Below are 56582 nucleotides of genomic sequence, written 5' to 3' on the forward strand. Positions count from 1 at the left end.
ACTGCAGGCGCAGCCGGTGCCGCTGGCGCTGCTGCCAAGGCCGGCGGTGCTTCGCGTTGGCTGGGCCCACTGGCCGGCATCGCCGCCGGTGGCCTGCTTGCGTCCATGTTCATGGGCGACGGCTTCCAGGGCATGCAGATCTTCGACATCCTGATCATGGGCGTCATCGCCTTCCTGGTCTTCCGTTTTATCGCCGCCCGTCGCCGCAAGCAGCAGGAGCATCTGGCTCCAGCCGGCGCGCCGATGCAGCGTGAAGCGTTCGAACAGAAGCCTGCCATGGGTTCGATCTTCGGTGGTTCGGCAGCCCCTGCCGCCCGTCCGGTGATCAACGCACCGGCCTGGTTCAACGAAGAGCGTTTCGTCGAGGCGGCCCGCAGCCACTTCCAGTCCCTGCAACAGCACTGGGACGCCAACGAAATGGACAAGATCTCCGAGTTCGTGACCCCGCAGCTGCTGGAATTTCTCAAGCGCGAACGTGCCGAGATCGGTGACGCCTTCCAGTCGACCTACATCGACGACCTGCGCGTACAGCTCGATGGCGTGGATGATCGTGCCGACAAGACTATCGCCACCCTGACCTTCAGCGGCGTGTCGAAGTCCTCGCGCTTCGACCAGGGCGAAGTGTTCAGCGAAAGCTGGAATATGGAACGCGCCCAGGGCGACGACCAGCCATGGCTGGTCGCCGGTATCCGCCAGAACGGCTAATACCTGCTCGTTTGAGCAAGCGGTAACAAAAACCCCGGACATGTCCGGGGTTTTCTATTTCACGGTTGCACTTATAGCGAGCTACTGTATAAAACGCCCCTATAAACCGCGCCATCTAGCAAGAGGATCCCGGCCGTGGAAGAAATCATCGAACAACTGCGTGAAGCCAACGAACCGGTCCCGGTGCCTTTGGAGCTGCCTGACGAAGACCTGCTGGTGGAAATCGAGGAACAACTGTTCATCGACATCCCCTTTGTCTTCCGTGAATTCTTGCTGACCGTCAGTGACGTGGTCTACGGCAGCCTGGAGCCGGTGACCGTCACCGACCCACAGTCCCACACTTACCTGCCAGACGTTGCCGCCAACGCCTGGGATGCCGGTGTTGATCGCAGCCTGATCCCTATCTGCCAGGACGGCGACGACTACTATTGCGTCGAAGAAGACGGCACCGTCGTGCTGTGGTCCGGTGAGGAAGAACTGGTTACTGAAGAAACCTGGGAATCGGTGTGGCACTGGGCACGGGACGTCTGGCTGGAAAGCTGAGTCCCCTGACCTCTGGCAACCGGCTTTTGTGGCGAGGGAGCTTGCTCCCGCTGGGCTGCAAAGCAGCCCCCGCCAACGCCAGTCAGTGTTCCGTATCCTTGTGGTTATCCAGCGTCTCCAGCAACGCAACCTGCATCCGCGTATGCACACGGATAAACCAGCGCCAGAGCACTGCAGCCACCGCCGCCGTGACCACGGCAATCAACACCAGCAACTTGTTGGTCGGCAGAATACTGGCCGACAAGGCTGCCAATAGCAGGAAGATCACCAGCAGCGACAAGAGGGGGATCAGCTCCGCAATCACCCTTCGCACACGTTGGGTATGCCTCCCGGCCATTTCTGGTTTCACGCTCATCTCCGCCAGCAGCATCGACAGCGCCTTGAGCTTGCGATACGCCGCAATCAGAAACGGCAACGACACCAGCAGCGCCCCGCCCCAGATCAACGCCTTCTGCCAACTCTGATCGCTGACCCAGCCCTCGAGATACCCACCGATGCGCTCCGCGAAAAAGCTGCCGGCAAAGAAGATCGCGATCACCAACGCCAGGTTTACCCCGACCTGCAGGATGATCTTGCGGATCATCGCGGCCAACATCGCCCCCTCGCCCTGTGGCTGAATGCTGCGCAACCATTCGCCATACATGCCGAACACTCGGCTCATACGCTTGGGCATTACCGTCGCGATCTTCAATGACAGCGGGTCCGCGCCACGAATCAGGTAGGGCGTGAGCAGCGTGGTGATCGCCGAAACGGCCACCGCCACTGGGTACAGAAAGTCGCTGGTGACCTGCAGGGTCATCCCCAGCGCTGCGATGATGAAAGAAAACTCGCCAATTTGTGACAGCCCCATACCCACCCGCAGCGAGGTGCGACCATCGTTGCCGGCGATAAACGCGCCCAGCCCGCAAGACAGCATCTTGCCCAACACCACGGCCACGGTGATCACCGCAATGGGCCAGGCGTATTGCAGCAGGATCTGCGGGTCGATCATCAAGCCAATCGCCACGAAGAAAATCGCGCTGAACATGTCGCGAACGGGTTCGATCAGGCGTTCGATCTTAATCAACTGCCGGGATTCAGCCATGATCGCGCCGATCAAAAAGGCCCCGAGCACCATGCTGTATTCCAACTTCACCACCAGCAGGCAGAAACCAAAGCACAGCCCCAATACCGTGATCAGCAGCATCTCGTTGCTTTCAAACTTGGCCACATAAGCCAGCAGGCGCGGCACCAGCAAAATACCAATCACCAGCGCAACGATCATGAACAGCGAGAGCTTGCCGACAGTGGAGAACACCTCGCCGGAGCTGACCGTGCCACTCACGGCGATGCTCGACAGCAAGGCAATGATGCCGATACCCAGGATGTCCTCCACAATCAGCACACCGAAAATCAGCTGGGCGAACCGCTGGTCTTTCATCTTCAGGTCGTTGAGAGCCTTGACGATAATGGTGGTCGAGGAGATTGCCAGGATCGCGCCGAGGAACAGCGAGTCCATGGTGCTCCAGTCGAACCAGCGGCCGATCTCGTAGCCGATCCAGATCATCAGTACGATTTCCAGGAACGCCGCGATAAACGCCGTGGCCCCGACTTTGAATAGCTTGCGCAGGCTGAATTCCAGGCCCAGGCAGAACATCAGGAAGATGACCCCCAGCTCCGCCAGGGTCTTGATCGTGTCTTCATCGTGGATCAGGCCAAACGGCGGAGTGTGGGGGCCGATAATGAAGCCGGCGACGATGTAGCCCAACACCACCGGCTGCTTGAAGCGGTGAAACAGGATGGTGACCACCCCTGCCACCAGCATGATCACGGCCAAGTCCTGGATAAAGCTGATGGCGTGCATGGCGAGGGGCTCCTTGAGGGTGCCGGCGCTTTTCCCACTTCCGGCCGCGCCTTTGAAGGGTCGGAAAAGTCTGCCTTGATCGTAAGAAAAGCCCTGAGAAGGGCTTTTGAAGGGTAACACCGCGACTTCTGCTGGAAAGCCGGTGCAATATATGGAAACAGATCGCTGCGCGCGTGACGGCAAGCCGCCTGACGGCGTCCCGTTAGGGATGGCGCTGCAAAGACTTTGAGTACCCGCAGAGGTGCCTCCCCCCAACCAATGCCTACAACCCGTGAGTGTGCTATGGAACCCGGAAACGCCCAGCTGTCGATGACGGTACTGATGACCCCTGACATGGCCAACTTCTCTGGCAATGTGCACGGCGGCACGCTGCTCAAGTACCTCGACGAAGTGGCCTATGCCTGCGCCAGCCGTTATGCCGGTCGTTATGTGGTCACGCTGTCAGTAGATCAGGTGATCTTTCGCGAGCCGATTCATGTCGGTGAGCTGGTGACCTTCCTGGCGTCAGTCAACTACACCGGCAATACGTCGATGGAAGTGGGCATCAAGGTGGTGACCGAGAATATCCGTGAACGCTCGGTGCGCCATACCAACAGCTGCTTCTTCACCATGGTGGCCGTGGACGACCAGCGCAAACCTGCCGCCGTACCGCCGTTGCAGCCGCAGAACAGCGAAGACAAGCGCCGCTTTGTGCAGGCTCAGCAGCGTCGGCAGATTCGTCAGGAACTGGAAAAGCGCTACCGGGAGATCAAAGCCGACGCGCCGTAATTTGTAAACCCAATCAAAATGTGGGAACGGGCTTGCTCGCTCCCACATTGGGTTCTGTGTCATTACAGGCTGATCGGTGTGGCTTCGAAGCGCACACGAGGGTGGGCAATACGGTCCTGGGCCCGCACCAGTTCCAGTTCATAACTGGCGCAAGCCTGGGTTTCCAGCAGCACTTCATGCACGGCCGCGGCGGTGAATTCAAAGGCAGCCACCAGGCTATCACCCAACAGCACCCGCGCCAGAAACAGGCCCGACGTCAGGTCGCCCACGCCCACTGGCTGACGCGGAAACGCCAGCAGGGGCCGGCGCAAGTGCCAACTGCCGTCGGCCGTCACCAACAGCATTTCAAACCCTTCTGGCAGTTTGCCTGGGTAATCCAGGTGCTTGACCAACACCGCTTTGGGTCCGCGCGCCAGCAAGGCCTTGGCCATCGCCAGGCAATCGAACAGCGATTGCGGCTTGCGCCCGGCAAAACTATCCAGCTCCAGTTGGTTGGGGCACAGGAAGTCCGCCATGGCGGCGGCTTCATCCAAGAGGAAATCGCTGACCTCCTGCGGCACGATGCAACCCTTTTCCGGGTGGCCCATCACCGGGTCGCACAGGTACAGCGCCTTGGGGTTGATCGCCTTGATGCGCGCCACACCGCTGAGGATGGCGCGGCCCTGGTCGGCACTGCCCAGGTAACCGGACAGCACCGCATCACAGTTGCCCAGCTCGCCAATCGCGGCAATACCCTCTACCAGCGCAGGAATTTGCTGCGGCGCCAACACTTCGCCCGCCCACTGTCCATACTGTGTGTGGTTGGAGAACTGCACCGTGTTGAGCGGCCAGACGTTCACCCCGACCCGCTGCATGGGGAACACGGCGGCGCTGTTTCCGGCGTGGCCGAAGACCACATGAGACTGGATCGCAAGCAGGTGAGGTGTACGTTTCATGCGGGAGATTTCCGTAAAACCGTTGAATTTCTGGCCGAGCAGTATGCGACTAAACGCAGCCTGTACGACAGACCGGCGACACAGTTAAGCTGCGCTCACTTTGTTGGAGTTCATGGAATGCTGACCCTGGGAAACATCTTCGTCTTGATGCTGCTGGCCACCGGCGCCGCCTGGGTTTGGCACAACCACGGCCTGCGTGAACGGGCGCTGGCGCGGGTCAAGCAGCATTGCGCCAAGCTCGATATCGAGCTGCTTGACGGTGCCGTGGCGCTCAAGCGCATCGGTTTCGTCAAGGATGCCAATGGCCGCCGACGCCTGGCGCGCATCTATAATTTCGAGTTCACGGTGACCGGCGAAACCCGGCATGCCGGGGTCATCACCCAATTCGGCGCCCACAGCGCGCAGATCGAACTGGCGCCCTACCCGTTCGAAACCAAGGAGCCGCTGCCCAGCGCCGAGATCATCGAATTGAGCCAGTGGCGCCAGGACCACGCCAGCAAGAAACATCAGTAACGGCAGGCTGCCAGGGCGCTTTGCAATGCGGCCACGTCCTGTGGTGCGCTGAAGATCAACTCAACACGTGAATCGCGCCGCCAAGCGCTGGGTTGCCAGTGCAGTGGGCTGTTATCCACCGCGTTGGCGGACACCCAGCCGTCCACACTGTGGATAACCAATTTGGCCCGGCGCCAGCCCAAACTCGATAGCCACTGATGCAGACGGCTGACATCGAATCGCTGGCTTGGGTGCCAGCGCCAGCCGATGCTCCAGCCGCCCTCCTGGCTCTGACTCAGACAGATCGGCAGCCCCGGGTCGCTCCAGATCGCCGGCATTTGCCCCACCGCTTCAGGCACGCCGAGATTATCCACCGCTACTTGGGCCTGCGCTTTCAAACCGGGCAACCGGTCGAGTGGCAGTTGCGCCTGGCGTGTCCAATGGAGCGGGCAATCGGGTAATTGCGCTTCAATCGCCTGACGTTGCACCGCAGTCAGCGTCTCGTCCTTGTTCAACACCAGCAGACCGGCACTGGCTAACGCTTCCTGTTGTGCTTGCGGCAACGGCCTGCCCGCCGCCAACGCCTGGGCATCGAGTACCAGCACGCAAGGCTGCACGGCCAGCACGTCTTGCCATGGTGCGTGCCGCAGTTGCTTGAGCAATTGCGCCGGATGGCCCAAGCCCGAGGGCTCGATAAACAACCGGTCCGGCTTAGCCTTACGCAACAAGCGGCCCAGCCCTACCTGGAACGGTGCACCGTTCACACAGCACAAACAGCCGCCAGCCACCTCGCCCAAGGCGATGCCGTCATCGTCTTGTGTGAGTAGGGCTGCGTCCAGGCCGATCTGGCCGAACTCGTTGATCAGCACCGCCCAGCGCTCGTTGGCCTGGCGCTGGGCAAGCAGGTGCTTGATCAGGCTGGTCTTGCCGGCGCCCAATGGCCCTGCAATCACATGGGTAGGAATGTTCTGCAACATGAGAGGCATCGTTCAGGCCGTGTAGAGCGTTTGATCCTACGCGGTTATGCCAGCCAATCCAGTGTCAGGATCAACCGTCGCTCATCGGCCTTGAGCACTGGCGAGCGGTGGATCAGCCCATGTCCTTCATTGCCGTGCCATTTGGTGCCTTTAAGCAGCGCCACTTCACCGCAATGGATCTGCTCGATGCGCTCAGTGGGCTCGGCATCCGCCTGGCTCAATGTGCGCCGGTCCATAACGCCTTCGCGCAACCATTGGCTACCGATACCGGCGTAGGTGGTGATCAGCCGAACAGGCACGTGATCAACGTGAAAACGCGGACACATGGCCTTGTCCAATAGCCGTAAACGCACGCCGATGCGCTTGGCGCCCAGCAGGCAGGCGAATGCACTGACCAGCCACGACACATCGGCGATAAACCCATCGTAGCCTTCAAGATCGCGACAGCTGGACGCCAAACCTTGCAAGTTCGGCACGGAGTCTTCGCTAGCCAACTCGACCACCAAGGACTCGGCCAACGATTCATTGAGCGCCACCAGCAAAGCGCCAAACTCGGCGATATGCAGGGGCAATTGGCGCTGCCAGATCGCCAGGTTGACGCCATCATTGAGGATGTCGGACAGCGCCAGCGGCGTTTCTCCACAGCTTTGGCGGATGACAGGGCGTAGGGGAATGACCGGGGCCAGCATCAGGCGACCTGCTCGTACCAAGGGCCAAACGGGTCGGGTAGCTGGCGCCAACCTTCGACACCCAGGGCCATTTCTTCATCGGTGAGCAAGCAGGCGTCCAACTCGGTACGCATCTGGGCAAAGTCGATGTTTTGCCCGATAAACACCAGTTCCTGACGGCAGTCACCCGTGCTCAACTGCCAGTTAGCCATGATCGCCGCCACGCTTTCTTCGTCCTGAGGCCACTGGCTTTTCGGCACAAAGCGCCACCAACGCCCGGCAAACCCATGGCGCATCAACCCGCCCGCCTGGGACCAACTGCCCGCATCCTGATGTTTGCTGGCCAACCAGAAGAAACCCTTGGAGCGCAACAGCTTGCCGTTGACCCAGGGACGGTCGATAAAGTCGAAAAACCGCTGTGGATGGAATGGCCGGCGCGCACGGTAAGCCGTGGACGCTATGCCGTATTCTTCGGTTTCCGGTACATGCTCACCGCGCAATTCCTGCAACCAGCCCGGGGCCTGGGCGGCGCGTTCGAAGTCGAAACGGCCAGTGTTGAGGATTTTGTTCAGCGGCACTTCGCCCATAACCATCGGGATGATCTCCGCCTGGGCGTTGAGGCGCTCGAGGATGGCCATCAGTTCTTCGCGCTCACGGCTGCTGATCAGGTCGATCTTGCTGATCAGGATGACGTCGGCGAATTCGATCTGTTCGATCAACAGGTCGGTGATGGAACGTTCATCCTCCTCACCGAGGGTTTCGCCCCGTGAAGCCAGGCTTTCGGCGGCCTGGTAGTCGAGCAGGAAATTCATACCGTCGACCACAGTGACCATCGTGTCCAGGCGTGCAATGTCGGCCAGGCTTTGCTCGTTTTCATCGCGAAAAGTGAAGGTTTCGGCCACGGGCAAAGGTTCGGAAATACCGGTGGATTCGATCAGCAGGTAATCGAAACGACCTTCTTTGGCGAGTTTTCCCACCTCTTCAAGTAAGTCTTCACGCAAGGTGCAGCAGATGCAGCCATTGCTCATCTCCACCAGCTTTTCTTCCGAACGATTGAGCGTGACATCACGCTGCACCTCGCTGCCGTCGATGTTGATTTCGCTCATGTCGTTGACGATCACCGCCACCCGCAGGTTGTCGCGGTTGCGCAGGACATAGTTGAGCAGAGTGCTTTTACCGGCACCGAGAAAGCCGGACAACACGGTCACAGGGAGACGATTGGGCATCAGGTATTCCTCATCAAGGTTGGCCGGTCAAACTGCCCGTCTATGGCGTTCGCGCAGCTCTTCACGTTCTTTGGCTTCGATACATAAGGTGGCGGTGGGACGCAGCAGCAGGCGTTGCAGGCCGATGGGTTCGCCGGTTTCACGGCACCAGCCGTATTCGCCACGAGCCAGCAGCTCCAAGGCGTCGTCGATCTTGTCCAATAGCTTCTTTTCACGCTCCAGCAGGCGCAGTTGCCATTGGCGTTGCTCTTCGGCACTGCCGATATCCGCCAGATCGCTGTTGGTTTCCTGCTCGCGCAGCGCCTGGAACTCTGCGTCGATACGGGCTTGCAGGTCATCGCGCTGAGCCAGCAGCAGTTCGCGGAAGAAGCGCTGCTGGGCCTCATTCATGTAGTCGGCCGCTGGTTGGGCCAAAAGGTCGTGTTCGGTCATGGAAGCGGTTCGCGGGTCGGGCTGTGCATTTATGTTATAGTATAACAATACAAATAAGCCAATCCCTCTTGCTCGCCGCGACGAAGGGCGCAATGCTGGGTCACCTGCCTATGTTGAGAACCTCGATGAAATACCTGCTGTGCGCGCTGCTATTGGCAGTCGCCGGGCCTGCCTGCGCCCAGGCACCCAGCCTGTTGGCCAACTGCACACGCAGCGCCAACCTGCTGGCGTGTGTGGACCCGTTGGGCAATGCCTATAGCGTGGCAACCGTCGGCAGCACTACGTATCTGCGCGGTTTCGAAGTGATCGGCAAACGCTATTGGGCGCAGACCAACAGCCGTTATGGGCAACTGACGTTTTTTACCGGGTTGGCATCGGATGGCGAGGCGTGGGTCGGCTACACGCGGCGCGTGGGCTGGACCACCATCAACCGGTTTTCCAGCTCAGGGGGCGCCAGCGCCAAGTTCACTTGCAGCCGAATGACCGGCTGTTAGACCTGGCTGTTTTTCTGCGCCTGCACCCAGGCCATGTAGCTGTTCATGGGTGGGTTCTTCTGGAAGTAACGCTTGAGTCCTTCGAAAAGGCCATCCGCCACCGCCTGTTGATGGCGCGCCGTCACCAGCCGCTGGGCATCCCGAGGGTTGGAAATGAAACCCGTCTCCACCAGGATTGAAGGCACGTCCGGTGACTTGAGCACGGCGAACCCCGCCTGCTCCACACGTTTCTGATGCAGGCTGGTGATGTTTTGCAGGCTGCCCAATACCGAGCTTCCCAGTTGCAGGCTGGAGGCGATGGTCGCATTCATCGACATGTCGAGAATGACCCCGGCCAGCATCGGGTCCTTGTCCTTCAGATTGAGCAAGGTGGTGGCGCCCAGCAAGTCGGCGCCATTTTCGCGTTGGGCCATGAAGCGGGCCGTGGCGGAGGTGGCGCCCCCTTCAGACAACGCATACACCGAAGCGCCCGACGCGGTCAGCCGTGGCGCGGCGTCGGCATGTACCGAAATAAACATATCGGCCTTGTGCTGACGGGCGATGTCCACGCGCTTGCGCAGCGGCACGAAGAAGTCGTCGTTGCGCACCAGTTTTACGTCAAAACCCTTTTCGCGCTTCAAGCGTTTAGCCAACAACTGGGCAATCGACAGCACCACATCTTTTTCGCGCTGGCCCTTGGAGCCAATGGCACCTGGGTCTTTGCCGCCATGGCCAGGGTCGACCACCACGATGATGTCGCGCTTGGGATGCGCCTTGTCTACCGGCGTCACCAAGGGTGCCGGCTCAGCGGCGATTTGACGGGGCGCACGGGTCGCGTTGGTCAAATCCAACACCAGGCGATGGCCTTGGCCATCCTGGGGCGGCAGCACGAAGCTGTTGAGCTGCATGGGCTCGACCAGGTCCAGCACGATGCGCGTATCGCTCTTGCCGAAATGCCCGGAACGGATCGAGATAATCCCACTGTTCTTCAACGCCAATTGGGAAAAGTCGCCGCTAAGACCGGCGCCACTCAAGTCGATGATCAAGCGGTCCGGTGAGGCCAGGGAAAAGGTCTTGTATTGCACCGGGCCGCTGAGGTCGAACACCAGGCGCAGCTTGTCGTTTGAGCGCCACAGGCGTGCATTGCGAATCTGCGTGGCGTAAGCCCCCAAAGGCAAGGCAAACAAGGGGCTGACCAGCAGCAGGTTGAGGAGCTGACGTCGGTGCATGGCATATACCGCAGATAAAGGAGTGTCCCTACTCGATATGACTGAACAAAGGCTGGAGCAGAAAATTCATCGTAGCTCGTATTGTTATACTATAACATGTCTAATTATTTCCAACGATGGACCTGCTTATGAATGCGCTGACTCTGCCGGACATTGCCGCGCAGGCTTCACGCCAAGCCTTGCCACTCGACTGGGTGGGTATGTGCGGCATCGCCTTGCCGATCCTGATTGACGGTCAACACCTGGCCGCCACCGCTGACGCGGGCGTAAGCCTGGACGACGGCACGGCCCGTGGCATTCATATGTCACGCCTGTACCTGGCTCTGGAAATGCTCGATCAACACCCGCTGACACCTGCACTGCTGCGTAATGTACTGCAGCGTTTTCTCGACACACATGAAGGTTTATCTAAGAACGCTTACTTGCGCATCTACACCCAGTTGCTGCTTAAACGACCCGCCCTGGTCAGTCCGCTAGCCGGCTGGAAGAGCTACCCGGTGAGCATCGAAGCGCGTCTGGAAAACCAGATGTTCCACGTGGAACTAAAAATTGACGTTACTTATTCCTCAACCTGCCCTTGCTCCGCCGCCCTCGCCAGGCAGTTGATTCAGCAGCAATTTGTGGATGATTTCGCCAACACTCCGTTGCAGCACGAAGCGCTGCTGGCCTGGCTCGGCAGTGCAAACGGTATCGTTGCCACACCCCATAGCCAACGCAGCAGCGCGCAGTTGCACGTTCAGTTGCAAGGTACTGACCTGCCGATAATCGACTTGATCAACGCTGCCGAAGCCGCGCTCGGTACCGCCGTACAAACCGCGGTGAAACGCGCAGACGAACAAGCCTTCGCCCTGGCCAACGGGCAGAACCTGATGTTCTGCGAAGACGCCGCTCGCCGCCTGAACCTCGCCTTGAAACGCTCGGATGCCATCAAAGCCTTCCACCTCAAAGTGATCCACGCCGAAAGCCTGCACGCGCACGATGCCGTGGCTGAAAGCCGCTGGACGAGAGACTTTGCATGATCACCTGTAACTCTTTGCGCTGGGGTGCCCCAGGGCAACCGCTCACCCCGGCACTGGATTTGACCCTGGAAAAAGGCAGCCTCACCGGCATCATCGGCGCCAATGGCACAGGCAAGAGCAGCCTGCTCAAAGTCATCGCCGGCCTGCAAAAACCGCTGGCGGGAAAGGTTATTGTGGATGTTCCACGCCGTGGCGGCTTGGCCTTCCTACCCCAGCAGCAACACTTGGACCGCCAGTTCCCTATCAGCCTGCAAGAGCTGGTCGCTGCCGGTTTCTGGGGCACCCAACACACCGCGCAACAACGCAGCCAACGCCTGCACGCGGTACTCGAAGACTGGTGCCTGACTGGCTTGGAACATCGACCGTTGATGGCATTGTCCGGCGGCGAATTGCAGCGCGCCCTGCTGGCACGCATGAGCCTGGCCGACGCCGCCGTCCTGCTGCTGGACGAACCTCACGCAGCCCTCGATGAGGACGGTCAGGCGCTGTGCTGGAAACACATCCACGCTTGGCACAACGAAGGCCGCACCCTGGTGATCGTCTGCCATGACCTGGCCGCCGTGCGTCACCACACCCAGCACGTACTGCAGATCAAAAACACCGGCTGCCTATTCGGCCCCAGCAAAGAGCTGATCCGCCCGCAACCGCAGATGCAGGTGGCCTGAATGCACTTCACTGCCCACTTATGGATGCCGTTTCATGAGTTCGTCTTTATGCGCCGCGCACTCATCGGCGGTTTGGTACTGGCTTGCAGCACCGCGCCGCTAGGAGTGTTTCTGATCCTGCGGCGCATGAGCCTGATCGGTGATGCGGTGGCCCACGGCATCCTGCCCGGCGCTGCCCTGGGTTTCTGGTTCGCCGGCCTGAGCCTGCCCGCGCTGACCCTCGGCGGCCTGGGTGCAGGCCTGAGCATGGCCGGCCTGGCCGCGTGGATCACCCGCCGCACCGGGCTGCGCGAAGACGCCAGCCTCGCCGCCATCTACCCCATCTCTTTGGCCGCCGGCGTGCTGATCCTGGGCCTTGCCGGCAAGCGTCTGGACCTGCTGCACCTGCTGTTCGGCTCCGCCCTGGCCGTGGATCAAACCACACTGACCGGCATGCTCTGGGTCTCGGGTTTTAGCCTGATCGCTATGGCGCTGATCTACAAACCGCTGCTGCTGGACACCCTCGACCCGCTGTTCCTGCAAACCGTCAGCCGCCGCGGGCCCCTCGCCCATGGCGTGTTCCTGACCCTGGTGGTGCTGAACCTAGTGATCGGTTTCCAGGCCATCGGCGCGTTGATGGTGGTCGGCTTGATGATGTTGCCGGCCATCGCCTCACGCTTCTGGAGTCGACGCCTGCCAGTGCTGATCGGGGTATCGGCGCTGCTGGGATGCCTGTCGGTGTGGTTGGGCCTGCTGCTGTCGTTCTACTACTCACTGCCCAGCGGCCCGGCGATCGTGCTGGTGGCAGGCGCTGGGTATTTGTTGTCCGTGGTATTCGGTCCGGTGCACGGTTTGTTGCGCCGCCCGCCTTTGCTCACATCCCAATGAGGTGTCTCCCGATGCGCGCTCTACTCGTGCTGTTCAGTCTGCTGTTGCCGCTTTCGATGGCCCACGCCGCCGACAAACTCCAAGTGGTCACCAGCTTCAGTATTCTCGACGACATCACCCACCAGATTGGTGGTGAGCATATCCAGATCAGCAACATGGTCGGCCCGGACGCCGACGCCCATACCTATGAACCCACGCCGGACGACGCCAAGGCACTGCTCAAGGCCAAGGTGATCATTAAGAACGGCCTCGGTTTCGAGCCGTGGCTGGACCGCCTGGTTACCAGCACCGAAACCAAGGCAACGGTGGTCACCGCCAGCAAAGGCGTGATTTCCCACACCATGGACGAGGATGGCGAAACCATTCCCGACCCGCACGCCTGGCACAACCTGGCCAACGCCGAAATTTATGTGAGCAATATCACCAAAGCGCTGGTAGCCGCCGACCCTGCCAATAAGACCGCCTACCTGAGCAACAGCCAGGCCTACCTCAAGCAAATCCATAGCCTGCTGGACGAGGCCAAGGCCAAGTTCGGCGCCCTGCCACCGGGTAACCGCCGCATCGTCACTTCCCACGACGCTTTCGGTTACCTGGGCCAAGCCTATGGCATCCAGTTCCTCGCACCCCAGGGCTTGTCCACCGAACGTGACCCTTCGGCCGCAGAAGTTGCCGCACTGATCACCCAGATTCGCAAGGACAAGGTCAAAGCCGTGTTCATGGAAAACATCAAAGACTCGCGCCTGCTCAAGCAGATCGCTGACGAAAGCGGCGCACAGATCGGCGGCACGCTGTACTCCGACGCCCTCGCCGCAGAAGGCCCGGCCAGCACCTTTATCGGGCTGTTCGAATACAACCTCAACACCCTGTGCGCCGCACTGAGCCAGCCATGATCCGCAAAAATCCTTCCGGCGACCTGCCGGTGATTGCCGAATCGGCCTACGTCGACAAGACCGCGATCATCTGCGGCAAAGTCATCATCGGTGAGAACGTGTTCGTCGGCCCTTACGCCGTGATCCGCGCCGACGAAGTGGATGCCAGCGGCGCCATGGACCCGATCACCATCGGCGCCAACTCCAACATCCAGGACGGCGTGGTCATCCACTCCAAATCCGGCGCAGCAGTGACCATCGGAGAATTCACCTCCATCGCTCACCGCTCCATCGTCCACGGCCCCTGCACAGTGGGCGACCGCGTGTTTATTGGCTTCAACAGTGTGCTGTTCAATTGCGCCGTGGGCGATGGGTGCGTGGTGCGCCACAACTCGGTGGTCGACGGCCGTGACCTGCCCGCCGCTTTCTACGTGCCCTCTACCACGCGTATCGGCCCCAACACCGACTTGTCGCAATTCCCGCCGGTGAGTGTCAGCGCCTCGGAGTTTTCCGAGGATGTGGCACGCACCAACGTCGACCTGGTGCGCGGCTACAAAGCCCTGCAAAACGAGTTCTGAACCATGAGCCGCCTGCTGATCCGCAACGCCCGACTGGTCAACGAGGGCCAGGTATTCGACGCCGACGTACTGATCGCCAATGGTCGTATCGAGAAGATTGCCGCCAGCATTCAAGGCGATAACGAACCGGTGGAAATCGATGCCAACGGCCAGTGGCTACTGCCAGGGATGATCGACGACCAGGTGCACTTTCGCGAACCCGGTGCACCGGAAAAAGGCAGTTTCTACAGCGAATCCCGCGCGGCGGTGGCCGGTGGTATCACCAGCTTCATGGACATGCCCAACACCCACCCGGCCACGCTGAACCTGGAAGCCCTTGCCGATAAAAAGCGCCGTGCCGCACTGCATTCAGTGGCCAACTACGGCTTCCATTTTGGCGTGAGCAACGACAACCTCGACACCGTCGCGGCCCTCGCTCCTCGTGAAGTAGCTGGAGTCAAAGTGTTCATGGGCGCCTCCACCGGCAATATGCTGGTGGACGACCCACGCGTTCTGGAGCGCCTATTTGCCGAGGTGCCAACCATTCTGCTCGCTCATTGCGAGCACACGCCCAGCATCCTGGCCAACGAGCAGCGCCTGCGGGAACGCTTCGGCGAGCATATTCCCGCCGTCGCCCACCCGCTGATCCGCGATGCGGAGGCCTGTTATCGCTCGTCATCGTTTGCCTTTGAATTGGCCAAACGCCATGGCACGCGTCTGCATGTGTTGCATCTGACCACCGCTCGCGAACTGGCGCTGTTCGAAGACAAGCCCCTGGCCGACAAGCACATCACCGCCGAGGTCTGCCTGCACCACCTGCTGTTCGATGACCGCGATTACCACCGCCTCGGCCACCAGATCAAATGCAACCCGGCGATCAAGACCCGCGCCGACCGCGACGCGCTGCGCCTGGCGTTATTGAGTGATCGTCTGGATGTGATTGGCACCGACCATGCGCCGCATACCTGGGCGCAAAAACAGTTGGGCTATCGGCAAGCGCCCTCGGGCATGCCTCTGGTGCAGCATGCCCTGCCGGCGTTACTGGAGTTGGTGGCCGACGGGCATTTGCCCCTCACCACTCTGGTAGCCAAGACCAGCCACCGCGTGGCCGACCTGTTTGCCATTGCTGATCGCGGCTACGTGCGCGAGGGCTACTGGGCCGACCTGGTACTGATCAAACCGGAGCCTGCTGGCAAGCCGGTCAACAGCCAGCCTATCCTCGCCCGCTGCGGCTGGACACCCTTTGCAGAACGCAGCTTTCGCCACAGCGTGAGTACCACACTGGTCAGCGGCCACCTGGCCTGGCACAACGGCCAGGTGGTCAACAGTTGCCAGGGCTTGCCCCTGCAGTTTGGGCGTTAAGCGCGGGGTTTGACCGAACCGCAATCGTTGCCCAGCCACTGGGCGTGGCTGTCCAGGCTACCCTTCTGCTGGATCCCGGTGGCATTGAAGGTACCGTTGACGCTGGTGGTGAATTCTTTCTGGCTCTGGAACGTTGCCACCCCAGTGCCCTGGGCTTTCGGGCAACTGAAACGGAATTTCCACTGGTTGCCGCTCTTGTCGGTGACTTCCTGTTTGCAGCCCGATTGAGGGTCGGTCAGGGGGATCGAATCGGAGGCCACCTGAGCCGGGGTCAGGCACACCTGTACGCCTTTACCGGCCATGTTGATGCCTTGCTTTTCGAGCATGGCGCGCTGTTCAGGGGTCATCTGTTGCTTGAGTTGACCGAGGATCAGCGACAAGTCCGGCAGGTCCTGGTTATCGACTTTCATATTGCTGGTGGTCAATTCCCACAAGCCCGGCGCCAGCATCTGCGCCTGCGCCGCCACAGGCAGCGACAAACCAACAACCATGGCCAAACCAAGCAGACGAGCATTCATCGGGTAACTCCTGGGTAATTGTGGGCGTTAGACGTCGCAAAGCAGCCAGTGTTGCATGGCAAATAAAATAGCGACATTCACAGCCGTTCATGGTCTGTTACGCACTGGACTGCCTGGAGTTACGTCGTTCATGGATTTCTTTGGCCCGCACCTGCTCGCCTACGTCATTGCCACGCTGCACTTTCTCGGAACGCTCGCCGCGATCCACGCAGTACTGACCGTGCGCACCGCACAAGGCTCGATTGCCTGGGCGTTGTCACTGATGTTCATGCCCTACCTGACGCTGATCCCCTACCTGATTTTTGGCCGCAGCACCTTCGACGCGTACATCCAGGCCCGTCGCCAGGCCAACCAGGAAATGCACACGGCCATCACCGAACTGAACTGGCGCCCGTGGGTTGAGGAAGCGCTTGCGGCGCGCAACTCCAGCGCCTACGCCTCCTTGCGCGCCATGCCCAAGCTGGGCCGCATGCCCTGCCTGGCCAACAACGAAGTGCGCCTGTTGATCAATGGCGATGCCACCTTCGGCGCGATCTTCGAGGCTATTCGTAACGCAAAGACCGCCGTGCTGTTCCAGTTTTTCATCATTCACGATGATGAACTGGGCCGCCAATTGCAGGCCCTGTTGAAGGAAAAAGCCGCTCAGGGCGTGGCCATTTACGTCCTGTACGACCGCATCGGCAGCCACGCCCTGCCCCATCGTTATGTGCAAGCGCTGCGTGAGGCAGGCGTGCAGGTCAAGGCATTCGCCACCCGCAGTGGCTGGCTCAATCGCTTCCAGGTCAACTTCCGTAACCATCGCAAGATCGTCGTGGTGGACGGCATCACCGGTTTTGTCGGCGGGCATAACGTAGGCGATGAATACCTGGGTAAAAAACCGCCCCTGGCGCCATGGCGCGATACCCATGTGCAGGTCACAGGCCCGGTGGTGGCTTGCCTGCAGGAGTCGTTTGCCGAGGACTGGTTCTGGGCCGCACGGGAACTGCCGCCGCTGATCCTGCCGGATGCCTACCCGGAAGACGGCGTGCTCTGCCAGTTGCTCGCCAGTGGGCCAGCGGACCCTTATGAAACCTGCTCGCTGTTTTTCGTCGAGGCCATCCATGCGGCGACCGAGCGCGTGTGGATCACCAGCCCCTACTTCATCCCCGACGAGGCGGTATTTGCCGCCCTGCGCCTAGCGGTATTGCGCGGAGTCGATGTGCGCCTGCTGCTGCCGTCACGGCCCGACCACCGCATCGTATATGCCGCGTCCAGCCTGTATGCCAACGAAGCGGTGCGAGCGGGCGTGCGGGTGTTTCGCTACACGCCGGGCTTTTTGCATCAAAAGGTGGTGTTGGTGGACAGCGAAATCAGCGCAATTGGCAGTGCCAACATGGACAACCGTTCGTTCCGGCTGAATTTTGAAGTGATGCTGCTGACGGTGGATGAAGCCTTCGCCAGCCAGGTTGAGCAGATGCTGCTGGACGACTTTGCCCTGGCCCATGAAGTCAGTCAGGAAGAAAGCCGCGAGACCCGTCGCCTGCAACAACTGGGGATGCGCATTGCGCGCTTGATCTCACCCATCCTCTAACCGCCAACACACAACCAATAATGTAGGAGCGAGCTTGCTCGCGAAAAACTCACAGGCGCCGCGTTCATTCAGCTAGTACGCGTTATCGTTGACGTTTTTCGCGAGCAAGCTCGCTCCTACGGTTTTGAGCGTGATCAGCGGTAGAGGTCTTCCCGCGTCCACGGCAGTTCATGCCCGCCATCGGCATGGGGTTTCACTGCCAGTATCTGGTGCAGATTGATCCAGCCTCGGGCAAACGCATAAGCGCAGCCAGCCAGGTACAGCCGCCAGATGCGTAGCGCCTGTTCCGGTACCATCTTCGCCGCTGCTTCCAGGTTGTCTTCCAGACGTTCGCTCCAATGGTCCAATGTGCGGGCGTAATGCATACGCAGGCTTTCGACATCGACCACTTCCAGCCCTGCTTCACTGATCTCGGCGGTCATCATGGCCAGGTGCGGCAGTTCGCCGTTAGGGAACACGTAGCGCTCGATAAACTCGCCGGCGCCACGGCCTACGGGGCGGCCATCGGTGTGCTTGGCGGTAATGCCATGGTTCATCACCAGACCACCTTCACGCACTGCGCCGAACAGGGTCCGGCAGTACTGCGCCAGGTTGGCGTGGCCGACGTGTTCGAACATGCCCACGCTCACCACTTTGTCGAAACGGCCGTCCTGGGGCAGGTCGCGGTAGTCGAGTAATTGCAGGTCGACCTGGTCTTCCAGGCCTTCGGCTTTCACCCGCTCCTTGGCCAGCGCCAGTTGTTCCTTGCTCAAGGTGATGCCGAACACCTTGACCCCGAACTCCCGCGCGGCATAGCGCGCCAGCCCGCCCCAGCCGCAGCCCACATCCAGCAGATATTCACCCGGCTGCAGCCGCAACTTGCGGCACAGGTGGCGGAATTTGTCTTGTTGGGCCTGGTCGATCGACTCGCTGCCGGTTTCGAAATAACCGCAAGAGTAGGCCATGTCCTGGTCCAGCCATAGCTGGTAGAACTCGTTGGACAGGTCGTAATGGTAGGAAATGGCCGCCGCGTCGGTGGCCTTGTCGTGAATCGAGCGCACCGGACGACTCTCCTCGTCGTCATCGACCAAGGCGTGACTCAACTCGTCACATACCCTGATCACTTCGGTGATGGAGCCTTCCAGCTCCAGCTTGCCCTCGACGAAGGCTTCGCCCAGTGAGTCGAGCGTTGGATGGGTCAGCCTGGATACAACCGTGGGATCCTTGACCACGATGGTGACGCTGGGCTCAGGGCCCAAGTTGAATTCATGGCCGTCCCAGAGTCGAAGACGCAGCGGTAGCTGAAGATTCTGTAAGGCCGGTGGAAGTTGCGCGAGCATGAGTAGTCCCCCCTTGTTTCAGACGTCTGCTGTGAGGGTAGACCATGCCAAACAAAGTAGGAAGCTATCGAATGAATAGCTCCCCTGCTATGGCGCTCGGCGCTCGAGCAAACCTTCCTGGACCCACTGTTTCAGCCAAGTGGCCGCTTGCAGCGACGCCCCCTCTGAATAAGTGACCGCCAGCTCAATACACAGTTCTGAAAAATTCCAGCCCATGGTCACCATGCCCGACAGCGCACAGGCTTCAGCGGCTTCCAGGCTGCGGTAGTGGCAGCGGTTTTGGTTGCGCCACACTAGGCAGATTTGCGCCGGTTCCAGCGCCTGGCTGCCGGGGAAATCCGACTCATCCTTGCTGGCTCGCCAGATCGCCACCGTGTTGAAACGGCAAAGCAGCTGCTGCACCGAAGGCGCCAGCGCAACCTGCAAGGTGGGCCAGTCTTCAGGCGCCAAATGCGCCATGTCATTCAAGGTCAGCGGCTCCCCTTCGGCGGCGTCAAACGCCAAGGTGAACGCCCACTCCAGGCGTGCCAACTCAGCCAAAGGCGCACTTTGCGCAGCCATCAAATGCTCAACGATAAACATCGCAAAGCGCTCGCCCAACCAGCGCACGCTGTAATGGGCCGACGGATAACGGCGGATGTAGGCCTCGGTCAGTGAGCAAAACTGCTCATCTCCCAGCCAATACCAGATAGCACCGAAGTCATGTCGCAGCACCTCTTGCAGTCGCGACAGATAGGCGTTGTGGTAAATCGCCAGGCCGGTGTCCACATCCAACGTCGGCCCTCCCAGCAAGGTGGCGGCAAAGCCGCTGTTGGCCGCGGGCGCTTCGGATAATAGATGCTGTTCAAACGCCAACTGCCAGTCGATCAGGCGCATAACGCTCTCCGGGCCAAGGCGCTGGCACCCAACTCACGGGCTTTGTTCAACTCGGTGAGCAACTCTTCGAAGGGCGGAAAATGGTCATCGCGTTCCAACAAGGTCGACACCGGGCCCAAATGCTCCAAAGTTTGCTGATAAAGCGCCCAAACGGGGTCGCACACTGGATGGTCATGGGTATCGACCACATAGTCGCCATAGTCCATATGCCCCGCCAAATGCAGCTGGCGAATGCTTTCGGGTGGCAGGTTGCGAATGAACGTCCAGGCATCAAAACCATGGTTGCGTGCGCTGACGTAGACGTTGTTGATGTCCAGCAGCAATTGGCAGCCGCTCAGGTGGGCCAAGGCGTTGAGGAACTCCCACTCGGTGAATTCATCCGCCTTGGAACGGACGTAGCTGGAGACGTTTTCCAGCACCAGCGGCCGTTGCAAGACGTCCTGCACCTGACGCACTCGGCCGGCCACGTGGTAGAGGCTTTCTTCGGTGTAAGGCAGGGGCAGCAAGTCATGTAACTGGTGCGCGCTGCCGCGGCTCCAGCACAGGTGATCGGAAATCCACGCCGGCTGAATGCGCTCTGCGAGCTGTTTGATGTGGTTCAGGTAATCCGTATCGAGGGCATGTGGCCCGCCGATGGACAACGACACACCGTGCATCACCAAGGGGTAACGTTCGGCTATCGCATCCAGGTAATACAAGGCCTTGCCGCCCTGCACCAGGTAATTCTCGGAGATCACTTCGAACCAATCCACGGCCGGCGACTGTTCTAGGATCTGGTGGTAGTACTCACTGCGTAAACCCAGGCCGTAACCCAGACTTGGAAGGGACGCGGACATGACTCACTCCAGGGCAAAGTGTCCGCAGCGGTAGCAGGCAGCCGCCGCGGTTGCACTTGTTTGCCGGTTACTCGCCGACTTTACCGCCAGCGGCGTCGCAGGCCGATTTGGTCATGGCCTTGAAGCCCATCCCTTTACACTCGCCCTGGCCCTTGCACGCGTGGTCCTTGGTTTTGCAGTCGTTCATACCTTTGCAGGAGGTCACGCCGTAGCAGTGAACGGTGGCGTCTGCCGCTTGTACCTGGGTGGCCACACCCGCGAACAGAGAAGCAGCGGCCATTGCGAGGGCGGCACCAGCAGCAGCGGATTTAATGCTCATTGTTGTATTCCTCATGATCAGTAGTGGAGCCGGTCCGAACGGATTGTTCAGTCTCGACACAGCACTAGAGTGAGGCCTCCTGTCGGCGTTACAGCCGTGAGCAAATATTTCTGAAATTATTCGTCGAGTTTCAACAGCGGCTCCTGGAAGCGCAGTAAACGCCCGGCGTTCCCCAATACCAGCAAGGTGCTGAGGTTATGCAGCACCGCCGCGATCATCGCGCCCGCCGCCCCCAGCCAGCCAAATGCGGCGAACACCACAATGGCCAGTGTCCAGCCCAAGCCAATGATCACATTGACCTGCAACGTCTGCCGACACTGGCGACTCAAGCGCACACAGGTGCCCAGGCGGCGCAAGTCGCTGCCGATCAACACCACGTCCGCCGAGGCCAGGGCGATGTCCGCACCGCCCGCGCCCATGGCCACGCCGACCACGCCGGCCTTGAGCGCCAGGGAGTCGTTGATGCCGTCGCCCACCACCATTGGCCTGAAACCACTGCTGATTTCGCCCAACACGCGGTTGAGCTTGTCTTCCGGCAGCGCTTGGGCTTCGACATCACTGATGCCCACGTCCAGCGCCAGGCTGTCGGCCACGCTTTGGCGGTCGCCGGTCAGCAGCAGTTGGCGGCCCAGGCCCAAGTCACGCAGCTCTTGCAGGGCCTGCCGCGCTTCGGGTTTGACGCTGTCGGCCAACAGCAGCCAGGCGAGGAACTCGCCGTTCAACGCCAGCCCGGCAATCGGGCCATCATGGGTGGGCACGGCGGTGGTGACGATGCCCAACTGTTCAAACAACTCCGGCCGTCCCAGCGCCGCTTCGCCCTGCTCGGTCTGGGCGACCACGCCCAGGCCCTGACGCTCGCGGATGTCGCTAAGCACCAGCATCTGCTCCTGGGTCGCCAACCCCGCCAACGCTCGGCTGACCGGATGACTGCTTGCCGAACCGAGGCTGGCCGCCAGGTTCAGCAGCGCTTGGCGATCCGGCGCGGCGGTCTCGATGGACTGCAAACGCAGAGTGCCAAAGGTCAGGGTGCCGGTCTTGTCGACCACCAGCGATGTCAGGTCGGCCAGTTCTTCCAGGAACGCCGAGCTGCGAATCAGAATGCCATGGCGCGCCGCCACGGCGATCCCCGCAATCGCGGTGGCCGGCGCCGACAGCACCAAAGCGCACGGACACGCCGCCACCAACACCGCCAGCATCGCCTGCGCATCGTTGGTGACAAACCAGGTGACCGCCGCCAGCAACAGCACCAACACCATATAGCTGCCGGCGTAGCGCTCCAGCAGCCGGGTGATCGGCGGCTTGGAACGCTCGGCGTTCTGCATCAGCGCAATGACTTTGCCCAACGTCGATTCGTTGCCGGTACGCGTGACCTCAAGGCGCAGCAGGCCATCGAGGTTGATCGCCCCACCAAACACCTGCACGCCCACGCTGGCTTCCAACGGCACCGACTCGCCGGTGATCGGCGCCGTGTCCAGGCTCGCCTGGCCGGACAACACCACGCCATCGGCCGGCACGCGGTCACCGGCACGCACTTCGACGACATCGCCGGTGTTCAAGGTGCCGTTATCCACTTCGGTGATGCTGCCGTCCGCCTGCACCAGGCGGGCGTGGCTGCGGGTGAGTTTGCCCAGGGCATGGATCGCTTCCTGGGAGCCAATCACGCTGCGCTCTTCCAGCACATGGCCAAAGATCATGATGATCGGCAGCAACGCGGCGGTGAGCAGATCACCGGTGGCCCAGGCGCCGAGCATGGCCAGGGCGATCAATTGGTCGGTGATGCCGTGCAGGCTCGGAAAGCGCAGGCTGTACCAGGCCGAACGCATCACCGGCACCGCCACCAACAGGGATGCCACGCCCAGCAGCAGCTGGCTGACGCCGCTCTGGTCGGGCGCGAGCCAGCGCCACACCAGGCCCAGCACGAGCAAGCCCAGGGCGAGCATCGCCAAGGTCAATTGCCGGGCAGCGCTGCGCTGTTCGGCAGAGGTCAGCATGGGTGCGCTCATTGTTCGGCTCCCTGGATGATCAAGCGGGAGTCGTCTTTGGGGTCGACGGTGGTCACTGAACCGGCCTGGCCGAGAATCTTCGGCAAGCGCTCACGGTACAGACGCAACAGCAAACCGGGATCTTTGACCTGGGCCAGGCTGGCAACGGTAGCGGTCTGCGCCTGGGCATTGGCCAAGCGCTCACTGGCCTGGGCATGGGCGACTTGCACCTGGCGGTCAGCCTCCTGGTTGGCGGTCTGGGTGAGTTTTTCCGCTTCAGTGCGGGCGTTGGCCACGGCTTTATCAGCCTGCTGGCTGGCGGTCAGTACCGCGTTGAACGCATTCACCGCAGGCCCTGGCAGGCTCGATTGCACATCGACGCGGGTGGCTTCGATACCCAGCCCCAAGCCGCTGGCCGCCAACTCCGCCAGGCGTTTATTAATGCCTTGCACCAGGTCGCCGCGCAGCCGCTCACGGCGCTCGGCGGCGCCATTGTCGCTGCCGATCAGTTCCGGGCGGGCTACCAGGATGGTGTCCAGATCCCGCGCAGCGGTGAGGGCCACGGCGCTGCGTGTCACCAGCCGATCCAGGGCCGGCAGCACGTGGTCGCCCTGCAACACAAAGGCGTAGGGTTCGGTCACCTTGTAGAACACCCGCACGTCCAACTGCACCACCCCGGCATCGCCGGTCAGCAGGTAGCCGGAGCCGGCCAGGGCATCGCTCAAGGGGGTGGCGAAACTGGCCACGCGATCGGCCTGCAGCGCCGCATCGGAACGCAGCAGGTTTTCCACCCGCCGTTCGATCACCCGGTCGGCCGCTGGCAGCAGGACGACTTGTTCGAAAGGCTGCGGCCAAGCCAGCAACAATCCGGCGTTCTGAATGCGATCGAGGGCGCCAAAATGCAGGACCACGGCGCGATTCTGCGGGTCGATCTGGCGCACATTGGAAAAGGCCCAGGCCAACGCCGCCAATACAGTGACCGCGTAGAGTGCCAGGAACGTCAGGCGCCCGGCCTGGATCCACGGGCTGTCCGGGCTTTCAGGCTCGCTCATGGCTGCAGGTCCTTCGGCCCATCCACCAGGGCGCGAAACGGCGCGGCGTCGGTGCGCAGGATGATCTTGGTCCCCGGCGTGACCACCGTGCCCAAGGTATCCAGCGAGCGCAGCAGGTTGTACAGCTGCGGATTGCCAGCGTAGGCGCGGCCATAAATCTGCGCGGCTTCAACCCGCGACTGCGCTTCGATGTCGGCGGCTTTCACAGTGGCATCGGCCTGCATGATGCGCGCATCACGCTCGGCAGCGGAGCGGATCTGCGCCGCTTCGCGCTTGCCCACGGCGGTGCGTTCGGTGGCGATGGTTTCACGCTCGGCGCGCATGCGGTCAACCGTGGCGGTGAGGGTCACCGACGGCAACGTCAAGCGCTCGATACCGACCTGCGCCACGCGCACACCATAGGTGGTGAGCAATTGTTGATCAATCTGCTGGCGCAACTGCGCTTCAAAATCGGCAATGCGCACTTGGCTGGCGTCGGTATTGATCAAGCTGGAGAGGTCAAAACTGGCCGCCGTGGTTTCCAACGCCGAGCCGACGAAGGTACGAATCTGCCGCGCCGCCTCATCCGGCTGGTTCTGCACCGCACGCATAAAACGCTGCACGTTGTCGGCATCGCCCTGCACCTGCCACGCCACATAGGCCTGCACAATAATCCGCAAGCCATCGCGGGTGCCCACATCCTGCAAGCCGCTGGACGTGGTGCGCAGGCGCAGGTCCACCGGGATCGCTGCTTCGAACGGTGCCGGCCAGCGCCAGCCCAGGCCCGGCTCCAGCAGCACGCGCGCAGGGTTGCCGAAGCGGGTAATCACCGTGGCCTCGCCGGAACGCACTTGCACCAGGCTCGCCGCTGCCACGGCAAACAGCACCAGCAACACCGCCCACGCCATGCGCCGCCAGGGAAAAGGCCCGGTCGCCTGCTCATCGCCGTGATGGTGATGGTGGTGGCCGTGATGGTGGTGATGACCGTGATCATGATCGTGGGAATGAGCGCTCAACAGACGAACTCCTTATTGAACGGCTTTGCGCGGCGCCGACGGGTCGGCGGGCAAGGTAAAAGAACGTAGATCGATCGTCGGCGCACTGTCGGCACCCAAACGATGATCCAGAATAAGCAGCTTGGCCTGAGCCAGGCCCTGGCTCAGTTGGCCCAGGTACTGTTCCAGCACGAAGGCTTGGCCCGCAGCGGCGTAGGCTTTTTGTTCGGCGGCAAAGCGCAGGTTCGCTGCTTGGGCGCCGGCATTCACTTCGCGGGCACTGGCCTGGGCCTGATCGCGGGCGGTACTGGCTTGAAGCAGCGCCTGGTTGGTCTGTTCGCTGGCGGCACCGCGTTCACGGGCGATCAGCGCCTGGGCGCCAATCTGGGCGGCTTGCACACCGTGATAAGCGTTGGCGGCCCCGGCCGGCGGATGGATCGCCTCGACCACCGTGGCGAGGATTTCCACACCGCTGTCGAGGGTTTGCAGGTCGTCTTGCACGCTGCGACCAATCTCGTCGGCGAGGCTGGTGCGCTCCTCCCCGAGCAATTCATCCAGGGTGCGCGAGGCAAAATCGTGCACCAGGATGCGGCTGGCGGTGCTGCGGATCAGGGTCGGGATATCCGCGCTGTTGTAGGTGGCGGCAAGCGCAGCCTGATCGGTGAGGCCGATGCGGTAGACAAAGCGCACGTCCATGTTGACGATCTGGAAGCCCTGCTTGTCGCCACTGCTGCTGGCAATAACCTGGGATTTGTCATTCACATGGCTGGCGTCCCACAGGCGGTTGGCGATCAACGGCGCCGGGCCTTCGGCTGCGGCCAACTGCGGTGTGGCGGCGTCACTGACGCTGGTCGCCAGCTCATGCACCACGCCGTTTTCCACGTTCAGTACGCGGCCCAACGGCCACGGCAAACCCGCATGCAGCCCGGGGCCGAACACCTCAACCGGTTTACCAAAACGCTCATAAATCCCACGGCCTTGCAGGGGCACTTCATGCACACCGGTCAGCGCCCAACCTACCGCCAGCACCACCAGCAACACCGGGAAAAACGCTCGGCGCATGTAAGTGAAGGCCCAGATCTGGCGCAGGTCGATGCCAAAACGGTTGTGCAGTTCATGTTGCAACGCCAGCAAGGGTTGCGGCGGCCAACGCAGCAGGCCGGCGATAAAACTCTGCGCCATCAGGCGCGGTTCGAGACGCGGCTGGCGCGGGCTGAACAGCGAGAGCACGCTCGGAGCAGGAACTCCAGCGCCACCAGCGCCGGCAACAGGCCGACGAGTGTCGCCAGGCGCAGCGGCCACACCGACTCCGCATTGGCAAACAGCAGGCAGATCGCGCTGAGCACCAGGCAGATAATTGCCATCCGGCTCAACTGCGCCAGCTGCGAGGCTTCCGGCCATTGGGCGGCAGTTTCCTGGGCCAGGCGTCGTTCGAATACCAGCAGGCCAAACGCCAGGGCCAATGCGAGCGCTGCGCCAATACTTGCCGACTGCCCGATGGCGGCAGCGGGCAAGCCCAGGTTCCAGAACTGCAGGATGCTGACCAGCGCCAGCAACGACCAGCCGCCCAACCACAGCACCGGTGCGCCAATCTGCGCCAACAGGCCGTTGCCGAACCGGTTGATCAGGCCCTTATGCCAGGGTGTGGGCTCGATGGATTGTTCGACCGCTTCACCGCGCGGCACTTCCAGCGCCTGGGCACGCCAATCGGCCACCCACCAGGCCGACTGCAAGCCGGCCACCAGCAGCAGCAAGGCCGACGCGCAGTTGATCAAAACCACCGGCCAGATCGACACGGGTGCAAACAACGCTACGAACAGCGCCAATATCCAACCACTGAGGGCCAGGGTTGTCAGGCCGATACCGGCCTGGCGCAATCGACGGGCGTGGAACAGCCCCTGCTGAAAACGCGCGAGGCCTTCAACCGAAGCCCCATCAGCCTCTAGATCCACTTGCATCTGCTCAACGCCCATTTGCACACAATTCGTTACGATATAACACGAAGCGTGAAATTTTTGTTCTCAACCCCGTTCGCACATTTAGGTCGAGGAGCACTCGCAAAATATCCGTCGGCTGTCCGGCCTTCACAGAGTTACCTCAGGGCACGTCGGGCACTGCTACCTTGAATGACTCTACGCATGTTTCGCCAAACACGATGGGCAACCCGTGAGACAGGGTTGCGCGCCGCACGGCGCAAGTCTCGCTCTACTGCTCGAGTCAAAGCCTCCAGGGACGGGCTCCTAACCATCGGAGCGGGTTCGAGAACAGGCTGAGGCTCGACATGAACCTCTATGATGTCAACGTCCGCCCCCAGTTGATAATCGTAAACTTCCTGTCGCGTGATACCCGTAGCACGCAGGCCGAAAGCAGTCATGATTCTCTGAGTTGAACGGCCATTGCCCTCACTGGCCAAAAACCGCTCCAGCATGCCTTCCTGCTGCTGCGTAGCAAGCAGAGCCTCATTGTTTTGAACGTTCCAGCGCACAATGGCTTGCGGTAAAACACCGTAAAAATTGTTATGCCTTGAAATCATTTCATACTGATGCCAGGTAACGTCGGTAGCATTGGGCCCCTCTACTGGCGCACGGTAGTTTTCCATCAAGCGCCAGCGGCCGGGCAAGAATTCGTTTCTGAACCGATACCTGCCTGGGATTGAAGCAGACGTGTAAGTAGACTCAACGCGGTGCTCGCCATACATACGGTGAGTCATGCTCCTCTCCACGGCGTCCCGGCGCTCGGCGGCGACGTGAGCATCCACGTCACGACGCCGGAATGTCTCTGGATTCTGTCGATAAGCCGGAACATGGGCACTGGAGGAATTATCCGAATAGTCGTCGGCGACTTCCGGAGCCCTGCCATCGTGGTCTCGATACCGGAGCGGATTATTTCGGACCATTCGATACAGATTCAGCCCATCGATTTCGCCCGAGGGATCCGGGTTGATCCAGCGCATCAGCCATGGCGCATAGTAACGCGAACCGTAATAGTACAATCCGGTCGCATCCCGCTCTTGGCCTGAATAACGGATGGTCTTGCCATTAACATGAGTCTGACTTCTGGCCGCCCACCACGCCGTACCACCGAAGGGGTAATACCCCTCATGACTGATCACGTCACCATATTCATCGAGTTCCAACGCAACGCTGCCCAGATGGTCATCAACGTTGTAGCGCCACTGTGGGACAGGTAGTCTCTTGCGACCGTTCGCTCGCCAGTTTAACCGTCGAACTTGACTGCGCCCTAACGCCACGCTGATGACATGCAGGACTTCTCCCGTCGCCGTATCGCTGTGTATCTCCAAACCCGGCAGATACATGACCTGGGCCACATGCTCAACAGACTTTGCCTGCCACACTCGTACCTTGCGTCCACGCTGCCCAGTGCCATGGTAGAAATACCGTTCGTTATCCGCAGGCCCCGCCTTGCGCAGCACCTGGGTGACTTGGTGCAATTGATTACGGGCGTCCCATGTCATCCTCTGCGCGCCGTCCAACATCAACAAATTGCCGTTTGCATCAAACCCATTGGCTAAATCCGGTGGATTCATCTCATCGGCCATGTACATGCTTCGATTACTACGCTCGGCTGTCTTCATCATGCGCAAGGGTTCGCTGCCATGCTTGAGCGTGATTAGATTTCCGCCGAGGTCATAGGTATAAACCTGCGTGTAGTTACGCAACCGACTCGCGTCACCTCCTCCTGGTAGTACAACACCGGGCAGGCCAGGCTGAATGCCGGCCAGGACGCTTTCCCGTCCGGTGGCCTCAATCAAATGGTAAAGCGTGTCGTAGCGATAAGTGCTAACGGGGACAATTCGTTGAGAATCAAACCATTGGGTTGGTTGTGCCCGGTCCTCCAAGCATTGCAGGTTACCCACGGGGTCCCACTGATAATGTAGGTCCTGGAGTACTTTATCCTGCCGGATTGTGTTCAGTCTTAATAGTCGCCCACTGCGGGCGTCGTAGCCGGGCCGGGAAATGACACCATTACCCGCCAGCTGGGATTCGACTTGACCACAAGCGTTATAGCGGACCGCGCTGAGCAGCAATTGCTCCGGTTTTCCATCCTCAGTCAGACTGGATTGAACCAGTTCACCCGCCACGTTGTAGCAATGGCTCTGCACATTCGCCAACGCATCGGTTTGGCGGAGCAACTGATTCAACGCATCGTGATGCCATTGCGTGAGATACCGCATTGCCGCGCCTTGGTGATCTGTCTCCAATAACGCGTCGCGCTCATCCAAAGACTCAGGCCAATCCGCGGGTACCAATGCCTTGAGAAACTGTTGAGTCTGGCCTGCAACGTGCCCCAGCAAACCGTAATCGACAAAAACCTGGCTGCCGACCCCATCGTCATGCCGAACCAGCCGACCGCAACGATTGCCCATTTCAGTCGATGATCCGTACGTCAGCCGCTCGACGAAGGTCTGGAGAGTGGTCGCTGACTCTTCGCTCACACTAACCTGACGTATTTGGGAGTCATAGCACACCCGCCGGACAGTACCCCGCCCATCCCAACTATGCAGCGTTTGAGCTGCGTCGCCCACAAGGTTGACACGCCAGCCCGCATCTACGCTTTCAACACGCAACAGCTGGCCCGACAGACTATGGGTCATAACTTGGTTGGGCTCCCCTGTTTCACCACCCGTTGCCCACAATCGCGTGTCCCATTGTGCATGCACTCGACCAAGGACATCGCGCGAATACCTTTCGGTACGTGCCTGCAGTGCCTCGTCTAATGTCTGTCGGTGATACGCAACGACCGCTACTTGCAACCTACGCGCGTCTGTCACCCTCAGAGTCGGTGTCTGTCGGTGCAAAGTCGAAGACATTTGCGACCCTCTGCGTGTGTAGAGATGTAACTATAGACACGAACTCGATCACCTGCTGTTGAGGCCCCATAGGACGCTCCCACAAGCGGTGATTGATTATGCTCAAGAGCGTGACTAATCCCCTATAAACACGAGCCATCACTGGTGTCGGCTGCGATTAGTCGGCACACTTCAGACAGTTTTTCGCGGGTTCACGGACAAGGAAGCGCCCCCCCATGATTTCCATCTACCAACTCAAGCCGCGTTTTCAAAACCTGCTGCGGCCTCTCGTGCAGCGCCTTTATGACAACGGCACCACCGCCAACCAGATCACCGTGCTGGCCGGGGTTGTTTCCCTGCTGGTGGGGCTGTTGATCGCGGGCTTTGCCCAACACCTCTGGCTGTTTGCACTGATCCCGCTGTGGATGATTGTGCGCATGGCGCTCAATGCCATCGATGGCATGCTGGCCCGGGAATTCGGCCAACAGTCGCGCCTCGGTGCTTACCTCAATGAATTGTGCGATGTGATCGCCGACAGTGCGCTGATCCTGCCCTTTGCATTGATCCCCGATGTGAGCCTGGCGCCGGTGCTGCTGGTGACGCTGCTTGCGGTATTCAGCGAATACGCCGGAGTGCTGGGGCCGATGGTGGGCGCGTCGCGCCGTTATGACGGGCCCATGGGCAAGAGTGATCGGGCGTTCGTACTCGGGGTGCTGGCCACGGGTGTGGCGCTGGGATGGCTCGGCGCCGGTTGGGTGGAGGCGGTGATGTGGCTGGTCGCCGCCCTGCTCGCCTATACCTTGGTCAACCGGGTACGTCAGGGCCTCAAAGAACAGCAACAAACTCCCCCTTCTGCATAAGGATTTTGCGATGCGCGAACAGCAAGAGCACACCTTCAGTACCCATGATGGCGTCGAGCTTTTCTACCGGCACTGGCCGGCCACGGCAGGTGTCGGGCCGCGCAAGGCGATCCTGTTGTTCCATCGCGGCCATGAGCACTCGGGGCGTATTGCCCACCTGGTGGATGAACTGGGCCTGCCTGAATTCGACTTCTTCGCCTGGGACGCCCGTGGCCACGGCCAATCCCCAGGCGAGCGCGGCGACAGCCCCAGCTTTGCCACCAGCGCCCGCGATGTGCAGACTTTCTGTGACCACATCAATGCCACCTACGGCATCGAGGAGGAAGACATCGCCGTCATCGCCCAAAGCGTCGGCGCGGTGATCGCGGCCACCTGGGTTCATGATTACGCGCCAAAAATCCGCGCGCTGGTGCTCGCCTCGCCAGCCTTCAAGGTCAAGCTGTACGTGCCCTTCGCCCGCCCCGGCCTGGCACTGATGCGCAAGTTTCGTGGCAACTTTTTCGTCAACAGCTACGTCAAGGCCAAGTTCCTCAGCCATGACCCCGAACGCGTGGCGTCCTACGACAGCGATCCACTGATCACCAAGGCCATTTCGGTGAATGTGCTGCTGGGCCTTTACGAAGCGGCCGACCGGGTTGTCGCCGACGCCCAGGCGATCCAGGTGCCGACCCAACTGCTTATTTCGGGCTCCGACTTTGTGGTGCACCGTAAACCCCAGCAGCAGTTCTTCGACCGCCTCGGCAGCCTTAAAAAAGAGCTGCATATCCTCCCCGGCTTTTTTCACGACACCCTCGGCGAACGTGATCGCGCCGTGGCGGTGACCAGCGCCAAGCGCTTTATCTTGCAGAACTTCGCCCACCTGCTGGACCGCGCTTCTTTACTGGATGCAGACAAACTTGGCGCCACGTGCGCCGAATCCGAATCCCTCGCCGCGCCGTTGCCACGCAATTCATTGCGCGACCTGTACTGGCGCATGACCCGCGCCAGCATGGGCTTGGGCAAGAACCTGTCGGATGGGGTGAAGCTGGGCTTCGACACCGGCTTCGATTCCGGCAGCACCCTGGACTACGTGTATCGCAATAAGCCTACCGGCAAGGGCGGGCTGGGGCGGATGATCGATACCAACTACCTCAATTCCATCGGCTGGCGCGGTATTCGCCAGCGCAAGCTTAATGTCGAGGAACTGCTGCGCCTGGCCATGGCCAAGCTGCGTGATGATCACCGCGAAGTGCGTATCGTCGATATCGCCGCCGGCCACGGCCGTTACATTCTTGAAGCTTTGCAGGGCGTCTCGCCGTTGCCGGAGTCGATCCTGCTGCGCGACTACAGCGATATCAATGTGCGCGACGGTGGCGCGCTGATTCGCGAAAAGGGTTTGGGGGACATCGCTCAGTTCGTCAAAGGCGACGCGTTCGACCGCGCCGACCTGGCCGCCCTGGACCCCAAGCCAACACTGGCCGTGGTGTCCGGCCTGTACGAATTGTTCGCCGATAACGCCATGGTCGGCGGCTCGCTGGCGGGCCTGGCCGAAGCCGTGGAGCCAGGTGGTTACCTGGTCTACACCGGCCAACCGTGGCACCCGCAGTTGGAGCTGATTGCCCGTGCGCTTACCAGCCATCGTGAGGGCCAGGCTTGGGTGATGCGCCGGCGCAGCCAGGCGGAAATGGACCAACTCGTCGAAGCGGCGGGCTTTCGCAAGATCACCCAGCGCGTGGATGAGTGGGGCATTTTCACCGTGTCCCTGGCACAGAAGATCTGAACATGCGCGAAACCGGTTTATTGAAACCTGCGGTGCTTTGGCTGCTGCTGTTGGCGCCGCTGTTTTTCAGCACCTATGGCTTTGCCACCTGGCTCACCAGCCAGCGCAGCGACGTCGGCACCCTGGTGTTCGGCTGGGAAACACACATGCCGTTCTGGGCATGGACAATCGTGCCCTACTGGTCCATCGACCTGCTTTACGGCTTCTCGTTGCTGCTACCCAACACGTGTCATGAGCTCAAACAACATGCACTGCGCCTGCTGAGTGCGCAGGTGATTGCCGTGAGTTGCTTCCTGCTCTGGCCTCTGCGCTTCACGTTTGAGCGGCCGGAACTGGACGGTGTGTTCGGTTGGTTGTTTGCGGTGCTGGCCGGTTTTGACAAGCCCTTCAACCAGGCGCCTTCGCTGCATATCGCGCTGCTGGTGATCCTGTGGGTGATGTACCAACGGCATACTCAAGGATTCTGGCGTTGGGTGGTGCACGGCTGGTTCGCGCTAATCGGGGTTTCGGTGCTGACCACTTATCAACATCACTTTATCGACTTACCCACAGGCGCCCTCGCGGGGTGGTTGTGCGTGTGGTTATGGCCGATGGAGCACCCGAGCCCCTTGCTGAATGCACGGCTGACGCGGGATAACCAACGATGGCGGCTAGGGATACGCTATGGGCTGGGCGCAGTGATACTGACAGTGCTGGCCTGCTTATGCGGTGGCGCTTGCCTGTGGCTGCTATGGCCTGCAGTTTCTCTGGGGTTGATCACGGCCAACTACCTCGTACTCGGCGCGTGGGGCTTTCAAAAACGTGAGGATGGCCACCTTACGCCTGCGGCACGCTGGTTATATGCACCTTATCTGGCGGGCGCCTGGATCAATTCGCGGCTGTGGACGCGCAAACATCCTCAGGCCGATCCGATTGTGGATAACGTCTGGCTCGGGCGTATTCCTGCCACCCGCGAGCTGGGTTCATTCAAGGCCATTGTCGACTTATGCGCCGAACTGCCGATTAATCCACAGGGCCGTGCTTACGCCTGCGTGCCCGTGCTGGACCTGATCGCCCCAACCCCCGACGAATGCTTGAAAGCGGCCCACACCATTGAACGCCTGCAAGCGAGCGGCCCCCTGTTGGTGTGCTGTGCCCTCGGTTACTCACGCAGCGCCACCGCCGTCGCCGCCTGGCTGTTGAACACGGGGCGAGCCACCACGGTTGAGCAAGCGCTGGCTATTATTCGTACAGCGCGGGCCGATGTGGTCCTGCACCCCGAACACCGTCAAGCATTGGAGGGTTTGCCAAATGCCTGCTGATATGGAACTCCAGGTCGTCGCCAGCCTGTTGCGCCGCGGCCGCTCCCTGGATCAGTTATCCACAGGCCTGACGCTGCTAGGCGTGCTGTTTGGCCTCGCCCAGCTGCTGTTGGCCAGCATTTCCACCATTTGTCTGCTGTTGGCCCTGTGGATGATCGTGCTGGGCCTGCTGCAAAAGTATTGGGCGCTGCGGGTGGCCTTTGACGCCGACCTGTTCGCCCTGCTCGCTCGCGACACCACCCGCACGCCAGACCTGGACCAGGCCCTGCAAACCCTTGGCCTACAATCGCCCAAGCGAGCCGGTCGGCCATGGACTGAACGCAGTCGCGGCGCCCTCAAACTGCTGCGTAAACAAGCCTGGCTGCTGGGCGCGCAAGCGCTGTTGACCCTGGGCGTCATTCTCGCCAGCCCTTGGCTACCTTTCGCCGGATAAGGAATTCCCATGTTCGAACCCGTGGTCGCCACGCTGATTACTTCCATGGCCCGCACCGTCACTGGCGCCCGCAGCCTGTGGCTGGGGTGCGCGCCGGTCCCGGTGCAGCGGATCTACTTCGCCAACCACAGCAGCCACGGCGACTTCGTCCTGGTGTGGGCATCACTGCCGCAGAACCTGCGCAAATTCACACGCCCGGTGGCTGGCAGTGATTACTGGAACAAGAGTGCGCTGCGCCGCTACATCATCAATCGAGTGTTCAATGGCGTGCTGATCGACCGTGAGCGCAAGGACCCTGTGGACAACCCATTGCAGCCCATGCTTGCGGCGTTGGAGGGCGGCGATTCGCTGATCATTTTTCCCGAAGGCACGCGCAATCTGGAGGATGGCTTGCTGCCGTTCAAAAGCGGTTTGTACCACCTGGCAAAGAGTTACCCACAGGCCGAGCTGGTCCCGGTGTGGATAGCCAACCTGAACCGGGTTATGCCCAAGGGCCGCGTATTGCCACTGCCCTTGTTATGCACCACCAGCTTCGGTGCCCCCCTGCAACTGGAAGAAGGCGAAGACAAAGCCGACTTCCTTGCCCGCAGCCGCGACGCCCTGCTCGCCCTTGCCCCGGAGCATTCCTGAGATGGATAGCCAAACCCTGATGTTATTTGGCGGCATCGGCGCGATCCTGGTCATCGCCTCGCTGATCGGCCTGATCCTCAAGCTGCGCACCCGTGGCAGCCCGAATGCCGTGATCGACAACCTCAACGCCCGCATCAACGCCTGGTGGGTGATGGTGGTGGTGATCGGCATCGCGTTCTGGCTCGGCACCGGCGCGGTGATCCTGCTGTTCTACGCGGTGTCGTTCTACGCCCTGCGCGAGTTCCTCACCCTCACGCCCACCCGACGCAGCGACTACCCGGCCCTGGTGGCCGCGTTCTACCTGGCCCTGCCGCTGCAATACCTGCTGATCTACGCCGACTGGTACGGGCTGTTCTCGATCTTCATCCCGGTGTACGTGTTCCTGCTGCTGCCGATCCTCGCCTCCCTGGGCGGCGACAGTACGCACTTTCTGGAACGGGCATCGAAGGTGCAATGGGGGCTGATGATCGCGGTGTTCTGCGTGTCTTTCGTCCCGGCACTACTGACCTTGGACATACCGGGCTACGAAGGCCGTAACCTGCTGCTGATCGCCTACCTAGTGATCGTGGTGCAACTGTCGGACGTATTGCAGTACGTGTGCGGCAAGCTGTTCGGCAAACGCAAGATCGCGCCCAACCTGTCGCCATCGAAAACCGTGGAAGGGTTTGTGGGCGGAATTCTGCTGTCCTCCTTGATCGGCGCGGCGCTGTGGTGGACCACACCGTTCAATCCCTGGCAGTCGTTTCTGATCGCGCTGCTGATCAACTTGCTGGGGTTTGCGGGAGGGATTGTGATGTCGGCGATCAAGCGTGACCGCGGTGTGAAGGACTGGGGGCACATGATCGAAGGACACGGCGGGATGTTGGATCGGCTGGATTCGGTGTGCTTTGCGGCGCCGATCTTCTTTCATCTCGTGCGCTACTGGTGGACCTGACCCACCCCTTTCTCAAACCCGATGGAGATCAAAATGTGGCAGCTGGCTTGCCTGCGAAAGCGGTAGTGCAGTAACAGATGCAGCGACTGACACGCCGCCTTCGCGGGCAAGCCCGCTCCCACAGGGGATATGCGCCTACCTGTAGGTTTTATGGTGCTTTCAATGCCTCTAGCCAGTGATCTCGATATAGCTAGACTCTCCGCCTCCGGTCGCACCCGATAGCCAGCCCCAAACGAAACTCAGGGTAGTGCGCCCTGCGTGATCAACACCTACCGTGCCTCGTGACCACCCTGCGAGCAGCTCCCCGTCCAGGGTGACGCACTGATAAAGCAGCTCGATAGTATCTGGGCCGGTCACCCGCCCGACCTGCGTTCCCAGGCGAATTCGGCCACCCTGATAAATGCTCGAAATCACCCCGTCTTCGACTTTGTAATGAAACACGGTGCCGGTACCGGACAAGCCTTGCGCGTTATTCGCGACCACAAACCGACGATTGTCCAGACGTGCGTGGACGGTAGCAGAAGGGCTTTGCATCAATACGCATCCTTGAATTGAGCGAATCCAGAACGAAAAAAAGGGGCTGTTTAAAACAGCCCCTATTGGGTACGTCAGTAAGGCTTATTCCACCGTCACCGACTTCGCCAGATTACGCGGCTGGTCAACGTCGGTGCCTTTGAGCACGGCGACGTAGTACGACAGCAACTGCAGCGGGATGGTGTAGAGGATCGGCGACAGCGTGTCGTGGATATGCGGCATGTTGATGACGTGGGTGCCTTCACCGTTGGTCATGCCGGCTTTTTCATCTGCGAAAACGATCAGTTGGCCGCCACGGGCGCGTACTTCCTGCAGGTTGGATTTGAGCTTCTCCAGCAGTTCGTTGTTCGGCGCCACGGTAACCACTGGCATGTCGTCGTCCACCAGGGCCAATGGGCCGTGCTTCAGCTCGCCGGCCGGGTAGGCTTCGGCGTGGATGTACGAGATCTCCTTGAGTTTCAGCGAGCCTTCCATCGCCACCGGGTACTGCGCGCCACGGCCGAGGAACAGGGTGTGGTTCTTGTCGGCAAACAGCTCGGCGACTTTTTCCACAGTGCTGTCCATGGCCAGGGCTTCGCCCAAGCGAGTTGGCAGGCGGCGCAGCTCTTCTACCAGGGTGGCTTCAACACCTTCGGCGAGGGTGCCGCGCACCTGGCCCAAGGACAGGGTCAGCAGCAACAGGCCCACCAGTTGGGTGGTGAAGGCTTTGGTGGAGGCCACGCCGATTTCGCGACCGGCCTGGGTCAGCAGGGTCAGGTCGGATTCACGCACCAGGGAGCTGATGCTGACGTTGCAGATCGCCAGACTGCCGAGGAAGCCCAGCTCCTTGGCGTTGCGCAAGGCAGCCAGGGTATCGGCGGTTTCACCAGACTGGGAAATGGTCACGAACAGGGTGTCGGGCTGCACCACCACCTTGCGGTAGCGGAACTCGCTGGCGACTTCGACCTGGCACGGGATGCCGGCCAGTTCTTCCAACCAGTAACGCGCCACCATACCGGCGTGGTAGCTGGTGCCACAGGCGACGATCTGCACGTTGCGCACTTTGGCGAACAGTTCGGCGGCTTGCGGGCCGAAAGCGTTCACCAATACTTGGTTCTGGCTCAGGCGACCTTCCAGGGTGCGCTGTACCACGGATGGCTGCTCGTGGATTTCCTTGAGCATGAAGTGGCGGAACTCGCCTTTGTCGGCGGCTTCGGCGCCATCGCGGTATTGCACGGCTTCGCGCTCGACGGACTGACCATTCACATCCCAGATCTGCACGCTTTCACGGCGGATGTCGGCAATGTCGCCTTCTTCCAGGTACATGAAACGGTCGGTCACTTGGCGCAGGGCCAGTTGGTCAGAGGCAAGGAAGTTCTCGCCCAGGCCCAGGCCGATCACCAATGGGCTGCCACTGCGTGCGGCAACCAGGCGGTCAGGCTGGCTGGCGCTGATCACGGCCAGGCCGTAGGCGCCATGCAGTTCCTTGACCGTGGCCTTGAGGGCGGTGGTCAGATCGCTGTGATCCTTGAGCTTGTGGTTGAGCAGGTGGGCGATCACTTCGGTGTCGGTGTCCGAGGTGAAGACGTAGCCCAGGCCCTTGAGTTGTTCACGCAGCACTTCATGGTTTTCGATAATGCCGTTGTGCACCACGGCCAGGTCGCCGGAGAAGTGCGGGTGAGCGTTACGCTCGCACGGTGCACCGTGGGTGGCCCAACGGGTGTGGGCAATGCCCAGGCGACCTACTAGCGGCTCACCGGCCAGGGCTTGGTCCAGTTCGCTGACCTTGCCCGGGCGGCGCATGCGCTCCAGCTTGCCGGCGTTGGTGAAGACGGCCACACCGGCGCTATCGTAACCGCGGTATTCGAGGCGCTTGAGGCCTTCGATCAGGATGGCAGTAACGTTACGTTCGGCGACTGCGCCAACAATTCCACACATGGTGCTTCTCCTAGATGATTGCCGCGCATATCAGCGTAATGCCGCGGGCTTGGATCTGGTCGCGGGCCTCGAGCGGCAGGCGATCATCGGTAATAAGGGTATGGACGCTGCTCCAGGGCAGTTCCAGGTTGGGAATCTTGCGGCCGATCTTGTCGGATTCGACCATCACCACCACTTCACGGGCGACCTCGGCCATCACACGGCTCAAGCCCAGCAGTTCGTTGAAGGTAGTGGTACCGCGCTGCAGGTCGATGCCATCGGCACCGATGAACAGCTGGTCAAAGTCATAGGAACGCAGCACCTGCTCAGCGACCTGGCCCTGGAACGAATCCGAATGTGGGTCCCAGGTACCCCCGGTCATCAACAGCACCGGCTCGTGTTCCAATTCGCTCAAGGCGCGGGCCACGTTCAGGGAGTTGGTCATCACCACCAGGCCCGGCTGATGGCCCAGTTCGGGGATCATCGCGGCGGTAGTGCTGCCGCTGTCGATGATGATGCGCGCATGTTCACGCAAACGCTTCACGGCCGCACGGGCGATGGCGCGCTTGTAGGCCGAGATGGGCTGGGCAGCGTCGCCCACCAGCTCTTGGGGCATAGTGATTGCACCGCCGTAGCGACGCAGGAGCAAGCCGTTACTTTCGAGGGCAGCAAGGTCCTTGCGGATGGTCACTTCCGAAGTTTCGAAATGTTTGGCCAACTCGTCCACGCTGACTTCGCCCTGCTCATCGAGCAAGGTGAGGATATTGTGGCGTCGCTGGGGGGTGTTTCGTTTCGACATGGTAGTGATAAGTTTCGTTTCGAAAGATAACGAAGGCAATCAAAACCTATTGGCGAAAGATCGTCAAGAGGCGGAAGGCATTTTGTAGAGCTTTCGGACATGCCACTAAACAAATGTGGGAGCTGGCTTGCCTGCGATAGCTGCGTGTCAGGCGACATCATGATGAATGTCAGACCGCTATCGCAGGCAAGCCAGCTCCCACAGGAGTGAGTCTCAACCTATCAAGTTGTGGATAACTCAGCTCTTTTTGATTTTGACCGGGCGTTTCCAGCCGTCGATGTTGCGTTGGCGAGCGCGGGCAACGGCCAGTTGGGACTTATCCACATCCTGGTTGATGGTCGAGCCCGCTGCGGTGTTGGAACCATCGCCGATGGTCACGGGAGCAACCAGCGAGTTATTGGAGCCGATGAACACGTCTTCACCAATGGTGGTCTGGTACTTATTGGCACCGTCATAGTTGCAGGTGATGGTGCCAGCGCCGATGTTGGTGCGTGCGCCGATGACGGCATCGCCCAGATAAGTCAGGTGGCCGACTTTGGCGCCTTCGCCGAGGTGAGCGTTTTTCAGTTCGACAAAGTTACCCACATGCGCCTTGGCCCCCAACTCGCTACCCGGACGCAAGCGCGCAAACGGCCCGGCATCGCTGCCCTCGCCCATCACGGCACCGTCGATATGGCTGTTGGCCTTGACCACCACGCCTTCGCGCAAGGTACTGTCCTTGATCACGCAGTTCGGGCCGATGACCACACCGTCTTCAATGATCACGCGGCCTTCGAGGATCACATTGATATCGATCAAGACGTCGCGGCCCACCGTGACTTCGCCACGTACATCGAAACGCGCCGGGTCTCGCAGGGTCACGCCCTGGGTCATCAGGCGCAGGCCTTCGCGCAGTTGATAGTGACGTTCCAGCTCTGCCAGTTGTTTGCGGTCGTTGGCGCCCTGCACTTCCATCGGATGATGGGGCTGCTCGGTGGCGACCAGCAGGCCATCGCTGACGGCCATCTCGATGACGTCTGTGAGGTAATACTCGCCTTGGGCATTGTTGTTGGACAGGCGGCTCATCCAGTCGGCGAGCTTGTTGGCAGGCACGGCGAGAATGCCGGTATTGCCTTCAGTAATCGCGCGCTGGGCTTCGCTGGCATCCTTGTGTTCAACGATGGCAGCCACCTTGCCGTCGGCGTTGCGCACAATGCGGCCGTAGCCCGTAGGGTCATCCAGCTCAACGGTCAGCAGGCCCATCTGGCCAGGCACCACTTGCTTGAGCAGGCGTTGCAAGGTTTCCACTTCAATCAGCGGGACATCGCCGTAGAGGATCAATACCGTGTCCGCGGTGATGAAAGGCACAGCCTGCGCGGTCGCGTGGCCGGTGCCCAGTTGCTTGTCTTGCAATACGAAATTCAAATCGTCCGCGGCAAGGCGTTCCCGTACCACATCGGCACCGTGGCCAATCACCACATGAATACGTTGTGGGTCCAATTGGCGGGCGCTGTGGATAACATGGCCCAGCATGGAGTTGCCCGCGACCGGATGCAGTACCTTGGGCAGGGCTGAACGCATGCGGGTGCCCTGGCCTGCGGCGAGAATGACGATTTCAAGAGACATGAATGGCTACCAATCCTGGGCGGTCCGGGTTCAGACCAAAGAAGTGTTTTGCAAAAAAAGAAAAAGGGTAGCCGAGGCTACCCTTTTTAATCAATCACGCATCAAGCAAAACGGCGTGGCCGCTTACTTCTTGCGGATCTGCTGGAGAGTACGCAGCTGGGCTGCGGCCTCGGCCAGACGGACTGCAGCAGCGCTGTAGTCGAAGTCTGCGCCTTTTTCGTTCAGCGCCTTCTCGGCAGCCTTGACGGCTTCCTGAGCGGAGGCTTCATCCAGGTCGCCAGCACGTTGCACGGTGTCGGCAAGTACCTTGACCATGTTCGGCTGAACCTCGAGGAAACCACCGGAGATGTAAAACACCTCACGTTCCCCGCCTTGCTTGGTCAGAGTGATCGGACCTGGCTTCAAGCTTGTGATCAGCGGGGCGTGACCCATGGCGATACCAAGATCACCCAGGTCACCGTGCGCTGTTACAAACTCGACCAGACCGGAGAAAATTTCCCCTTCCGCGCTGACGATATCGCAATGGACTGTCATAGCCATCTGATTGCCTCAACCTGATGAGCGCCCGTTTCCGGGCGCCAGGATTACAGTTTCTTGGCTTTCTCGATCGCTTCTTCGATGCCGCCGACCATGTAGAACGCTTGTTCTGGCAGGTGGTCGTAGTCACCGTTGAGGATGCCTTTGAAGCCAGCAATGGTGTCTTTCAGGGAAACGTATTTACCCGAGGCACCGGTGAAGACTTCAGCCACGAAGAACGGCTGCGACAAGAAACGCTGGATCTTACGAGCACGGTTTACCAACTGCTTGTCGGCTTCCGACAGCTCGTCCATACCCAGGATCGCAATGATGTCCTTCAGTTCTTTGTAACGCTGCAGCACGTACTGAACGCCGCGAGCGGTGTCGTAGTGCTCCTGGCCGATCACGTTCGGGTCCAGCTGGCGCGAAGTCGAGTCGAGTGGATCGACCGCTGGGTAGATACCCAGGGAAGCGATGTCACGGGACAGAACGACGGTGGCGTCCAAGTGGGCGAAGGTGGTGGCTGGCGACGGGTCGGTCAAGTCATCCGCAGGTACGTATACCGCCTGGATCGAGGTGATCGAACCTTCCTTGGTCGAAGTGATACGTTCTTGCAGAACGCCCATCTCTTCAGCCAGGGTCGGCTGGTAACCTACTGCAGAAGGCATACGGCCCAGCAGTGCGGATACTTCAGTACCGGCCAGGGTGTAACGGTAGATGTTGTCGACGAACAGCAGAACGTCGTTACCTTCGTCACGGAACTTCTCGGCCATGGTCAGGCCAGTCAGGGCTACGCGCAGACGGTTTCCCGGCGGCTCGTTCATCTGACCGTAAACCAGTGCCACTTTGTCCAGAACGTTGGAGTCCTTCATCTCGTGGTAGAAGTCGTTACCCTCACGAGTACGCTCACCCACACCTGCGAACACGGAATAACCGCTGTGCTCGATGGCGATGTTACGGATCAGTTCCATCATGTTTACGGTCTTGCCTACACCGGCACCACCGAACAGACCGACTTTACCGCCTTTGGCGAACGGGCAAACCAGGTCGATAACCTTGATGCCGGTTTCCAGCAGGTCGTTGCCGCCCGCTTGTTCTGCGAACGAAGGTGCTGCGCGGTGAATGCCCCAGCGCTCTTCGGTGGCAATCGGGCCAGCTTCGTCGATCGGGTTGCCCAGTACGTCCATGATCCGACCCAGGGTCGCTTTACCGACCGGTACGGAGATGGCAGCGCCAGTGTCGACAACGTCCAGACCGCGCTTCAAGCCTTCGGTGGAACCCATCGCAATGGTACGAACTACGCCGTCGCCCAGCTGCTGCTGAACTTCCAGGGTAGTTTCCGCGCCTTGTACTTTCAGCGCGTTATAGATGCTCGGTACGCTGTCGCGTGGAAATTCCACGTCGATAACGGCGCCGATGATTTGAACGATACGTCCGCTACTCATAGCTGGATCCTCTGAATATTTGAACCGTTAAACCGCGGCAGCGCCGCCGACGATTTCCGAGATCTCTTGGGTGATCGCAGCCTGACGCGCCTTGTTGTAGATCAGCTGCAAATCGCTGATCAGATCACCGGCGTTATCGGTAGCGTTTTTCATCGCGATCATCCGCGCCGCTTGTTCAGCTGCGTTGTTCTCGACCACCGCCTGGTACACCTGCGACTCCACGTAGCGCACCATCAAGCCGTCAAGCAGCTCTTTGGCGTCTGGTTCGTAGAGGTAGTCCCAGTGGTGCTTGAGTTCCTGATCCGGAGTCGCCACCAGTGGAATCAATTGCTCCACGGTTGGCTGCTGGGTCATGGTGTTGATGAACTTGTTGGATACCACGGAGAGGCGATCAATACGGCCTTCCAGGTAAGCATCCAGCATCACCTTCACACTGCCGATCAAATCATTGATCGACGGCTCTTCACCCAGGTGGCTGATAGCTGCAACGACGTTACCGCCGAAGTTGCGGAAAAAGGCCGCACCCTTGCTACCAACAACACACAGATCAATCTCGACGCCGTTTTCGCGGTTTACCGCCATGTCCTTGACCAGGGCCTTGAACAGGTTGGTATTCAGACCACCGCACAAACCACGGTCACTGCTCACTACCACATAACCCACACGCTTGACGGCGCGGTCGATCATGAACGGGTGGCGGTATTCCGGGTTGGCGTTGGCCAGATGCCCAATTACCTGGCGGATACGCTCCGCATAAGGACGGCTAGCAGCCATGCGCATTTGTGCCTTGCGCATTTTGCTGACCGCCACTTTTTCCATGGCGCTGGTAATTTTTTGCGTGCTTTTGATGCTCGCAATCTTACTGCGAATCTCTTTTGCGCCTGCCATGTAACACCTATCAGGTTAGCAAGCGGGAGCCTTGCGGCTCCCGCTGCGGCTTACCAGGTTTGGGTGGCCTTGAACTTCTCGATACCGGCTTTCATGCCAGCGTCGATATCGTCATTGAAGTCACCCTTCACGTTGATCTTCGCCATCAATTCGGCGTGATCGCGGTTGAAGTAAGCAATCAGCGCTTGTTCAAAGCTGCCGACCTTGGCGATTTCAACGTCGGTCAGGAACCCACGCTCAGCGGCATACAGCGACAACGCCATGTCAGCGATCGACATTGGGGCGTATTGCTTCTGCTTCATCAGCTCGGTAACGCGCTGACCATGCTCAAGTTGCTTACGGGTCGCTTCGTCCAGGTCAGAAGCGAACTGGGCGAATGCCGCCAGTTCACGATACTGAGCCAGAGCGGTACGGATACCACCGGAGAGCTTCTTGATGATCTTGGTCTGAGCGGCACCACCCACACGGGATACCGAAACACCGGCGTTCACTGCAGGGCGGATGCCCGAGTTGAACATGGCCGATTCCAGGAAGATCTGACCGTCGGTGATGGAAATCACGTTGGTCGGAACGAACGCGGAAACGTCGCCAGCCTGGGTTTCGATGATCGGCAGTGCGGTCAGGGAACCGGTTTTGCCGGTCACTGCGCCGTTGGTGAACTTCTCTACGTACTCTTCGGAAACGCGGGATGCGCGCTCCAGCAGACGGGAGTGGAGATAGAACACGTCGCCTGGGTAAGCTTCACGGCCTGGTGGACGGCGCAGCAGCAGGGAAATCTGGCGATAAGCCACTGCTTGCTTGGACAGATCGTCATAAACGATCAGCGCGTCTTCACCGCGGTCGCGGAAGAATTCACCCATGGTGCAGCCGGAGTACGGTGCCAGGAATTGCAGCGCAGGAGATTCCGAAGCACTGGCAGCCACGATGATCGTGTTGGCCAGGGCGCCGTTTTCTTCCAGCTTGCGAACCACGTTGGCGATGGTCGATTGCTTCTGACCGATGGCTACGTAGACGCAGAAAATGCCGCTGTCTTTCTGGTTGATGATCGCGTCGATCGCCAGAGCGGTTTTACCGATCTGACGGTCACCGATGATCAGCTCACGCTGGCCACGGCCGACTGGGATCATGGCATCGACAGCCTTGTAGCCAGTCTGTACAGGCTGGTCTACCGACTTACGCCAGATCACGCCTGGAGCAACTTTCTCGACCGCGTCGGTCTCGGTGTTGCCCAGTGGACCTTTACCGTCAACAGGGTTACCCAGTGCGTCGACTACGCGACCCAGCAGTTCCTTACCAACCGGAACTTCCAGGATGCGGCCTGTGCACTTGGCGCTCATGCCTTCAGCCAGACTGGTGTACGCGCCCAATACAACGGCACCTACGGAGTCTTGCTCCAGGTTGAGGGCCATACCGTAGACGCCGCCCGGAAACTCGATCATCTCGCCGTACATTACGTCGGCCAGACCGTGAATCCGCACGATGCCGTCAGATACGCTGACGACAGTGCCTTCGTTACGGGCTTGGGAGGTCACATCGAGCTTGTCGATGCGGCCCTTGATAATTTCACTTATTTCGGAAGGATTGAGTTGCTGCATTGCTCTGCTGCCCCTTCAAACTCAAGATTTCAATGCTTCGGCAAGTTTCGCGATTTTGCCGCGAATCGAGCCATCGATAACCAGGTCGCCGGCACGGATAACAACACCACCAATAAGCGATGCGTCCTCCGAAGCTTGCAGGCGCACTTCCCGATTGAGTCGTGCACTGAGAACCTTGGCGAGTTTGTCTTGCTGTTCTTGGTTCAATGCGAAAGCACTGGTCACTTCAACGTCTACCGATTTCTCTGCTTCGGCCTTGTACAGGTCGAACAGAGCGGCGATCTCCGGCAATAGCGGGAGACGGTCGTTTTCGGCAATGACGTGGATGAAGTTCTGCACCTTCACATCAAACTTGTCGCCGCACACTTCAATAAAAGTGGCGGCCTTGTCTGCGCTCGTCAGGCGCGGGGCCTTGAGCACGCGCTGCATGGTGTCGTCTTGCGACACTGCTGCAGCCAGGCCGAGCATGGCTGACCAAGAGGCCAGCTGCTGGTGGGCCTGGGCGTGCTCGAAGGCTGCCTTAGCGTAAGGTCGGGCCAACGTGGTCAGTTCTGCCATGATCGCCCTCGCTTAAATTTCAGCAGCCAGTTTGTTAACCAGCTCCGCGTGCGCGTTTTGATCGATTGTGGCACCGAGGATCTTCTCAGCACCGCCAACGGCCAGAGCACCCAGTTGGGCACGCAGCGCGTCTTTGACACCGTTCAGTTCCTGTTCGATCTCGGCATGAGCCGAAGCCTTCACACGGTCAGCTTCGACGCGGGCTTTTTCAACAGCCTCTTCGACGATCTGGTTACCGCGTTTCTTGGCTTGCTCAATGATCTCGGCTGCCTGTGCTTTAGCTTCGCGCAGTTGCTGACCCACTTTCTCGTGGGCCAACTCCAGGTCGCGAGCTGCACGGCTGGCAGCGTCCAAACCATCCGCGATCTTCTTCTGACGTTCGTGCAAAGCCGCGATGACCGGAGGCCACACGAACTTCATGCAAAACACTACAAAAATGAAGAACGCAACGGATTGGCCAATCAGGGTTGCATTAATGTTCACGCCAACACCTCGCTCATTCGTTGTCCATCACCCCAATCACTCGAAAAGTCGAGTGATTAGCCAGCGAGTTGACCAACGAAGGGGTTCGCGAAGGTGAAGAACAGTGCGATACCAACGCCGATCATGGTCACGGCGTCGAGCAGGCCGGCGACGATGAACATTTTAACTTGCAGCATTGGGACCATTTCTGGCTGACGCGCTGCGCCTTCCAGGAATTTGCCGCCCAGCAGGCCGAAACCAATGGCAGTACCCAGGGCGCCCAGGCCGATCAACAGTGCAACAGCGATAGCGGTTAGACCAACTACAGTTTCCATCTTTCCTCCCGACTTTTACGTCGTATGGTTTAGGTTTTTTAGATTTTAAAGCGGTAAAACAAATCGTTTCATAGCCCTGTTGGGCCACCTTCCCGTTTGACCGGGAAGGACATCAGACTAGTCGAGACTGGTCTTAATGGTTCTCTTCGTGCGCCATCGACAGGTAGACGATGGTCAGCATCATGAAGATGAAGGCCTGCAGGGTAATGATCAGGATGTGGAACACAGCCCACGCCCACTGCAGAACTACGCCCAGGCCGCTAAGCCAGAGCAGACCGCTGCCGAACATCACAGCGATCAGAATGAACACCAGCTCGCCGGCATACATGTTGCCGAACAGTCGCAGAGCCAGGGAAATCGGCTTGGCGATCAGGGTGACGAATTCCAGCAGGAAGTTCACCGGGATCAGCAGGGCTTGAACGAAGATGTTCTTGCTGCCGAACGGGTGCAGGGTCAGTTCGCCGATGAAGCCGCCGATGCCCTTGACCTTGATGCTGTAGAAAATGATCAGCGCGAATACCGACAGAGCCATGCCCAGTGTGGCGTTCGGGTCAGTGGTGGATACGGCGCGGAATGGAATGTGCGGGTCGCCGGAGATCGCCATGGCCAACTGAGGAATCCAGTCCACCGGAATCAGGTCGACGGCGTTCATCAGGAACACCCAGACGAAGATGGTCAGTGCCAGCGGTGCAATCACCGGGCTACGGCCATGGAAGCTGTCTTTCACGCTGCCATCGACGAATTCGACCAATACTTCAACGAAGTTCTGCAAAGCACCTGGCTGACCGGAAGTCGCCTTCTTTGCCGCCATGCGGAAAATCAGAACGAAGATCAGGCCCAATGCGACCGACCAACCCAGAGTATCCAGGTGGAAAGCCCAGAAACCCATTTCTTTGGCTTCTGCTGCGGTGTGGGCAAAGCCCCAGCCGCCATTAGGAAGCTGACCGAAGGTCAGGTTCTGCAAGTGGTGCTGGATATAGCCCGAAGCGGTTGTTTCTGCCATGGTTGCCTCAAACGCCCTAAGGTTTCGAAAGTCTTGTTTTCATTAGCAGGGGAGCGAACCAGCTGACCAGTTGGGTCAACACGAAGACGCCGAATACAGCCAGCGGCGCCAATGGCTTCACACCTGCAAAGGTCAGTGCAAACAGCACTGCCGTCAAAATCAGTTTCCCCGCCTCGCCGGCATAAAAAGACCGGACGATAGCCTGGGCTGCTCGGGCGCCGGAAAACCGAAAGGCCCTGTGAGCAAAATACATATTGGGCAGCAAGGCTATCAGGCCTCCGCAGAGTCCTGAATACCCGGCTACGACTCCATGCCAATACCAAAGCGCCAATGCGGCGATCAGCAAAATGACAAATTGAGCCATTAGAACCGGAAAAACAGCCAAGCGATGGAACGGCAACGTGTTTGGCGTGCGGGTTTCCATCACTCTTGCTCCTCAATGGTCGGCTGCCGGAAATCAATAACTTGGCATAATTTGTGCCGACAAAATGCGCGCAGAGTATAGGGGCGGTTCAGCCCCTATTCAACTGTCGGGTAGTGATTTCCGATCACGCGCTACATAAGCAAATGTTTCAGCGGATGTGGGCAAGGACGCCTTGAAGCTCGTCAAGGGAGTTATATCCGATGACCAATTGCCCTTTGCCCTTCTTGCCGTGACGAATTTGCACCGCAGAGCCCAGGCGCTCGGCCAGGCGCTGCTCGAGTCGCGCGATATCCGGATCAGGTTTGGCGGTTTCGACCGGTGCAGGTTTGCCGCTGAGCCACTGGCGCACCAGCGCTTCAGTCTGACGCACGGTCAGGCCTCGTGCGACAACGTGTCGCGCCCCTTCAACCTGTTGATTTTCCGGCAAACCGAGCAACGCACGGGCATGGCCCATTTCCAGGTCGCCGTGGGACAACATGGTCTTGATCACTTCCGGCAGCGCGATCAAACGCAACAAGTTGGACACGGTGACGCGAGACTTGCCCACTGCCTCGGCCACTTGTTGCTGGGTGAGCTGGAATTCCTGCTGCAAACGCTGCAACGCAATCGCTTCTTCGATCGGGTTGAGGTCTTCACGCTGGATATTCTCGATCAACGCCATGGCGATCGCGGTTTCATCCGGTACATCGCGCACCATCGCCGGGATGGTTTCCTTGCCGGCCTGCTGGCTGGCACGCCAGCGGCGCTCCCCGGCGATGATCTCAAAGCGGCCACCGCCAATGGGGCGCACCACGATGGGCTGCATCACGCCCTGGGCCTTGATCGAGTTGGACAGTTCTTCCAGGGCCTGGGGGTCCATGTCCCGACGTGGCTGGTATTTGCCCCGCTGGATCAGGTCCAGCGGCAAGTGCTGCAGCTCGCGCTCGTCGGCCTGCACCGCTTGTTCTTCAAGCGATGTGACGGTCGGACCACTCAACAGTGCATCCAGTCCACGTCCGAGACCTCGTTTCTTGACGGCCATGGGGATTCCTTAAGTTGGCTGGGCTGCAGCGGTGCGTGAATTACGGCGTTGGCGGCGAACCATCTCGCCAGCCAATGCCAGGTAGGCAATGGCACCACGCGAGGATTTGTCGTACGCCAGCGCGGGCATGCCATAGCTTGGCGCTTCGGCCAGGCGGATGTTGCGTGGAATCACGGTGTCGTACAACTGATCGCCAAAGTGTTCCTTGAGCTGCGCCGACACATCGTTCATCAGGCTCAGGCGCGGGTCATACATCGTACGCAGCAGGCCTTCGACTTTCAGGTTCGGGTTGAGCAGCTCGGCAATTCGCTTGATGTTATCCACAAGGTCGCTCAAGCCTTCGAGAGCGAAGTACTCGCACTGCATGGGGATAATTACCCCATCGGCGGCAACCAGCGCGTTAAGCGTGAGCATCGACAGCGACGGTGGACAGTCGATCAAAATGTAATCGTAGTTTTCGCGAATGGGCGCCAGGGCGCTGCGCAGACGGCTTTCTTTCATCTGCATTTCCAGCAGCACCACTTCCGCCGCGGTCAGATCGCGGTTGGCCGGCAGCAGTTGGTAACCGCCGTGCTCGGAATAGTGCATGGCCTGGGCCAGGTCGCATTCGCCAATCAGCAAATCGTAGACCGAGTTTTCCAGGCCGTGTTTATCCACACCGCTACCCATGGTGGCGTTGCCCTGTGGATCGAGATCGATCAACAGCACCCGACGCTTGGTCGCGACCAGGGATGCTGCGAGGTTGATACAGGTGGTGGTTTTACCCACGCCACCTTTCTGGTTCGCTATCGCGAATACCTTAGCCATTCTTGCTTGTGTTCCCAATCATGCCGTGCGGCGCAGTATCAGCAGATGGCGTTGGCCTTGGCAACCAGGTACGGCCAAGGCGTGTTCGCTATCGAGGTGGAAGTCTGCCGGCAATGCTAACAGCTCGTCGCTTGGATGAACGCCCTTCATTGCCAACCAGCGGGTATCACGGTCGCCCAGGTGGCGTGTCCAGTTGCTGAAGTTCTCCATGCTGCTGAACGCCCGAGACACGATCCCGTTGAAAGGCAGTTCAGGCGTGAATGCTTCGACACGACTGTGGATAACTTGCAGGTTATCCAGCTTGAGTTCGAGTTTGACCTGGGTCAGGAAGCGGGTTTTCTTGCCGTTGCTGTCCAGGCAGGTCACGTGGGACTCGGGAAACAGGATCGCCAACGGGATGCCAGGCATGCCGCCGCCGCTGCCCACATCGAGCCAACGGCCATTTTCGATAAACGGCATCACGCTGAGGCTGTCGAGCAAATGCCGCGACACCATCTCGTCTGGGTCACGCACTGCTGTCAGGTTGTAAGCCTTGTTCCATTTGATCAACAGGGCCAGGTAGCCCAGCAGTAGCTCATGCTGGGCTTCGGTCAGGGCTACGCCCAACTGGCGCGCTCCTGTGGATAACTCTTCGGCGTGTTGCGAGGTGACCAACGAACTCAAGCGCTTTGCTCCAACTGACGGCCCGCGCCGCGTTTTTTCAAATGAATCATCAACAGCGAGATGGCTGCCGGAGTGACGCCAGGGATACGTGAAGCCTGCCCGAGGGTTTCCGGCCGAGTTATCCCCAACTTGCTTTGAATTTCTTTCGATAACCCGGAAATTCCGGTGTAGTCGATATCCACAGGCAGTTTGGTGTCTTCACTGGCGCGCAGCCGAGCGATCTCGTCCTGCTGGCGATCAATGTAGCCTGCGTATTTGGTCTTGATTTCAACCTGTTCGGCAACCTGTGGGTCTTCTGCGCCCTGGCCAGTCACTTCGACCAGACCAGCGTAGTCGATTTCCGGGCGGGAAAGCAGGTTGAGCAAGTTGTACTCATGGGTCAACGGCGTGCCGAATTTTTCTGCAATTGCGTCGCCTTGCTCCGTGCCCGGGCGAACCCAGGTACTTTTCAGACGCTGTTCTTCGAGCGCAATGCTTTCGCGTTTTTTGCAGAAGGCCGCCCAGCGGGCGTCATCGACCAGGCCCAGCTCGCGACCTTTTTCGGTCAAGCGCAGGTCGGCGTTGTCTTCGCGCAGGATCAGGCGGTATTCCGCCCGAGATGTGAACATCCGGTACGGTTCCTGGGTACCCAGGGTAATCAGGTCGTCGACCAATACGCCGATGTAGGCTTCATCGCGACGCGGGCACCAGCTGTCTTTGCCTTGTGCACGCAATGCTGCGTTGGTCCCGGCCAGCAAACCTTGGGCCCCGGCTTCTTCATAACCGGTAGTGCCGTTGATTTGGCCGGCGAAGAACAGGCCGCCGATCACTTTGGTTTCCAGGCTGTATTTCAGGTCGCGCGGGTCGAAGTAGTCGTACTCGATGGCGTAGCCCGGACGCACGATGTGCGCGTTTTCCATACCGCGAATCGACTGCACGATCTGGATTTGCACATCGAACGGCAGCGAAGTGGAAATTCCGTTGGGGTACAGCTCGTGGGTGGTCAAGCCTTCGGGTTCGATAAAGACCTGGTGGCTTTCCTTGTCGGCAAAGCGGTGGATCTTGTCTTCGATCGACGGGCAATAACGCGGGCCAATGCCTTCGATCACCCCGGAATACATCGGCGAACGATCAAGGTTCGCGGCAATGATTTCGTGGGTTTGGGCGTTGGTGTGGGTAATCCAGCAGCTGACCTGTTTCGGGTGCTGTTCTTTGGAACCCATGAACGACATGACCGGGATCGGCGTGTCGCCGGCTTGCTCGGTCATCATCGAGAAATCCACAGAACGCCCATCAATGCGTGGCGGGGTTCCGGTTTTCAAACGGCCGACGCGCAGCGGTAGTTCACGCAGACGTTTTGCCAAGGCAATCGACGGCGGGTCACCGGCACGACCACCGGAATAATTTTGCATACCGATGTGGATAAGTCCGCCGAGGAACGTGCCCGTGGTCAGTACGACCGAATCTGCATGAAAACGCAGACCCATTTGCGTAACGACACCGCGTACCTGGTCCTGCTCGACGATCAAGTCATCGGCGGCCTGCTGAAATATCCACAGGTTCGGCTGGTTTTCCAGGGTTTCGCGTACCGCTGCCTTGTACAGGATGCGGTCGGCCTGAGCCCGGGTAGCACGTACGGCCGGGCCTTTGCGGCTGTTGAGCACGCGAAATTGAATACCACCCTTGTCGGTGGCCATCGCCATTACCCCGCCAAGGGCATCGATTTCCTTGACCAGATGGCTTTTGCCAATCCCGCCAATTGCGGGGTTGCAACTCATGGCACCGAGGGTTTCCACGTTATGCGTCAGCAACAGGGTTTTTACGCCCATGCGTGCTGACGCCAGTGCTGCCTCGGTACCGGCATGACCGCCGCCGATGACGATCACTTCAAAACGGGAAGGGAAATCCACCACGCACCTCGTGCCTGCTTATGTAGGTAATCAGGAATTGTTTGTTGAAAGGGTTCTACAGCTTTGGCGGCAAGTATAGGGACTTCGCCCTTCCTAAAGAACCCTTTGCACAAAATTTAACCAGCTGTGGATGAATCACAGACAATAGAAATTAAAAGAGAGAAATTTATTAAATCTTTGTTTTTATGTTTATTTATACTGAGCAATATTTCTGTGGATAGATCTCTGAAGGCCTTTATTTTCAATGTGTACAGCGATTCAAAACGTTGTGGTCATCTGCCGATGAGGCCTTTGGATAAGTGCTTTAAGCCTGTGGATTAAACGACTGGTTATCCACAGGTGGGTTTTTACTCAGGTTTCAGGCCCTGTTATCAACTGGGCACAACCGCTGTTATTCACAGGGCTTAATCCACAGAAACGGCCGATTTCGTCCACGGCAAAGCTGGGAATTAATCCTGGGTGGGACAAAAACAGATCTATTGTGGGAAAACACTGGGCCAGTTAATAATAGCGATTATCATTAACCTACCTTGTCGCGCCTATGCCTTCCTCCTCACATACCGCAGCGGTCCAGCACATCTATGAACAGCACCATTCGTGGTTGCGCGGATGGCTCAAGGGAAAATTGCATAACGCCAGCGATGCAGCCGATGTGGCCCACGATACGTTCGTGCGCATGCTCGGTGGATGTCACGCAGCGCAGATCCGTGAACCACGGGACTATCTGGCCACCATCGCGAGGGGCCTGGTGATTGACCGCTATCGGCGGCACGCCATCGAGCAGGCCTACAGGCAAACCCTGGCAGAGCGTCCCGAAACCACAGCTATCAGTGAAGAAGACAAGGCAATCATCATCGAAACCCTGGTGGCTGTGGATAAAGCGCTGTCCGGCCTGGGTGAGCGGGCACGGCGAATTTTCGTGCTCGCACAAATTGAAGGGCTGACTTATCAACAGATCGCCGATCAACTGCAGGTATCGCTGACCACGGTGAAGAAACACATGATCCGCGCCCTCACCGAATGCTCCCTGATCATGGCCAGCCGGTAATGGTCAGCCCCGACCGCAAGACGTTCGAGGCCGCTGCCAGTTGGTACGTGCAATTTCAGTCGCAACCACCGACGCGCGCACAACATCAAGCCTGGCAGCAGTGGCTTAATCGTGACCCATCCCACCAGGCGGCTTGGAACCAGATGGAGCAGTTGCAGCGCAGCCTTGGTGCCCTGTCCCCTGACCTCACACGCCGCGCGTTGTCCACCACGCAACAGCGGCGCCAGGTCCTCAAGTGGATGCTGGTGCTCGGCGGCAGTGGCTATCTGGGGTGGAACGTCCAGCAACATACGTCGCTGGGCAACGTATGGGCTGATTACCGCACGTCGGTGGGCCAGAGGCGACGCATCGAGCTGGCGGATGGCACGCAGATCAATCTCAATACTCATACCGCTATCGATGTGGCATTTGATGGGCGACAACGTTTGATCCGTCTGCGCGAGGGTGAAGTACTTATCCACACCGGCACACGCGGTGGGCACTTACCGTTTTATGTCGAAACTCGCCAAGGCCGGGTCCAGGCGCTGGGCACTCGGTTTACTGTGCGCCAACTGCCGGACGCCACGCGGGTTGGTGTCTTGGAAGAACGGGTTGAGATATCCCCCGGCGACCAACCCGAACTTCGCCGCACTATTGGCGCGGGTGAGAGCGCAGAGTTTGATCGGCGCAATGTGCGCGCTGCCCAGCGATATGGCGGAGTACAGGCCGCCTGGGTCGATGGCCAACTGATCGTGCTCGATGCTCGGCTGGGAGAAGTTATCGATGAGTTGGCGCGCTATCGGCCGGGCGTATTGCACTGCGACCCAGCCTCTGCAGGCCTACGCGTTTCCGGAACCTTCCGTCTGGACTCAACCGATGCCGTCCTCACTAACCTGCAAGCGAGCCTGCCGATTCAAGTGAAATACTTTACGCGCTATTGGGTGTCGGTCACCCGGATCGGCTGATCGAAAAAATAATCCACAGAGGGTTATCTTTTTTTGACCTGGTGCGGCCCTACAGGTAATCACGACGCTACCTTCAGGGCTTACTCACCTATGCGCCTTCCCACCCCGCTCCGCAAACGACTTTCCTGCCATGGCATGACGTACGGTCTGCAGTTCATCACCGCTACGACCGGTGTGTTGTTATCCACCACCGTCATGGCCACCAGCGCAACGCAACACTATGCAATTGCCGCTGGCCCGCTGGACAATGCGTTGAGCCAGTTTGCTGCCAGGGCCAATGTGATTCTGTCCTTCTCCCCCCAGCAAACCGCGCGTTTGAATACGCCGGGGCTGCAAGGTGACTATTCGGTGGACCAGGGCTTTGCGCTGCTGCTGCAGAACTCGGACCTGCAGGCGGTCGCACAAGCTCCCGGCAGCTATGTATTACAGGCGGCCCCTGCTGGCCGACTCACGTTGGCACCGACCACTGTGAGCACTTATCAACAGGGCGGCTTCAATCAAGAGATCGCCGGGGATGTAGGCTACAAGGCGCAGAACAGCCGGATCGGCACGAAGACCAGCACACCGCTGTCCGAGACTCCGCGTTCGGTGTCCGTTGTCACTGGCCAGCGTATCAAGGACCAGAAATCTCAAACCCTGACAGACGTGTTGGGCTACGTACCGGGAATCTTCGCCCCACCGTTCGCGGCGGGCGACGGCTTGGCAGGCGATCTGTTTTTCATTCGCGGTTTCAACGCCACGGATTACGGCTACGGCCTGCTGCGAGATGGCCTGCGGGTGCAAGGCAATCGATACGACACCACCAGCGAACCCTACGGCCTGGAACGGGTCGAGATTTTCCGCGGTCCGTCTTCCCTGCTCTACGGTGAAAACGCACCCGGTGGTTTGGTTAATCTGGTGAGTAAACACCCGACTGCAACCCCGCAAGGCGAGGTGCAGGTGAGTTATGGTTCGAATAATCGACGCCAGTTGGGTGTGGATATCTCGGGCCCGCTCAACGACAGTGACAATATCCTGGGCCGGGTGGTGATGCTGGGGCGTAAATCCGACACACAGACCGATCACGTCCCGGACGATCGTCTATATATCGCGCCATCCCTGACCCTGAACTTCGGCGACTACAACACCCTGACGCTGCTGGCCAACTACCAGAAAGACCATACCAACCTGGAACTTGGCCTACCCGCCGCCGGTACGCTGCTTACAAATCCCAACGGGAAGCTGTCCAAACACACCCTGCTGGGCAATCCGGACTGGAACACCTTTGAACGCGAAGCGTGGAGCACCGGCTATGAGTTCAGCCACAGCTTCAATGATGACTGGCAGTTCCGTCAGAACTCGCGCTATATGCAGTCACGCATCAACCGGCACGAAACCTGGCCTGGCTCATTGAATAACGGTGGCTTCGGCACCCGGCTGAACATAAACGCCTATGACCGCTACAACAAAGCGATGGTCTATTCCCTGGATAACCAGCTCGAAGGCAAGTTCCAGTTGGGCAGTGTGGAAAACACAGTGCTATTGGGCGCCAGCTATGACCGAACCTCGTTCAATCAAGACTGGGATGCGGGTTTCGCCGGCACCATCGATGTGTATAACCCAATGTACCTGCGCGACCCGCTCACTCCCCTGGCAGTGCAAAACACTTTGCTTGAACAGCAGATGAAAGGGGTTTATGCACAGATCCAAAGCAAATACGACCATTGGCTCTTTCTGCTCGGAGGCCGCCAGGATTGGGTCGACAGCGATTACCGAGACAAGGTCAAGCCATCGAGCAATATCAACTCACAGGATCGTAAGTTCACTTACCAGGGCGGGGTGATGTACCAGTTCGACAACGGCCTTACGCCGTATGTCAGCTATTCCACCGCGTTTGTCCCCGTGCAGCAGATCTCCAACGCCGGCTCGCCGTTGAAACCGATCACCAGCAGCCAATATGAAGTGGGCGTTAAGTACGAACCGATCGGCTGGGATACGGCGATGACCGTGTCGGTGTATGACCTGCGCAAGCAGGACGATACCTACCTCGATGCCACCACCAACAGCTATCGCCAAGTCGGTGAAAGTCGCGCCAAGGGCGTGGAAGTAGAGGTCAACAGCAACATCAGCTCCAACTTCAACGTGACGGCGGCCTATACCTACACTGACGCCCGGATAACCAAGGATTCGGCCACTTCGCTGGTAGAAGGCCATCAGATGACAGGCGTGCCGCGTAACCAGGCTTCGGTGTGGGGCAAATATCGCTTTCTCGACAGCCAACTCAAGGGTTTCTCCCTGGGCGGCGGGGTGCGCTATTTCGACAGTACCTTTTCCTACACCCCGCCTACGCTCTACGGGAAGCTGGACG

Annotated in this window: 54 protein-coding genes and 1 pseudogene (2 of these 55 cut by a window edge); 21 read left to right on the forward strand and 34 right to left on the reverse strand. The window is 59.7% G+C overall.

Features of this window, described 5'->3' with window-relative positions:
- Together HBO10_RS08355 and HBO10_RS08360 are read left to right on the forward strand one after the other, a co-directional pair.
- Positions 1 to 705, forward strand: partial view of a Tim44 domain-containing protein gene (locus HBO10_RS08355; RefSeq protein ID WP_003195740.1) — the 3' portion only. The gene continues 162 nt to the left of window position 1, outside the view; 705 of the gene's 867 nt are visible here — the last part of the coding sequence; the start codon falls outside the window, past its left edge; the stop codon is at positions 703 to 705.
- A gap of 135 nt (positions 706 to 840) precedes the next feature.
- Entirely contained in the window at positions 841 to 1248 is a 408-nt protein-coding gene (locus HBO10_RS08360) for an SMI1/KNR4 family protein (protein ID WP_034129154.1), read from the forward strand.
- A gap of 82 nt (positions 1249 to 1330) precedes the next feature.
- Here HBO10_RS08360 and HBO10_RS08365 read toward each other — a convergent pair whose 3' ends face one another.
- Positions 1331 to 3091: a cation:proton antiporter gene (locus tag HBO10_RS08365; RefSeq protein WP_034129155.1), complete on the reverse strand. Its 1761-nt coding sequence runs from the start codon at positions 3089 to 3091 to the stop codon at positions 1331 to 1333.
- 282 nt (positions 3092 to 3373) lie between these two features.
- Between HBO10_RS08365 and HBO10_RS08370 the strand changes: the two genes are divergently transcribed.
- Complete coding sequence (locus HBO10_RS08370; RefSeq protein ID WP_003195747.1) at positions 3374 to 3859, forward strand: acyl-CoA thioesterase; 486 nt, start codon at positions 3374 to 3376, stop codon at positions 3857 to 3859.
- Positions 3860 to 3921: 62 nt separating this feature from the next.
- Here HBO10_RS08370 and pdxY read toward each other — a convergent pair whose 3' ends face one another.
- On the reverse strand, positions 3922 to 4794 hold the full coding sequence (gene pdxY, locus HBO10_RS08375; RefSeq protein WP_003195749.1) for a pyridoxal kinase PdxY: 873 nt from the start codon (positions 4792 to 4794) through the stop codon (positions 3922 to 3924).
- A 117-nt stretch (positions 4795 to 4911) separates the two neighbouring features.
- Here pdxY and HBO10_RS08380 point away from each other — a divergent pair, with 117 nt between their 5' ends.
- Positions 4912 to 5307 (forward strand): DUF3301 domain-containing protein, encoded by a 396-nt coding sequence (locus HBO10_RS08380; RefSeq protein ID WP_003195752.1) that lies wholly within the window; start codon positions 4912 to 4914, stop codon positions 5305 to 5307.
- Here the strand turns inward: HBO10_RS08380 and HBO10_RS08385 are convergent.
- The 4 genes from HBO10_RS08385 to dksA are packed head-to-tail and all read right to left on the reverse strand — an operon-like array spanning position 5301 to position 8589.
- Positions 5301 to 6263, reverse strand: a complete 963-nt coding sequence (locus tag HBO10_RS08385) for a CobW family GTP-binding protein (RefSeq protein ID WP_034129156.1) — start codon at positions 6261 to 6263, stop codon at positions 5301 to 5303. The genes HBO10_RS08380 and HBO10_RS08385 overlap by 7 nt on opposite strands.
- A gap of 44 nt (positions 6264 to 6307) precedes the next feature.
- The gene (locus HBO10_RS08390; RefSeq protein ID WP_034129157.1) at positions 6308 to 6952 is read right to left on the reverse strand and encodes a DUF1826 domain-containing protein; all 645 of its coding nucleotides are present in this window, start codon (positions 6950 to 6952) and stop codon (positions 6308 to 6310) included.
- A complete protein-coding gene (gene zigA / locus HBO10_RS08395; protein ID WP_014720560.1) occupies positions 6952 to 8157 on the reverse strand; it encodes a zinc metallochaperone GTPase ZigA in 1206 nt (401 codons plus the stop codon). The genes HBO10_RS08390 and zigA overlap by 1 nt, the downstream gene beginning before the upstream one ends.
- A 27-nt stretch (positions 8158 to 8184) precedes the next feature.
- Complete coding sequence (gene dksA, locus HBO10_RS08400) at positions 8185 to 8589, reverse strand: RNA polymerase-binding protein DksA (RefSeq protein WP_034129158.1); 405 nt, start codon at positions 8587 to 8589, stop codon at positions 8185 to 8187.
- A 125-nt stretch (positions 8590 to 8714) separates the two neighbouring features.
- Between dksA and HBO10_RS08405 the strand changes: the two genes are divergently transcribed.
- On the forward strand, positions 8715 to 9083 hold the full coding sequence (locus tag HBO10_RS08405) for a hypothetical protein (protein WP_034129159.1): 369 nt from the start codon (positions 8715 to 8717) through the stop codon (positions 9081 to 9083).
- Here the strand turns inward: HBO10_RS08405 and HBO10_RS08410 are convergent.
- On the reverse strand, positions 9080 to 10291 hold the full coding sequence (locus tag HBO10_RS08410; RefSeq protein ID WP_034129160.1) for an N-acetylmuramoyl-L-alanine amidase: 1212 nt from the start codon (positions 10289 to 10291) through the stop codon (positions 9080 to 9082). The two genes, HBO10_RS08405 and HBO10_RS08410, sit on opposite strands and share 4 nt — an antisense overlap.
- A 128-nt stretch (positions 10292 to 10419) precedes the next feature.
- Between HBO10_RS08410 and folE2 the strand changes: the two genes are divergently transcribed.
- Genes folE2 through HBO10_RS08440 form a run of 6 tightly spaced genes read left to right on the forward strand, consistent with a single transcriptional unit; the run spans position 10420 to position 15630 of the window.
- Positions 10420 to 11310 (forward strand): GTP cyclohydrolase FolE2, encoded by an 891-nt coding sequence (folE2, locus tag HBO10_RS08415; RefSeq protein ID WP_034129161.1) that lies wholly within the window; start codon positions 10420 to 10422, stop codon positions 11308 to 11310.
- Positions 11307 to 11975, forward strand: coding sequence for an ATP-binding cassette domain-containing protein (locus HBO10_RS08420; RefSeq protein ID WP_034129162.1), 669 nt, complete (start codon positions 11307 to 11309; stop codon positions 11973 to 11975). The genes folE2 and HBO10_RS08420 overlap by 4 nt, the downstream gene beginning before the upstream one ends.
- On the forward strand, positions 11976 to 12842 hold the full coding sequence (locus HBO10_RS08425) for a metal ABC transporter permease (protein ID WP_034129163.1): 867 nt from the start codon (positions 11976 to 11978) through the stop codon (positions 12840 to 12842).
- Between the two features lie 11 nt (positions 12843 to 12853).
- A complete protein-coding gene (locus HBO10_RS08430) occupies positions 12854 to 13732 on the forward strand; it encodes a metal ABC transporter substrate-binding protein (RefSeq protein WP_034129164.1) in 879 nt (292 codons plus the stop codon).
- Complete coding sequence (locus HBO10_RS08435; protein ID WP_005792581.1) at positions 13729 to 14289, forward strand: DapH/DapD/GlmU-related protein; 561 nt, start codon at positions 13729 to 13731, stop codon at positions 14287 to 14289. The genes HBO10_RS08430 and HBO10_RS08435 overlap by 4 nt, the downstream gene beginning before the upstream one ends.
- 3 nt (positions 14290 to 14292) lie before the next feature.
- Complete coding sequence (locus HBO10_RS08440; RefSeq protein WP_034129165.1) at positions 14293 to 15630, forward strand: dihydroorotase; 1338 nt, start codon at positions 14293 to 14295, stop codon at positions 15628 to 15630.
- On the opposite strand, the gene HBO10_RS08445 is transcribed toward HBO10_RS08440, so the two are convergent.
- Positions 15627 to 16148, reverse strand: coding sequence for a DUF3617 domain-containing protein (locus tag HBO10_RS08445; RefSeq protein WP_014720569.1), 522 nt, complete (start codon positions 16146 to 16148; stop codon positions 15627 to 15629). The genes HBO10_RS08440 and HBO10_RS08445 overlap by 4 nt on opposite strands.
- A 130-nt stretch (positions 16149 to 16278) precedes the next feature.
- On the opposite strand from HBO10_RS08445, the gene cls reads away from it, so the two are divergent.
- The gene (gene cls, locus HBO10_RS08450) at positions 16279 to 17718 is read left to right on the forward strand and encodes a cardiolipin synthase (RefSeq protein ID WP_034129166.1); all 1440 of its coding nucleotides are present in this window, start codon (positions 16279 to 16281) and stop codon (positions 17716 to 17718) included.
- Between the two features lie 134 nt (positions 17719 to 17852).
- Here cls and cfaB read toward each other — a convergent pair whose 3' ends face one another.
- The 9 genes and pseudogenes from cfaB to HBO10_RS08495 all read right to left on the reverse strand — a co-directional run bounded on the left by cfaB (position 17853) and on the right by HBO10_RS08495 (position 29691).
- A complete protein-coding gene (cfaB, locus tag HBO10_RS08455) occupies positions 17853 to 19037 on the reverse strand; it encodes a C17 cyclopropane fatty acid synthase CfaB (RefSeq protein ID WP_014720571.1) in 1185 nt (394 codons plus the stop codon).
- A gap of 87 nt (positions 19038 to 19124) precedes the next feature.
- The gene (locus HBO10_RS08460) at positions 19125 to 19913 is read right to left on the reverse strand and encodes a DNA-binding domain-containing protein (protein WP_034129167.1); all 789 of its coding nucleotides are present in this window, start codon (positions 19911 to 19913) and stop codon (positions 19125 to 19127) included.
- Positions 19904 to 20749 (reverse strand): DUF692 domain-containing protein, encoded by an 846-nt coding sequence (locus HBO10_RS08465; protein ID WP_034129168.1) that lies wholly within the window; start codon positions 20747 to 20749, stop codon positions 19904 to 19906. The genes HBO10_RS08460 and HBO10_RS08465 overlap by 10 nt, the downstream gene beginning before the upstream one ends.
- Positions 20750 to 20816: 67 nt before the next feature.
- Positions 20817 to 21068 carry a membrane protein gene (locus tag HBO10_RS08470; protein ID WP_003195792.1) on the reverse strand — a complete coding sequence of 84 codons (252 nt, stop codon included), beginning with the start codon at positions 21066 to 21068 and terminating at the stop codon, positions 20817 to 20819.
- Positions 21069 to 21184: 116 nt separating this feature from the next.
- Positions 21185 to 23071 (reverse strand): cation-translocating P-type ATPase, encoded by a 1887-nt coding sequence (locus HBO10_RS08475; RefSeq protein ID WP_034129169.1) that lies wholly within the window; start codon positions 23069 to 23071, stop codon positions 21185 to 21187.
- On the reverse strand, positions 23068 to 24102 hold the full coding sequence (locus HBO10_RS08480) for a protease modulator HflK (RefSeq protein WP_003195796.1): 1035 nt from the start codon (positions 24100 to 24102) through the stop codon (positions 23068 to 23070). The genes HBO10_RS08475 and HBO10_RS08480 overlap by 4 nt, the downstream gene beginning before the upstream one ends.
- Entirely contained in the window at positions 24099 to 25100 is a 1002-nt protein-coding gene (locus HBO10_RS08485) for a protease modulator HflC (protein ID WP_161793234.1), read from the reverse strand. Before HBO10_RS08485 ends, HBO10_RS08480 begins: the two co-directional genes overlap by 4 nt.
- A 9-nt stretch (positions 25101 to 25109) precedes the next feature.
- A pseudogene (locus tag HBO10_RS08490) lies at positions 25110 to 27034 on the reverse strand (protease modulator HflK).
- Positions 27035 to 27168: 134 nt separating this feature from the next.
- Positions 27169 to 29691, reverse strand: a complete 2523-nt coding sequence (locus HBO10_RS08495) for an RHS repeat-associated core domain-containing protein (protein WP_052200009.1) — start codon at positions 29689 to 29691, stop codon at positions 27169 to 27171.
- A 431-nt stretch (positions 29692 to 30122) separates the two neighbouring features.
- On the opposite strand from HBO10_RS08495, the gene HBO10_RS08500 reads away from it, so the two are divergent.
- The 6 genes from HBO10_RS08500 to HBO10_RS08525 are packed head-to-tail and all read left to right on the forward strand — an operon-like array spanning position 30123 to position 35803.
- A complete protein-coding gene (locus tag HBO10_RS08500; protein ID WP_034129171.1) occupies positions 30123 to 30746 on the forward strand; it encodes a CDP-alcohol phosphatidyltransferase family protein in 624 nt (207 codons plus the stop codon).
- Between the two features lie 10 nt (positions 30747 to 30756).
- Positions 30757 to 32505 carry a bifunctional alpha/beta hydrolase/class I SAM-dependent methyltransferase gene (locus HBO10_RS08505; RefSeq protein WP_034129172.1) on the forward strand — a complete coding sequence of 583 codons (1749 nt, stop codon included), beginning with the start codon at positions 30757 to 30759 and terminating at the stop codon, positions 32503 to 32505.
- Between the two features lie 2 nt (positions 32506 to 32507).
- Entirely contained in the window at positions 32508 to 33806 is a 1299-nt protein-coding gene (locus HBO10_RS08510; protein WP_034129173.1) for a phosphatase PAP2/dual specificity phosphatase family protein, read from the forward strand.
- Entirely contained in the window at positions 33796 to 34239 is a 444-nt protein-coding gene (locus tag HBO10_RS08515; protein ID WP_034129174.1) for a hypothetical protein, read from the forward strand. The genes HBO10_RS08510 and HBO10_RS08515 overlap by 11 nt, the downstream gene beginning before the upstream one ends.
- Before the next feature lie 9 nt (positions 34240 to 34248).
- Positions 34249 to 34869, forward strand: coding sequence for a lysophospholipid acyltransferase family protein (locus tag HBO10_RS08520; RefSeq protein ID WP_034129175.1), 621 nt, complete (start codon positions 34249 to 34251; stop codon positions 34867 to 34869).
- Between the two features lies 1 nt (position 34870).
- Positions 34871 to 35803, forward strand: coding sequence for a phosphatidate cytidylyltransferase (locus tag HBO10_RS08525; protein WP_034129176.1), 933 nt, complete (start codon positions 34871 to 34873; stop codon positions 35801 to 35803).
- 168 nt (positions 35804 to 35971) lie between these two features.
- On the opposite strand, the gene HBO10_RS08530 is transcribed toward HBO10_RS08525, so the two are convergent.
- The 17 genes from HBO10_RS08530 to mnmG all read right to left on the reverse strand — a co-directional run bounded on the left by HBO10_RS08530 (position 35972) and on the right by mnmG (position 52243).
- Entirely contained in the window at positions 35972 to 36337 is a 366-nt protein-coding gene (locus HBO10_RS08530) for a hypothetical protein (RefSeq protein ID WP_034129177.1), read from the reverse strand.
- A gap of 84 nt (positions 36338 to 36421) precedes the next feature.
- Positions 36422 to 38254, reverse strand: a complete 1833-nt coding sequence (glmS, locus tag HBO10_RS08535) for a glutamine--fructose-6-phosphate transaminase (isomerizing) (protein ID WP_034129178.1) — start codon at positions 38252 to 38254, stop codon at positions 36422 to 36424.
- Positions 38255 to 38264: 10 nt separating this feature from the next.
- Positions 38265 to 39032, reverse strand: a complete 768-nt coding sequence (locus tag HBO10_RS08540) for a DeoR family transcriptional regulator (RefSeq protein WP_034129179.1) — start codon at positions 39030 to 39032, stop codon at positions 38265 to 38267.
- 237 nt (positions 39033 to 39269) lie between these two features.
- Positions 39270 to 40637, reverse strand: coding sequence for a bifunctional UDP-N-acetylglucosamine diphosphorylase/glucosamine-1-phosphate N-acetyltransferase GlmU (gene glmU / locus HBO10_RS08545; protein ID WP_034129180.1), 1368 nt, complete (start codon positions 40635 to 40637; stop codon positions 39270 to 39272).
- Between the two features lie 123 nt (positions 40638 to 40760).
- A complete protein-coding gene (locus HBO10_RS08550) occupies positions 40761 to 41177 on the reverse strand; it encodes a F0F1 ATP synthase subunit epsilon (protein ID WP_003195825.1) in 417 nt (138 codons plus the stop codon).
- Between the two features lie 44 nt (positions 41178 to 41221).
- Complete coding sequence (gene atpD, locus HBO10_RS08555) at positions 41222 to 42598, reverse strand: F0F1 ATP synthase subunit beta (RefSeq protein ID WP_003195827.1); 1377 nt, start codon at positions 42596 to 42598, stop codon at positions 41222 to 41224.
- Positions 42599 to 42625: 27 nt separating this feature from the next.
- Positions 42626 to 43486: a F0F1 ATP synthase subunit gamma gene (gene atpG / locus HBO10_RS08560; protein ID WP_003233565.1), complete on the reverse strand. Its 861-nt coding sequence runs from the start codon at positions 43484 to 43486 to the stop codon at positions 42626 to 42628.
- Positions 43487 to 43536: 50 nt separating this feature from the next.
- Positions 43537 to 45081 carry a F0F1 ATP synthase subunit alpha gene (gene atpA / locus HBO10_RS08565; RefSeq protein ID WP_003195831.1) on the reverse strand — a complete coding sequence of 515 codons (1545 nt, stop codon included), beginning with the start codon at positions 45079 to 45081 and terminating at the stop codon, positions 43537 to 43539.
- Positions 45082 to 45102: 21 nt separating this feature from the next.
- A complete protein-coding gene (locus tag HBO10_RS08570) occupies positions 45103 to 45639 on the reverse strand; it encodes a F0F1 ATP synthase subunit delta (RefSeq protein ID WP_003195833.1) in 537 nt (178 codons plus the stop codon).
- A 12-nt stretch (positions 45640 to 45651) separates the two neighbouring features.
- Positions 45652 to 46122 carry a F0F1 ATP synthase subunit B gene (locus HBO10_RS08575; RefSeq protein WP_003195835.1) on the reverse strand — a complete coding sequence of 157 codons (471 nt, stop codon included), beginning with the start codon at positions 46120 to 46122 and terminating at the stop codon, positions 45652 to 45654.
- A 56-nt stretch (positions 46123 to 46178) separates the two neighbouring features.
- A complete protein-coding gene (gene atpE / locus HBO10_RS08580) occupies positions 46179 to 46436 on the reverse strand; it encodes a F0F1 ATP synthase subunit C (protein ID WP_002555987.1) in 258 nt (85 codons plus the stop codon).
- A gap of 133 nt (positions 46437 to 46569) precedes the next feature.
- Entirely contained in the window at positions 46570 to 47439 is an 870-nt protein-coding gene (gene atpB / locus HBO10_RS08585) for a F0F1 ATP synthase subunit A (protein ID WP_003195886.1), read from the reverse strand.
- A gap of 16 nt (positions 47440 to 47455) precedes the next feature.
- On the reverse strand, positions 47456 to 47863 hold the full coding sequence (locus HBO10_RS08590) for a F0F1 ATP synthase subunit I (RefSeq protein ID WP_034129181.1): 408 nt from the start codon (positions 47861 to 47863) through the stop codon (positions 47456 to 47458).
- 148 nt (positions 47864 to 48011) lie between these two features.
- Positions 48012 to 48884 carry a ParB/RepB/Spo0J family partition protein gene (locus HBO10_RS08595; RefSeq protein ID WP_003195890.1) on the reverse strand — a complete coding sequence of 291 codons (873 nt, stop codon included), beginning with the start codon at positions 48882 to 48884 and terminating at the stop codon, positions 48012 to 48014.
- Positions 48885 to 48893: 9 nt separating this feature from the next.
- Positions 48894 to 49691, reverse strand: a complete 798-nt coding sequence (locus HBO10_RS08600; RefSeq protein WP_005792605.1) for a ParA family protein — start codon at positions 49689 to 49691, stop codon at positions 48894 to 48896.
- Positions 49692 to 49709: 18 nt separating this feature from the next.
- Positions 49710 to 50354, reverse strand: coding sequence for a 16S rRNA (guanine(527)-N(7))-methyltransferase RsmG (gene rsmG / locus HBO10_RS08605; RefSeq protein WP_003195893.1), 645 nt, complete (start codon positions 50352 to 50354; stop codon positions 49710 to 49712).
- Positions 50351 to 52243: a tRNA uridine-5-carboxymethylaminomethyl(34) synthesis enzyme MnmG gene (gene mnmG, locus HBO10_RS08610; RefSeq protein WP_034129260.1), complete on the reverse strand. Its 1893-nt coding sequence runs from the start codon at positions 52241 to 52243 to the stop codon at positions 50351 to 50353. The genes rsmG and mnmG overlap by 4 nt, the downstream gene beginning before the upstream one ends.
- A 541-nt stretch (positions 52244 to 52784) precedes the next feature.
- Here mnmG and HBO10_RS08615 point away from each other — a divergent pair.
- The 3 genes from HBO10_RS08615 to HBO10_RS08625 all read left to right on the forward strand — a co-directional run.
- Complete coding sequence (locus tag HBO10_RS08615; protein WP_034129182.1) at positions 52785 to 53291, forward strand: sigma-70 family RNA polymerase sigma factor; 507 nt, start codon at positions 52785 to 52787, stop codon at positions 53289 to 53291.
- A complete protein-coding gene (locus HBO10_RS08620) occupies positions 53291 to 54235 on the forward strand; it encodes a FecR domain-containing protein (protein WP_034129183.1) in 945 nt (314 codons plus the stop codon). Before HBO10_RS08615 ends, HBO10_RS08620 begins: the two co-directional genes overlap by 1 nt.
- Positions 54236 to 54325: 90 nt before the next feature.
- Positions 54326 to 56582: the 5' portion of a TonB-dependent siderophore receptor gene (locus HBO10_RS08625; RefSeq protein WP_034129184.1), read on the forward strand. It continues 179 nt past the right edge of the window; 2257 of the gene's 2436 nt are visible here — the first part of the coding sequence; its start codon is at positions 54326 to 54328; the stop codon falls past the right edge of the window.

Source organism: Pseudomonas sp. WS 5503 (assembly GCF_012985385.1).
GTDB lineage: Bacteria > Pseudomonadota > Gammaproteobacteria > Pseudomonadales > Pseudomonadaceae > Aquipseudomonas > Aquipseudomonas paracarnis.

What these genes read in the sequence shown, in the direction of transcription:
- HBO10_RS08365 (WP_034129155.1), bottom strand. Translation starts at nt 3,091, where the DNA reads ATGCACGCCATCAGCTTTATCCAGGACTTGGCCGTGATCATGCTGGTG.
- HBO10_RS08370 (WP_003195747.1), top strand. Translation starts at nt 3,374, where the DNA reads ATGGAACCCGGAAACGCCCAGCTGTCGATGACGGTACTGATGACCCCT.
- pdxY (WP_003195749.1), bottom strand. Translation starts at nt 4,794, where the DNA reads ATGAAACGTACACCTCACCTGCTTGCGATCCAGTCTCATGTGGTCTTC.
- HBO10_RS08380 (WP_003195752.1), top strand. Translation starts at nt 4,912, where the DNA reads ATGCTGACCCTGGGAAACATCTTCGTCTTGATGCTGCTGGCCACCGGC.
- HBO10_RS08385 (WP_034129156.1), bottom strand. Translation starts at nt 6,263, where the DNA reads ATGTTGCAGAACATTCCTACCCATGTGATTGCAGGGCCATTGGGCGCC.
- HBO10_RS08390 (WP_034129157.1), bottom strand. Translation starts at nt 6,952, where the DNA reads ATGCTGGCCCCGGTCATTCCCCTACGCCCTGTCATCCGCCAAAGCTGT.
- zigA (WP_014720560.1), bottom strand. Translation starts at nt 8,157, where the DNA reads ATGCCCAATCGTCTCCCTGTGACCGTGTTGTCCGGCTTTCTCGGTGCC.
- dksA (WP_034129158.1), bottom strand. Translation starts at nt 8,589, where the DNA reads ATGACCGAACACGACCTTTTGGCCCAACCAGCGGCCGACTACATGAAT.
- HBO10_RS08405 (WP_034129159.1), top strand. Translation starts at nt 8,715, where the DNA reads ATGAAATACCTGCTGTGCGCGCTGCTATTGGCAGTCGCCGGGCCTGCC.
- HBO10_RS08410 (WP_034129160.1), bottom strand. Translation starts at nt 10,291, where the DNA reads ATGCACCGACGTCAGCTCCTCAACCTGCTGCTGGTCAGCCCCTTGTTT.
- folE2 (WP_034129161.1), top strand. Translation starts at nt 10,420, where the DNA reads ATGAATGCGCTGACTCTGCCGGACATTGCCGCGCAGGCTTCACGCCAA.
- HBO10_RS08420 (WP_034129162.1), top strand. Translation starts at nt 11,307, where the DNA reads ATGATCACCTGTAACTCTTTGCGCTGGGGTGCCCCAGGGCAACCGCTC.
- HBO10_RS08425 (WP_034129163.1), top strand. Translation starts at nt 11,976, where the DNA reads ATGCACTTCACTGCCCACTTATGGATGCCGTTTCATGAGTTCGTCTTT.
- HBO10_RS08430 (WP_034129164.1), top strand. Translation starts at nt 12,854, where the DNA reads ATGCGCGCTCTACTCGTGCTGTTCAGTCTGCTGTTGCCGCTTTCGATG.
- HBO10_RS08435 (WP_005792581.1), top strand. Translation starts at nt 13,729, where the DNA reads ATGATCCGCAAAAATCCTTCCGGCGACCTGCCGGTGATTGCCGAATCG.
- HBO10_RS08440 (WP_034129165.1), top strand. Translation starts at nt 14,293, where the DNA reads ATGAGCCGCCTGCTGATCCGCAACGCCCGACTGGTCAACGAGGGCCAG.
- HBO10_RS08445 (WP_014720569.1), bottom strand. Translation starts at nt 16,148, where the DNA reads ATGAATGCTCGTCTGCTTGGTTTGGCCATGGTTGTTGGTTTGTCGCTG.
- cls (WP_034129166.1), top strand. Translation starts at nt 16,279, where the DNA reads ATGGATTTCTTTGGCCCGCACCTGCTCGCCTACGTCATTGCCACGCTG.
- cfaB (WP_014720571.1), bottom strand. Translation starts at nt 19,037, where the DNA reads ATGCTCGCGCAACTTCCACCGGCCTTACAGAATCTTCAGCTACCGCTG.
- HBO10_RS08460 (WP_034129167.1), bottom strand. Translation starts at nt 19,913, where the DNA reads ATGCGCCTGATCGACTGGCAGTTGGCGTTTGAACAGCATCTATTATCC.
- HBO10_RS08465 (WP_034129168.1), bottom strand. Translation starts at nt 20,749, where the DNA reads ATGTCCGCGTCCCTTCCAAGTCTGGGTTACGGCCTGGGTTTACGCAGT.
- HBO10_RS08470 (WP_003195792.1), bottom strand. Translation starts at nt 21,068, where the DNA reads ATGAGCATTAAATCCGCTGCTGCTGGTGCCGCCCTCGCAATGGCCGCT.
- HBO10_RS08475 (WP_034129169.1), bottom strand. Translation starts at nt 23,071, where the DNA reads ATGAGCGCACCCATGCTGACCTCTGCCGAACAGCGCAGCGCTGCCCGG.
- HBO10_RS08480 (WP_003195796.1), bottom strand. Translation starts at nt 24,102, where the DNA reads ATGAGCGAGCCTGAAAGCCCGGACAGCCCGTGGATCCAGGCCGGGCGC.
- HBO10_RS08495 (WP_052200009.1), bottom strand. Translation starts at nt 29,691, where the DNA reads ATGACCCATAGTCTGTCGGGCCAGCTGTTGCGTGTTGAAAGCGTAGAT.
- HBO10_RS08500 (WP_034129171.1), top strand. Translation starts at nt 30,123, where the DNA reads ATGATTTCCATCTACCAACTCAAGCCGCGTTTTCAAAACCTGCTGCGG.
- HBO10_RS08505 (WP_034129172.1), top strand. Translation starts at nt 30,757, where the DNA reads ATGCGCGAACAGCAAGAGCACACCTTCAGTACCCATGATGGCGTCGAG.
- HBO10_RS08510 (WP_034129173.1), top strand. Translation starts at nt 32,508, where the DNA reads ATGCGCGAAACCGGTTTATTGAAACCTGCGGTGCTTTGGCTGCTGCTG.
- HBO10_RS08515 (WP_034129174.1), top strand. Translation starts at nt 33,796, where the DNA reads ATGCCTGCTGATATGGAACTCCAGGTCGTCGCCAGCCTGTTGCGCCGC.
- HBO10_RS08520 (WP_034129175.1), top strand. Translation starts at nt 34,249, where the DNA reads ATGTTCGAACCCGTGGTCGCCACGCTGATTACTTCCATGGCCCGCACC.
- HBO10_RS08525 (WP_034129176.1), top strand. Translation starts at nt 34,871, where the DNA reads ATGGATAGCCAAACCCTGATGTTATTTGGCGGCATCGGCGCGATCCTG.
- HBO10_RS08530 (WP_034129177.1), bottom strand. Translation starts at nt 36,337, where the DNA reads ATGCAAAGCCCTTCTGCTACCGTCCACGCACGTCTGGACAATCGTCGG.
- glmS (WP_034129178.1), bottom strand. Translation starts at nt 38,254, where the DNA reads ATGTGTGGAATTGTTGGCGCAGTCGCCGAACGTAACGTTACTGCCATC.
- HBO10_RS08540 (WP_034129179.1), bottom strand. Translation starts at nt 39,032, where the DNA reads ATGTCGAAACGAAACACCCCCCAGCGACGCCACAATATCCTCACCTTG.
- glmU (WP_034129180.1), bottom strand. Translation starts at nt 40,637, where the DNA reads ATGTCTCTTGAAATCGTCATTCTCGCCGCAGGCCAGGGCACCCGCATG.
- HBO10_RS08550 (WP_003195825.1), bottom strand. Translation starts at nt 41,177, where the DNA reads ATGGCTATGACAGTCCATTGCGATATCGTCAGCGCGGAAGGGGAAATT.
- atpD (WP_003195827.1), bottom strand. Translation starts at nt 42,598, where the DNA reads ATGAGTAGCGGACGTATCGTTCAAATCATCGGCGCCGTTATCGACGTG.
- atpG (WP_003233565.1), bottom strand. Translation starts at nt 43,486, where the DNA reads ATGGCAGGCGCAAAAGAGATTCGCAGTAAGATTGCGAGCATCAAAAGC.
- atpA (WP_003195831.1), bottom strand. Translation starts at nt 45,081, where the DNA reads ATGCAGCAACTCAATCCTTCCGAAATAAGTGAAATTATCAAGGGCCGC.
- HBO10_RS08570 (WP_003195833.1), bottom strand. Translation starts at nt 45,639, where the DNA reads ATGGCAGAACTGACCACGTTGGCCCGACCTTACGCTAAGGCAGCCTTC.
- atpE (WP_002555987.1), bottom strand. Translation starts at nt 46,436, where the DNA reads ATGGAAACTGTAGTTGGTCTAACCGCTATCGCTGTTGCACTGTTGATC.
- atpB (WP_003195886.1), bottom strand. Translation starts at nt 47,439, where the DNA reads ATGGCAGAAACAACCGCTTCGGGCTATATCCAGCACCACTTGCAGAAC.
- HBO10_RS08590 (WP_034129181.1), bottom strand. Translation starts at nt 47,863, where the DNA reads ATGGAAACCCGCACGCCAAACACGTTGCCGTTCCATCGCTTGGCTGTT.
- HBO10_RS08595 (WP_003195890.1), bottom strand. Translation starts at nt 48,884, where the DNA reads ATGGCCGTCAAGAAACGAGGTCTCGGACGTGGACTGGATGCACTGTTG.
- HBO10_RS08600 (WP_005792605.1), bottom strand. Translation starts at nt 49,691, where the DNA reads ATGGCTAAGGTATTCGCGATAGCGAACCAGAAAGGTGGCGTGGGTAAA.
- HBO10_RS08615 (WP_034129182.1), top strand. Translation starts at nt 52,785, where the DNA reads ATGCCTTCCTCCTCACATACCGCAGCGGTCCAGCACATCTATGAACAG.
- HBO10_RS08620 (WP_034129183.1), top strand. Translation starts at nt 53,291, where the DNA reads ATGGTCAGCCCCGACCGCAAGACGTTCGAGGCCGCTGCCAGTTGGTAC.